This is a genomic window from Psychrobacter sp. 1176_08 (assembly GCF_052850615.1).
This window is the reverse complement of the sequence record NZ_VXCU01000009.1, coordinates 57,672-115,342: the sequence shown is the minus strand read 5'-3', so window position 1 is coordinate 115,342 and position 57,671 is coordinate 57,672. Positions and strand designations below refer to the sequence as shown.

At 42.4% G+C, this 57,671-nt stretch carries 49 protein-coding genes, 2 tRNA genes, 1 other RNA gene and 1 pseudogene (2 of these 53 cut by a window edge); 27 read left to right on the top strand and 26 right to left on the bottom strand.

All coding sequences use genetic code 11. The features are described from left to right. Window positions 1-2,459: the 5' portion of a penicillin-binding protein 1B gene (gene mrcB / locus FW759_RS12350; protein WP_095568824.1), read on the bottom strand. The gene continues 16 nt to the left of window position 1, outside the view; 2,459 of the gene's 2,475 nt are visible here — the first part of the coding sequence; it begins with the start codon at window positions 2,457-2,459; the stop codon falls past the left edge of the window. A 409-nt stretch (window positions 2,460-2,868) separates the two neighbouring features. Here mrcB and FW759_RS12345 point away from each other — a divergent pair, with 409 nt between their 5' ends. Further along, window positions 2,869-5,706 (top strand): heavy metal translocating P-type ATPase, encoded by a 2,838-nt coding sequence (locus FW759_RS12345; protein WP_446443140.1) that lies wholly within the window; start codon window positions 2,869-2,871, stop codon window positions 5,704-5,706. Window positions 5,707-5,810: 104 nt separating this feature from the next. Here FW759_RS12345 and FW759_RS12340 read toward each other — a convergent pair whose 3' ends face one another. Then, window positions 5,811-6,533, bottom strand: a complete 723-nt coding sequence (locus FW759_RS12340; RefSeq protein ID WP_062844171.1) for a Bax inhibitor-1/YccA family protein — start codon at window positions 6,531-6,533, stop codon at window positions 5,811-5,813. Between the two features lie 287 nt (window positions 6,534-6,820). Here FW759_RS12340 and FW759_RS12335 point away from each other — a divergent pair, with 287 nt between their 5' ends. Both FW759_RS12335 and FW759_RS12330 read left to right on the top strand, forming a co-directional pair. Continuing rightward, a complete protein-coding gene (locus FW759_RS12335; protein ID WP_062844172.1) occupies window positions 6,821-7,825 on the top strand; it encodes an NAD(+) kinase in 1,005 nt (334 codons plus the stop codon). Window positions 7,826-7,881: 56 nt separating this feature from the next. After that, window positions 7,882-8,193 carry a YeaC family protein gene (locus FW759_RS12330; RefSeq protein WP_446443139.1) on the top strand — a complete coding sequence of 104 codons (312 nt, stop codon included), beginning with the start codon at window positions 7,882-7,884 and terminating at the stop codon, window positions 8,191-8,193. Between the two features lie 74 nt (window positions 8,194-8,267). On the opposite strand, the gene FW759_RS12325 is transcribed toward FW759_RS12330, so the two are convergent. The 5 genes and pseudogenes from FW759_RS12325 to FW759_RS12305 all read right to left on the bottom strand — a co-directional run bounded on the left by FW759_RS12325 (window position 8,268) and on the right by FW759_RS12305 (window position 15,393). Next, window positions 8,268-8,642 (bottom strand): HopJ type III effector protein, encoded by a 375-nt coding sequence (locus FW759_RS12325; protein WP_443509060.1) that lies wholly within the window; start codon window positions 8,640-8,642, stop codon window positions 8,268-8,270. A gap of 191 nt (window positions 8,643-8,833) precedes the next feature. After that, window positions 8,834-9,001: pseudogene (csrA, locus tag FW759_RS12320) on the bottom strand (carbon storage regulator CsrA); the annotation flags it as partial. Between the two features lie 425 nt (window positions 9,002-9,426). After that, complete coding sequence (locus tag FW759_RS12315) at window positions 9,427-10,713, bottom strand: aspartate kinase (protein ID WP_062844175.1); 1,287 nt, start codon at window positions 10,711-10,713, stop codon at window positions 9,427-9,429. A gap of 289 nt (window positions 10,714-11,002) precedes the next feature. Further along, the gene (alaS, locus tag FW759_RS12310; protein WP_446443138.1) at window positions 11,003-13,675 is read right to left on the bottom strand and encodes an alanine--tRNA ligase; all 2,673 of its coding nucleotides are present in this window, start codon (window positions 13,673-13,675) and stop codon (window positions 11,003-11,005) included. A gap of 158 nt (window positions 13,676-13,833) precedes the next feature. Beyond that, window positions 13,834-15,393, bottom strand: a complete 1,560-nt coding sequence (locus FW759_RS12305) for a DUF389 domain-containing protein (protein WP_443530393.1) — start codon at window positions 15,391-15,393, stop codon at window positions 13,834-13,836. A gap of 271 nt (window positions 15,394-15,664) precedes the next feature. Between FW759_RS12305 and FW759_RS12300 the strand changes: the two genes are divergently transcribed. Next, the gene (locus FW759_RS12300; RefSeq protein ID WP_131392351.1) at window positions 15,665-15,865 is read left to right on the top strand and encodes a hypothetical protein; all 201 of its coding nucleotides are present in this window, start codon (window positions 15,665-15,667) and stop codon (window positions 15,863-15,865) included. A gap of 112 nt (window positions 15,866-15,977) precedes the next feature. On the opposite strand, the gene FW759_RS12295 is transcribed toward FW759_RS12300, so the two are convergent. Next, window positions 15,978-17,360, bottom strand: a complete 1,383-nt coding sequence (locus FW759_RS12295; protein ID WP_446443146.1) for a L,D-transpeptidase family protein — start codon at window positions 17,358-17,360, stop codon at window positions 15,978-15,980. Window positions 17,361-17,744: 384 nt separating this feature from the next. Between FW759_RS12295 and prmB the strand changes: the two genes are divergently transcribed. Then, window positions 17,745-18,917, top strand: a complete 1,173-nt coding sequence (gene prmB, locus FW759_RS12290; protein ID WP_095568818.1) for a 50S ribosomal protein L3 N(5)-glutamine methyltransferase — start codon at window positions 17,745-17,747, stop codon at window positions 18,915-18,917. 61 nt (window positions 18,918-18,978) lie between these two features. Then, on the top strand, window positions 18,979-20,082 hold the full coding sequence (gene aroC / locus FW759_RS12285) for a chorismate synthase (RefSeq protein WP_095568817.1): 1,104 nt from the start codon (window positions 18,979-18,981) through the stop codon (window positions 20,080-20,082). Window positions 20,083-20,249: 167 nt separating this feature from the next. Here the strand turns inward: aroC and FW759_RS12280 are convergent, their stop codons facing one another. The 3 genes from FW759_RS12280 to FW759_RS12270 all read right to left on the bottom strand — a co-directional run bounded on the left by FW759_RS12280 (window position 20,250) and on the right by FW759_RS12270 (window position 23,170). Next, on the bottom strand, window positions 20,250-20,450 hold the full coding sequence (locus FW759_RS12280) for a hypothetical protein (protein WP_131539974.1): 201 nt from the start codon (window positions 20,448-20,450) through the stop codon (window positions 20,250-20,252). A gap of 164 nt (window positions 20,451-20,614) precedes the next feature. Then, entirely contained in the window at window positions 20,615-22,360 is a 1,746-nt protein-coding gene (gene creC / locus FW759_RS12275; RefSeq protein ID WP_446443137.1) for a two-component system sensor histidine kinase CreC, read from the bottom strand. A 39-nt stretch (window positions 22,361-22,399) separates the two neighbouring features. Beyond that, window positions 22,400-23,170: a response regulator gene (locus tag FW759_RS12270; protein ID WP_446443136.1), complete on the bottom strand. Its 771-nt coding sequence runs from the start codon at window positions 23,168-23,170 to the stop codon at window positions 22,400-22,402. 359 nt (window positions 23,171-23,529) lie between these two features. Between FW759_RS12270 and FW759_RS12265 the strand changes: the two genes are divergently transcribed. The 13 genes from FW759_RS12265 to FW759_RS12205 all read left to right on the top strand — a co-directional run bounded on the left by FW759_RS12265 (window position 23,530) and on the right by FW759_RS12205 (window position 34,317). Continuing rightward, window positions 23,530-24,201, top strand: a complete 672-nt coding sequence (locus FW759_RS12265; protein WP_446443135.1) for an alpha/beta hydrolase — start codon at window positions 23,530-23,532, stop codon at window positions 24,199-24,201. Window positions 24,202-24,286: 85 nt separating this feature from the next. Further along, window positions 24,287-24,645, top strand: a transfer-messenger RNA (tmRNA) gene (gene ssrA / locus FW759_RS12260). 163 nt (window positions 24,646-24,808) lie between these two features. Continuing rightward, window positions 24,809-26,050: a tyrosine-type recombinase/integrase gene (locus FW759_RS12255; RefSeq protein WP_446443134.1), complete on the top strand. Its 1,242-nt coding sequence runs from the start codon at window positions 24,809-24,811 to the stop codon at window positions 26,048-26,050. 116 nt (window positions 26,051-26,166) lie between these two features. Continuing rightward, window positions 26,167-27,324 carry a hypothetical protein gene (locus FW759_RS12250; protein ID WP_446443133.1) on the top strand — a complete coding sequence of 386 codons (1,158 nt, stop codon included), beginning with the start codon at window positions 26,167-26,169 and terminating at the stop codon, window positions 27,322-27,324. Between the two features lie 147 nt (window positions 27,325-27,471). Beyond that, a complete protein-coding gene (locus tag FW759_RS12245) occupies window positions 27,472-27,762 on the top strand; it encodes a helix-turn-helix transcriptional regulator (RefSeq protein ID WP_446443132.1) in 291 nt (96 codons plus the stop codon). A gap of 3 nt (window positions 27,763-27,765) precedes the next feature. After that, a complete protein-coding gene (locus FW759_RS12240; RefSeq protein ID WP_446443131.1) occupies window positions 27,766-28,020 on the top strand; it encodes a helix-turn-helix domain-containing protein in 255 nt (84 codons plus the stop codon). Next, on the top strand, window positions 28,017-28,292 hold the full coding sequence (locus tag FW759_RS12235) for a hypothetical protein (protein ID WP_446443130.1): 276 nt from the start codon (window positions 28,017-28,019) through the stop codon (window positions 28,290-28,292). The genes FW759_RS12240 and FW759_RS12235 overlap by 4 nt, the downstream gene beginning before the upstream one ends. Next, a complete protein-coding gene (locus tag FW759_RS12230) occupies window positions 28,285-28,566 on the top strand; it encodes a hypothetical protein (protein ID WP_446443129.1) in 282 nt (93 codons plus the stop codon). The genes FW759_RS12235 and FW759_RS12230 overlap by 8 nt, the downstream gene beginning before the upstream one ends. Next, a complete protein-coding gene (locus FW759_RS12225) occupies window positions 28,553-29,080 on the top strand; it encodes a hypothetical protein (protein WP_446443128.1) in 528 nt (175 codons plus the stop codon). Before FW759_RS12230 ends, FW759_RS12225 begins: the two co-directional genes overlap by 14 nt. After that, window positions 29,073-29,678: a hypothetical protein gene (locus FW759_RS12220; protein WP_446443127.1), complete on the top strand. Its 606-nt coding sequence runs from the start codon at window positions 29,073-29,075 to the stop codon at window positions 29,676-29,678. The genes FW759_RS12225 and FW759_RS12220 overlap by 8 nt, the downstream gene beginning before the upstream one ends. A 106-nt stretch (window positions 29,679-29,784) precedes the next feature. Beyond that, a complete protein-coding gene (locus tag FW759_RS12215; protein WP_446443126.1) occupies window positions 29,785-31,908 on the top strand; it encodes a DUF3987 domain-containing protein in 2,124 nt (707 codons plus the stop codon). A 1,469-nt stretch (window positions 31,909-33,377) separates the two neighbouring features. Continuing rightward, window positions 33,378-33,782 (top strand): hypothetical protein, encoded by a 405-nt coding sequence (locus FW759_RS12210; RefSeq protein ID WP_446443125.1) that lies wholly within the window; start codon window positions 33,378-33,380, stop codon window positions 33,780-33,782. A 76-nt stretch (window positions 33,783-33,858) separates the two neighbouring features. Further along, window positions 33,859-34,317: a hypothetical protein gene (locus tag FW759_RS12205; RefSeq protein ID WP_446443124.1), complete on the top strand. Its 459-nt coding sequence runs from the start codon at window positions 33,859-33,861 to the stop codon at window positions 34,315-34,317. 850 nt (window positions 34,318-35,167) lie between these two features. Here the strand turns inward: FW759_RS12205 and FW759_RS12200 are convergent. Then, a complete protein-coding gene (locus FW759_RS12200) occupies window positions 35,168-35,656 on the bottom strand; it encodes a DUF1829 domain-containing protein (RefSeq protein WP_443504946.1) in 489 nt (162 codons plus the stop codon). Window positions 35,657-35,745: 89 nt separating this feature from the next. Between FW759_RS12200 and FW759_RS12195 the strand changes: the two genes are divergently transcribed. From FW759_RS12195 to FW759_RS12185, 3 genes are all read left to right on the top strand, one after another. Continuing rightward, the gene (locus tag FW759_RS12195) at window positions 35,746-35,892 is read left to right on the top strand and encodes an endolysin (RefSeq protein WP_446443123.1); all 147 of its coding nucleotides are present in this window, start codon (window positions 35,746-35,748) and stop codon (window positions 35,890-35,892) included. 15 nt (window positions 35,893-35,907) lie between these two features. Next, window positions 35,908-36,093 (top strand): M15 family metallopeptidase, encoded by a 186-nt coding sequence (locus tag FW759_RS12190; RefSeq protein WP_353671523.1) that lies wholly within the window; start codon window positions 35,908-35,910, stop codon window positions 36,091-36,093. 215 nt (window positions 36,094-36,308) lie between these two features. Beyond that, the gene (locus FW759_RS12185) at window positions 36,309-36,530 is read left to right on the top strand and encodes a hypothetical protein (protein WP_062844184.1); all 222 of its coding nucleotides are present in this window, start codon (window positions 36,309-36,311) and stop codon (window positions 36,528-36,530) included. 99 nt (window positions 36,531-36,629) lie between these two features. Here FW759_RS12185 and FW759_RS12180 read toward each other — a convergent pair whose 3' ends face one another. The 11 genes from FW759_RS12180 to FW759_RS12130 form a co-directional block, all read right to left on the bottom strand. After that, complete coding sequence (locus FW759_RS12180) at window positions 36,630-37,403, bottom strand: sulfite exporter TauE/SafE family protein (protein ID WP_228139912.1); 774 nt, start codon at window positions 37,401-37,403, stop codon at window positions 36,630-36,632. A 441-nt stretch (window positions 37,404-37,844) separates the two neighbouring features. Continuing rightward, window positions 37,845-37,931: transfer RNA gene (locus tag FW759_RS12175), tRNA-Leu, on the bottom strand. A 112-nt stretch (window positions 37,932-38,043) separates the two neighbouring features. Next, window positions 38,044-38,117 (bottom strand) — tRNA-Cys (locus FW759_RS12170). Window positions 38,118-38,388: 271 nt separating this feature from the next. Continuing rightward, window positions 38,389-39,423 (bottom strand): formate dehydrogenase accessory sulfurtransferase FdhD, encoded by a 1,035-nt coding sequence (fdhD, locus tag FW759_RS12165; RefSeq protein WP_446443122.1) that lies wholly within the window; start codon window positions 39,421-39,423, stop codon window positions 38,389-38,391. An 89-nt stretch (window positions 39,424-39,512) separates the two neighbouring features. Further along, window positions 39,513-41,867 (bottom strand): FdhF/YdeP family oxidoreductase, encoded by a 2,355-nt coding sequence (locus FW759_RS12160; protein ID WP_446443121.1) that lies wholly within the window; start codon window positions 41,865-41,867, stop codon window positions 39,513-39,515. A 238-nt stretch (window positions 41,868-42,105) separates the two neighbouring features. Beyond that, window positions 42,106-42,900, bottom strand: coding sequence for an ABC transporter ATP-binding protein (locus tag FW759_RS12155; protein ID WP_062844204.1), 795 nt, complete (start codon window positions 42,898-42,900; stop codon window positions 42,106-42,108). 31 nt (window positions 42,901-42,931) lie between these two features. Beyond that, window positions 42,932-43,831 carry an ABC transporter permease gene (locus tag FW759_RS12150; protein ID WP_062844205.1) on the bottom strand — a complete coding sequence of 300 codons (900 nt, stop codon included), beginning with the start codon at window positions 43,829-43,831 and terminating at the stop codon, window positions 42,932-42,934. Window positions 43,832-44,150: 319 nt separating this feature from the next. Further along, window positions 44,151-45,188 (bottom strand): ABC transporter substrate-binding protein, encoded by a 1,038-nt coding sequence (locus tag FW759_RS12145; protein ID WP_062844206.1) that lies wholly within the window; start codon window positions 45,186-45,188, stop codon window positions 44,151-44,153. Between the two features lie 93 nt (window positions 45,189-45,281). Then, window positions 45,282-46,331 (bottom strand): ABC transporter substrate-binding protein, encoded by a 1,050-nt coding sequence (locus FW759_RS12140; RefSeq protein ID WP_446443120.1) that lies wholly within the window; start codon window positions 46,329-46,331, stop codon window positions 45,282-45,284. Between the two features lie 395 nt (window positions 46,332-46,726). After that, the gene (metG, locus tag FW759_RS12135) at window positions 46,727-48,823 is read right to left on the bottom strand and encodes a methionine--tRNA ligase (RefSeq protein ID WP_446443119.1); all 2,097 of its coding nucleotides are present in this window, start codon (window positions 48,821-48,823) and stop codon (window positions 46,727-46,729) included. 352 nt (window positions 48,824-49,175) lie between these two features. Continuing rightward, on the bottom strand, window positions 49,176-50,600 hold the full coding sequence (locus FW759_RS12130) for a GntP family permease (RefSeq protein WP_443509339.1): 1,425 nt from the start codon (window positions 50,598-50,600) through the stop codon (window positions 49,176-49,178). 386 nt (window positions 50,601-50,986) lie between these two features. Here FW759_RS12130 and FW759_RS12125 point away from each other — a divergent pair, with 386 nt between their 5' ends. The 5 genes from FW759_RS12125 (at window position 50,987) to dcd (ending at window position 55,513) form a co-directional block, all read left to right on the top strand. Then, a complete protein-coding gene (locus FW759_RS12125) occupies window positions 50,987-51,700 on the top strand; it encodes a CoA transferase subunit A (protein ID WP_446443118.1) in 714 nt (237 codons plus the stop codon). A gap of 78 nt (window positions 51,701-51,778) precedes the next feature. Next, complete coding sequence (locus tag FW759_RS12120) at window positions 51,779-52,408, top strand: 3-oxoacid CoA-transferase subunit B (RefSeq protein ID WP_131392328.1); 630 nt, start codon at window positions 51,779-51,781, stop codon at window positions 52,406-52,408. 161 nt (window positions 52,409-52,569) lie between these two features. Then, on the top strand, window positions 52,570-53,370 hold the full coding sequence (locus tag FW759_RS12115) for a 3-hydroxybutyrate dehydrogenase (protein WP_446443117.1): 801 nt from the start codon (window positions 52,570-52,572) through the stop codon (window positions 53,368-53,370). Window positions 53,371-53,577: 207 nt separating this feature from the next. Continuing rightward, window positions 53,578-54,795, top strand: coding sequence for an iron-sulfur cluster carrier protein ApbC (gene apbC, locus FW759_RS12110; RefSeq protein ID WP_131392324.1), 1,218 nt, complete (start codon window positions 53,578-53,580; stop codon window positions 54,793-54,795). A 142-nt stretch (window positions 54,796-54,937) separates the two neighbouring features. Further along, the gene (dcd, locus tag FW759_RS12105) at window positions 54,938-55,513 is read left to right on the top strand and encodes a dCTP deaminase (RefSeq protein ID WP_087041241.1); all 576 of its coding nucleotides are present in this window, start codon (window positions 54,938-54,940) and stop codon (window positions 55,511-55,513) included. A gap of 108 nt (window positions 55,514-55,621) precedes the next feature. Here dcd and FW759_RS12100 read toward each other — a convergent pair whose 3' ends face one another. From FW759_RS12100 to FW759_RS12090, 3 genes are all read right to left on the bottom strand, one after another. Next, window positions 55,622-56,056, bottom strand: a complete 435-nt coding sequence (locus FW759_RS12100) for a ClpXP protease specificity-enhancing factor (protein WP_131392322.1) — start codon at window positions 56,054-56,056, stop codon at window positions 55,622-55,624. A gap of 131 nt (window positions 56,057-56,187) precedes the next feature. After that, on the bottom strand, window positions 56,188-56,802 hold the full coding sequence (locus FW759_RS12095; RefSeq protein ID WP_131392320.1) for a glutathione S-transferase N-terminal domain-containing protein: 615 nt from the start codon (window positions 56,800-56,802) through the stop codon (window positions 56,188-56,190). A 197-nt stretch (window positions 56,803-56,999) separates the two neighbouring features. Then, on the bottom strand, window positions 57,000-57,671 hold the 3' portion of the coding sequence (locus FW759_RS12090; protein ID WP_062844217.1) for a cytochrome c1. It continues 45 nt past the right edge of the window; 672 of the gene's 717 nt are visible here — the last part of the coding sequence; its start codon lies off the right edge, out of view; the stop codon is at window positions 57,000-57,002.

Sequence of the window (57,671 nt, the reverse complement as noted above, 5' to 3'; positions counted from 1 at the left end):
GCACGGTCATACCAAGTATCAGCACGACTTTCTGCATCATCACCTTCTTGATTATCAGAGTCAACCGCTTCGCCATTTGGAATCTCCAAACCTTCACGGCGACGTTGCTGGTTGATAGCGCTTTCCTGATCCTGTCCTTGCATCTGTTCACGATTGCGATCTTGTTGATAAAGACCAATTGCACAACTACTGGCCTCTTCTGGCAAATGCGCAGACATGACCGGTAGGTAGCGAGCGTCAGCACAGCGTTCATTTGATAACTTGCCTGAGTTGTTTTCAAGCCATAACCATTCGATACCTTCAGGCTCAGGCAACGCCACAGGGGTAAGTTTTAAGCGTTTCATATAGTCAACCCAAACTGGTAGGGCACCTGTACCACCGCTCAAACCAATTGGCTTGTTGTCATCACGACCTACCCAAACCACACTGACATAGTTGCCACTGTAGCCTGCAAACCAAGCATCGCGGAAATCATTCGTAGTGCCTGTTTTACCCGCCAAGTTTAGATTGCTACCAAGCGATTGCGCCCGTTTAGCAGAACCCGTTGCAACCACTTGTTGTAACGCATAGTTGGTCAAAAAGTTGGTCTCAGGTGGGATGCTACGCTGAGTGTTTAAACCAGTACGTTGCAAAATGCGACCACGATCATCAATCACAGTACGAATACTATGAATCGGCGTGCGAAAGCCACCCGTCGCAAACACTTGGTAGACGCCAAGCATATCCATTGGGCTAAGATTAACTGAGCCTAATAAAGCAGAAGGATAAGGTGGTATTTTTTCTTTAACCCCCATGCGCTGTAACTGCTTGGCAAAGGTGTCTACTCCGAACTCCATACCTAAACGTACGGCACTGTGATTATAGGAGTTTGATAAAGCAGTGGTGAGTGGCACAAAACCATGATCACGATTGTCATAGTTTTTAGGATTCCACTTGGTACCGTCATTCAAATTCACCGTAATTGGCGAGTCGTCTATTGAGCTGGCCAGATTATAACGACCGCTTTCAAGTGCTGTCATATAGATAATAGGTTTTAACAACGAGCCCACTTGACGCTTAGCATCGACGGCGCGGTTAAAGCCTGTAAATTCACTACCACTGCCGACCACAGAGACAAGCTCGCCCGTTTCAGGATTGGCACTTACCAAAGCACCCTGTAGATTTTTGGTTTTACTATTGTTGCGGCGCAGCTCCCCAAGCTTTTTATCAACGGCTTTGTCTGCTGCTAACTGAGCAATAGGATCTAGCGTACTAATGATAATCAGACCTTCGTTTTTGAGATCGTCAGAGTAGTACACAGTGTTTAATTCACGTTTCACGATATCTAGAAAGTCTGGGAATTGACTCTTGCCCTCAACAGGCTTATCGACGATGCCAAGTGATTGCTTCACTGCTTTATCGTAGTCTTCTTGGCTGATTGAACCCACTGCCAGCATATTACTAAGGACAATATCACGGCGCGCTTTTGAATCATTTGGATTGCGACGCGGATTATAAATACTTGGACCTTTTGCCATCCCGACAAGCATGGCTTGTTGATCCAAACGCAGCTCATTCAAAGGTTTGTCAAAATAGAATTGTGATGCCAAACCAAAACCATTGATCGAGCGATTGCCGTTCTGGCCCAAATAAATCTCATTCAAATAAGTTTGGAGAATCTCATCTTTACTATAGTGCAGTTCAAGTAGCACGGCCATTAAGGCTTCATTGGCTTTACGTTTTAGGGTGCGGTCAGAATTCAGATAGAAATTTTTAATTAGCTGCTGCGTAATGGTTGAACCACCCTGTCTAGAGCCACCTGAAAAGTTATTGAGAACAGCACGTGCAATACCACGTATCGAAACCCCTTTATGCTCATAAAATGCACGGTCTTCCGTGGCTATCAATGCATCGATCAATGGCTGGGGTACTTCATCTAACGAGACGACCAAGCGATCTTCGTTGCTATCTGGATAGATACCGCCAATATTGACAGGTTCCAAACGAATGATGCCACTTTTGGCAGGTAAAGTGCTTTGAATCGACTCGATTTTATTACCGGCAATGGTCATTTTAATGACCTGCTCTTTGTCGATATCACTTGAGCTATAAGTAAAGCCACGCGTATGGATAAAATAGGTATTGCCTGAGCGATGATAAGTACCCGTGCGATCATAGGACTTATTGCTTTGATAATTTAAAAGCTCAAGCCACGTCTTCATCGTATCTCTATCAACATTCGCACCTTGATACAACTCAAGTGGCTGGGAATATACTTTTGCAGGAATGTCCCAGCGCTTACCCTCAAACTTATGGGTAATGGTGCGATCAAGTTTCACTAGATATAGTGCCAATAGGACCATACCAGCGATGACGATGATTAATAGAAGACTACTAAATACCAAGCCGCGCTGTTGTGAGGGCAGCGTATGATGAGTAGGCTTAGAGGAAGGTAATAGCTTGGGATTGGATTTTTGCACTGATGTCGCACCATTTTTGGATAAAAAACTGCCTCATAATGACGTAAAATGACAAATTTTTCAATCTATCATCGTCAATGCAGTCATTCATTGTTAGTAGACTACAAGCAGTTATGCTACTTGCAGCGACGGCTTATAGTATAATCTGTCTCTAAATACTCATATTGGTAATAAATCGTCGGCCGCTTTTAATTGGATTTATGAATGGCATTAAGATAGCAATTTACGACTGCTATCACGATGTATTTTCTATGAATTCGTCATTGAGTTTTTATTCTGCGTAAACTAACTGGCATCGATACTATTGCAAACCGCTATATTGGATGGTGTTCAGCACCATCAATAATAGCAAGTTTACTAAGAACAAATAGGGTTTGAGAAAACCTATATAAAGGAAGTAAGTGCGATTATGTCTAGTACTCCATCACAAGTGGCATCGGGTAGCAGCCATCCTTATGAAGATAACTCTATCATCGAAGGCTTGGTACTACCCCTCGCTGGTCACTGTTTTCACTGCGGTGATCCAGTGCCGCAGCCACCCTTTCATGCTGAGATATTAGGCAAGTCACGTGAAATGTGCTGTATGGGCTGTCAACTGGCCTCACAAAGCATTGTGGAAGCGGGGCTTGAACAGTATTATCTAGACCGTTCAGAAATTAATCGCACTGCAAGTCTACCAACCCAATTGAACCGCCTCGAAGTTTATGATCACGATGAAATAAAGTCGCAGTTTGTCTATGCACAAGATGGACTTTCAGTCGCAGAGCTGTCCGTCAATAACTTACGCTGTGCTGCTTGCACATGGTTGATTGAATCGCGGCTAGATGAGCTAGATGGTATTCGTCAGTGTCAGGTAAACTTGACCAGTCAGCGTATGCGAGTGGTTTGGGATGAGAGCAAACTGCCCATCAGTCGTATCTTAGCTGTTATCAATGAAATTGGCTATGAGGCAAAGCCTTATCGGCAAGATACTCATGAGGCCATGCTGGCACGTCACAATAACCAAATGATACTGCGCCTAGGCATTGCTGCTCTAGGTTCTATGCAAGCCATGATGTATGCGGTTGCGCTGTATTTTGGCGAGTACAGTGACATGTTGGTTTTTCAACGGGACTTTTTGCGTTGGGTATCCTTGTTCGTTAGTACGCCTGTTTTCTTCTATGCCGCCATTCCTTTTTTTACCTCTGCATGGTCAGCGATTCGCGCGCGTCAAGTCAATATGGATGTGCCCGTTAGCGTTGCTTTAATCATTACTTTCTTTGCAAGTCTTTATGCCACTGTGACGGGCCAAGGAGAAACCTATTATGACTCAGTCAGTATGTTTGTTTTCTTCTTATTAGCAGGGCGTTACATTGAGCACAATGCACGCCTAAAAGCGGCCACAATGGCAAACGATTTGGTGGTGGTCGAACCTGTGCTGGTACAGAAGATTGCTGAAAATAAGGCAGCAGCGCGGCAAATTTTGCAGCAGTTAGAGCAAAATGTGCTCACGCAAGTGAGTATTGAGAAGAAAAACACAGATACCAGTGATCCGGTTGATGACTTGGGCGTAAGCGATGCCAATTTGCAAAGCACTGCCAGCGTTATGCCAAATTTTATGCAGAGTATGGATGCCAATGTCTATCAAATAACCTCACAGATTGCACAAGATTGGCAGCAAACACGGCATCAATCATCAGCCATGTCACAGCCGGACAGTCTAGAAGAAAAACAGATGATGACTGCCCATAGTTTGCAGGTGGGTGACATCATTATGATTGAGGCGGGCTGTGAGATTATTAGTGACGGCATTCTACTCAGCCCAACCGCAACCGTGTCACAAAGCCTACTAACGGGTGAGGGTGATTTGATTTTAAAGACTCAAGGAGATTATATTGTTGGCGGTGCGCAAAACGACAGCCAACCTTTTGAGATGTTGGTAACAGCGCTACCAGAAGACAGTCAGATTGGCTTGATTGATCGACTGATGAACCGAGCCATGAGTGAAAAACCAAAACTTGCACAGCAGGCGGACAAACTGGCACGTTGGTTTGTTGCTCGAATTTTGGTATTGTCCGTTTTGGTCTTTGTAGGCTGGTACATCGTTGAGCCAAGTCAAGCCATTTGGGCCACGGTCGCAGTCTTGGTGGCAACCTGTCCTTGTGCGCTCTCTTTAGCGACGCCCATTGCGCTGACAGTGGCTACCAATCGGCTGGCAAGCTATGGATTTTTGACCACGCGTGGCCATACCCTGCAAACGCTTGCTGAAATTACCCATGTAGCGTTTGACAAAACAGGTACGTTGACTTATGGCAAACCCAATTTGCTCAATATTGAGTTAACCGCTTCTCATAATGAAATAGTGCTTAACTGTACAGATAAGGATCGCAATCTCACAACGTCTGCGCAAAAAGACGAAGTGCTAGCAATTGCTGCTGCGCTGGAAGTAGGGAGTCGTCATCCTATTGCCCATGCTTTACTAACCGCAGCCTACCAACTGCATTTGCCAGCAACACAAAACTTACAGCATTACCCAGCGGGCGGTGTGGAAGCAATGATCGATGGGATACTTTATCGCATTGGTCATATAGACTTTGCTCTGGATGGCATAAACAACACTAAAAGCGGTCAAGACCTTAGTATTGATTTGGAGATGCATCGAGCCAGCTCAGCGGTGGTGCTGTCTTGTCAGCGAAATCAGTCAGCATCTTGGCAAGCGTTGGCCTGTTTCTATTTTAATGACAAAGTACGCGATAGTGCGAAAGCCATGCTTGATACGCTCAAAGCATCGAATATTGAAGCAGTCATGTTGACAGGCGACCCAAGTCACCAAGCGCTGGTCATGGCCCAAAATTTAGGCATGCAATACGCCTATAATGGCTTATCGCCCACTGATAAGGTCAATCATATTCAGCAGTTGCAAGCGAAAGGTGCGATAGTGCTCATGGTGGGCGATGGTATCAATGATGCGCCAGTATTGGCCGCCGCCGATGTCTCAACCTCAATTGCAGGTGCAGCAGATTTGGCACAAGTATCTAGTGATAGTATTATTTTAAATGGACAAATCGAAGCCATTACTGCTGCCAAGCGTATCGCTGATAAAGCTGAACGCATTATCAAACAAAACTTTCGCTGGGCGCTTATCTATAATGGCGTCGTATTGATACCAGCGGCATTAGGTTATGTGCCACCATGGCTTGCTGCCATTGGTATGTCACTAAGCTCATTGTTCGTCGTACTAAATGCGCTGCGTTTAAAGCGTGCTTAGATTGGTAATTGTTTTATTCAGCTCATAAAAAAACCGCCTTCGGTAAAAGACGGTTTTTGATTGAAAATAGTTGGTTGTTTTAAAGACTGGTGGTAAGCATTAGATTAGTCTTGTAGGTAGCTAAGCAAACGCATGAATTCAATGTACATCCATACCAGTGTTGCAAGGATACCAATACTGAATAACCATTCGTAGTCTTCAGAAATACCCATTGCCACGCCACGATCGATGTTGTCAAAGTCTAATAAAAGTGTAAAAGAAGCAATGACAATCACGAACAGACTAAAGCCAATGGCAATAGCGCCACCTTCAAACAAAAACGGTAAGGTTGAGCCAAATGCTAAAGAAAGTACCCACTGTGCGACGTAAACAAGCATAATGGCGATAACGGCTGAGGTCACAATTGAACGGAACTTTTCGGTGACTTTAACCAAGCCCGAACGATATAGTCCTAGCATCACTGCTGCTGTGACAAAGGTGGCGCACATTGCAGTAACGGGTACTGTTGGGTACATTCTCATAAAGAATAGGGAAATACCGCCCAAAAATATACCTTCTAGCAATGCATAAGGCACTGCCAACGTCTTGGCTTTTTGTGGTTTAAAGGTGATCACAAGGGCGAGAACAAATGCAGCAATCATGCTACCAAAAGCTGCCATTGTGATAAAACCCTGCGATAGCCCTGCCATAAGGGCATAAAAGAAAAAGCCCACACCAGTGATAGCAGATAAGCCAAGTAACAGACTGGTCTTTTGAATCACACCCTTGACCGTCATTGGATTACCGCCGATCGCAAGTTCTGCGCGACTGACAATAGGATTGGCCATACATGTATCCTTAATAATAAATTATATAAATATCAGTTACTTTAGCAAAACCGCCATTATTGTCAACTGTGTTTGCGTGACAACAGTCAGGGTTTGAGCATAGCTTTACATTGTGTACTGATTGAAAAAATGCTGCACCGCTCAATCTACCTACCCAAAGAGTGAGTGAGGCGACTCTTATGAACCAGATTACGACAGTTAACAAGGATAATTCATAAACGTGCTAGTCTAAGCGTTCATTTATCGCTATCATTGCTCTGTAATTTACCGTTATACCGAGTCGTTTTATGGAAAACTCAGCGCAGTCAGCCAGATTGCCACACTTACATGAATCAGAGCTATTCCACGCTATTAAAAACCCAGCTTTTAGACGTATTGGTTTGATGGGGCGTGCGGGTAAGCGTAGCGTTACTCAAAGCTTGGTACAGATTGCCCAGACCATTAATGAGATGAATCTCACGCTAATTATGGATGTGCAAACGGCAAACTTGCCCACATTAGATCTAACCGAAATTGAAAAAGTTAAAATTGTGAAGCGTGGCCTGATTGGCGAGATTTGTGATCTGGTCATTGTCGTTGGCGGTGATGGGTCAATCTTACATGCTGCTGAAGCGCTGGCGCGCTATCGTGTACCAGTATTAGGTGTTAACCGTGGCCGCTTAGGTTTTTTGGCGGATGTCAAACCGGACGAGGCTGCATTTAAGTTGCGTCAAGTATTAATGGGTGACTATCAACTCGATCATCGGTTTCTCTTGACCATGGAAATACGCGAAGGGCGTAAAATCATCCATGAAGATATGGCGCTCAATGACGTGGTCTTACATGCGGGTAAGTCGGTACATATGATTGACTTTCAGATGAAAATTGACGGTCAGGACGTTTACAGGCAGCATAGCGATGGCTTAATAGCTGCCACACCAACAGGATCAACGGCGTATGCTTTGTCTGGTGGTGGTCCCATTATTCATCCAAGCATGGATGCCATTTGTTTGGTTCCTATGCATCCGCACACGCTATCTAGTCGACCGATTGTGGTCAGTGGTAATAGTGAAGTTTGCATTCGTATTCATGAGGACAATCGCACTCAACCAATGGTTAGTGCAGATGGTAAGCCAAGTGTACCGCTTGAACAAGAACAACGTCTTTATATTCGTAAGCATCCTGATAAACTTACTTTATTGCATCCACCTGGATTCGACTTTTATGAAGCTTGCCGGACAAAACTACACTGGAACGTCCATGCAGAAGAATTCAGTCTCGATGTCGATGATGATATTATGGACGATGAGTAATTGAATCAGTGATATAAAATACGTTATATAGAAAATAGTGTTGGAGAGTAGGTAAGATGGATAAGCAAACAATATTAGCAAGTTTAACGCCAGATTTGGTCGACAAGTTCCGTATGGCAATTGAGCTGGGGAAGTGGCCTGATGGTCGTAAATTGACCGCTGAGCAACGCGAGACCTGTATGCAAGCAGTGATGATTTGGGAGCATGAACATTTATCACCTGCCGAGCGCACAGGCTTTATTCATAAACCACTCAAAGACAATGGTGATATCGTTGGCGCAGAATGTGATGTGGAGCACGAGCATCACTATCCTAATATGCCCAACCCTAAAGGCGCAGTACAGCCTATTAAGTTTCATAATAAATAAATTGAATGATTGATAGTAGACTGCTGCAAAAAAGCCACGCTAGTTAGCGTGGCTTTTTTGTGCTTAACAGATAATTAAAGTGCAGTCGTATCAACGCTTGGGCGCACGGTTAGGGGGTTTTTTTGCATCAAAAACCCTTGCCAGCCCCAATGTAGAAAGTTACGAATATTGGCATGATCAGTACCGTTAGGAGTGGCCTGAACTTTGGTATAATGCTCGCCAAACAGTTTTAGCGTGTCTAACTGGTTTAGACCATGGTGCCTGGCAAAGCCAAAAATTTTCGCACTACCTTCGTTTTCACCAGCTGCATTATGTACCATGCCATTCACGAATGGGGCAGGTGCATAGCGATAAAAATCATCAATAAAGCTGATGACATCATTGAATCCAATGGCTTTTTTATTCAAACCATTAAGTAGAGCCGATACATCTGATTGGCGAATACTCATAAATAAATGACCTCAGAGCAGATTAAAAAAGCAAAAACACAGTAATTCTAAAAATATAATACCCAATAATAGTTAATTACTAGGTAGCTAATTACTAAGTATCAAAGATTGGCTTAGCGATTAAAATAGTCTTCATCATCAAATGAAGGCGCAAAACTGCCTTGCTCAAGATGCTGCATTTGCGACTGTACAGAACGCTCATGCTGAATACGTTGGTAGATCTCTTCGCGATGTACAGCGATATCTTTAGGTGCATTAACACCAATGCGAACTTGATTACCTTTGACGCCTAGTACAGTTACACTGACCTCGTCGCCAATCATTAGCGTTTCGCCCACGCGGCGTGTCAAAATTAACATGCGTCACACTCCTTATGTCGCATCAACAAATTATTACTCATTAGATTAATTCTCAATTGCAGGACATCACCGAAGCACTAAACACGCATTATATTAATCATAACTACAATGCTGAACGTTGTGCCGATAGCGGCGATGATAGGTAGATTCATTTAGCCCAAATGAAAGCCTATTATAGGTGCCATAACAGATACTGTCACGGGTTTTCACAAAACTATTAGGTAAATACTCACCCGAGCAATAATAAGAAATAAAAATAGGATCTAAAAAGACCCTATTTTATCTACGTATTATTGTCGGTAACTTATAGTTAACCCGTGAAAAACCATGCAAGTCAAATCCGCATTTCATAAGCTTTGACAAATATGATGGCTCAGTTACTAAAAATAGTGTTATAGAACCGTTATTTGGTCTCTCAACGGATACTATAGTCCAGCGATTTTACTTTCGCCTTCTTCACGATCAAGACCAAAAGCAGTATGTAGCGATTTGACGGCTTTTTCCAAATGCTGATCTTGAATCAGTACAGACACTTTGATTTCGCTAGTAGATATCATTTGGATGTTGATATTGTTTTCAGCCAAAGTCTGAAACATTAAGCTGGCAACGCCTGCGTGTGAACGCATACCAACACCAACTAAAGAGACTTTAACGACTTCACTATTGCCCAATATTTCTTTGGCACCAATCTCGTCTTTGACTTCATCATTAAGTACTTTCATGGTTTTGTCTAAGTCAGAACGATTGACTGTAAACGTGAAGTCTGTTGTGCCATTGACCGATAAATTTTGTACGATCATATCGATTTCAATATTGGCGCGGCCAATAGGGCTTAAGATAGCAGAGGCAATACCAGGATGATCAGGTACACCGCGCACTACAATTTTCGCTTCGTCTCGGTTGAATGCGATACCTGAGATGATTGCCTGTTCCATATTGTCTCCTTCGTCTATCGTAATTAGTGTGCCAACATTATCTTGAAACTCTTGGTCAAAGCTACCGTCGGTATTTTCATCAAAGCTAGAGAGTACACGCAAAGGCACACCATATTTACCAGCGAACTCGACTGAGCGAATCTGAAGAATCTTAGAGCCTAGACTTGCCATTTCGAGCATTTCTTCAAAGGTTATTTTTTCAAGCTTTTTGGCCTTTGAGGTAACACGTGGGTCAGTAGTGTAGACGCCATCGACATCTGTATAAATTTGACACTCATCAGCACCCAGAGCAGCAGCAATAGCAACACCTGTCGTGTCAGAGCCACCACGGCCTAATGTGGTCGCATTTCCTTCGTCATCAATACCTTGAAAGCCTGCCACGATAACGATATTACCCGCGTCCAGCTGTTCACGAATATTTTCATCATCAATGCTTTCGATACGCGCTTTATTATGGGCATTATCAGTTTTGATAGCGACTTGACGACCAGTGAATGAGCGGGCACCAATACCAAGTTCTTTGATTGCCATAGCGAGTAGTGAGATAGAAACCTGCTCACCTGTTGAGACCATTTGGTCGTATTCACGCGGATCAGGCTGATTGCTAATTTGGCGTGCCAGATCGATTAAACGGTTGGTTTCGCCACTCATGGCAGATACCACAACGACCACTTGATGACCATTGTCATGCCAGCGTTTGACTCGTTTGGCGACGTTTTTAATGCGGTCGATACTGCCCATCGAGGTGCCGCCGTATTTTTGTACTATTAACGCCATAAAAACCTACCTATTATTCATTAATGGCCTTTTCATCATCAATGAGAGTCAATATGACAATCAATCAATGCGTGCATAGACAAAGCCGTATTATAAGAGTTGCGTCTTATGCTTTTTATTTATTCAATAATATGTGCTTTAGACTGGATGAGTGAACAATGTGTTCAAGCGTTGACCTTTATATCATATCTGCGCCACCACGTTAAGTGCCCGTGTGGCTTAGATGTATGGCGATTGGTTATAACCGTTATAACCAATCACATATCCTGCAGATAATACTTATTGACATTTAGCCAAGCTGAGTTTCGACCCAAGCAGGTAGGGCATTAATAACAGCTGCACTATTACCAATTTTAGGGGCACCACCTTGAGCATAATCTGGCTTACCGCCGCCTTTACCGCCCAGCTCACTTGCTAAATGACGGATGATATCGCCCGCTTTTATTTTAGCAGTGAGAGATTTTGAGACACTGGCTGCTAGGGCTAATTGCTCGTCTTTATCACCAATCAAAACAATAATGCTATCAGGCAGTTTGGATTTGATATCATCCATTAGCGTACGGATGGACTTGCCATCGATACCACTTAAGGTGCTGATAAGAACGGGTGTGCCAGCGATGGTCTGAACGTCATCCATTAGATTCGCCGCTTGAGCACTGGCCATTTTTTGTTGCAAGCGCTCTAATTGTTTTTCTAGATCGCGTTGCTTATCAGCCATGGTACGTACACGCTGCGCTACTTCAGGACGTTTCACTTTTAGTTGACTGGCCAATTCACTTAGCTGTATTTCGCTTTGCTGAATATTTTTAATCGCATTCATGCCAGTGACGGCTTCGATACGGCGAATACCAGCTGCAATGCCTGATTCGCTAGTGATTTTGAGTACCCCAATATCACCAGTGCGTTGTACATGCAAACCACCACACAGCTCGATAGAGAAAGGTTTACGCTGACCATCGACAATGCTGTCTGTACCCATGGTAAGGACGCGAACGTCACTGCCGTACTTTTCGCCAAACAGCGCCATGGCACCTTGTTTCATCGCTTCATCGATCGCCATATGCTCAATGCGAGCAGGGGTGTTGGCTTGAATTTGCTCATTGACAAGACGCTCTACGCGTGCGATTTCAGCGGCACTAACGGGTCTATCATACGAAAAATCAAAACGCAGTACTTCGCTTGAGACCAGTGAGCCTTTTTGGGTAACCTCTTCGCCTAATACTTCTCTTAGTGCTGCATGCAAAAGGTGAGTGGCAGAGTGGTTTTTGGCACTTGCTGCACGAATGCTAGACAGCACTTGAGCCTCTGCTGCTTGCTTAACGCTGATATCACCCATGGTTACCACACCATAATGAATGATTGCCTGCCCTGATTTTTTGGTATCTTGAACTTCAAACACACCTGACTCGGTGCGAATTTCGCCAAGCTCACCAACTTGACCACCACCTTCAGCATAGAAAGGGGTGCGGTCAAGTACGACCACACCTTCTGTGCCTTCAGTTAGGCGATCAATGGCATTGCCATCTTGATAAAGCGCATTGACCGTAACGCCATTTTCTTCTAATTGTTCATAACCGATAAATGTCGTTGGTGTTTCGACTTGGATAACGCTGCTATAATCGACGTCAAACTTGCCAGCATCGCGAGCACGCTCACGCTGTGCCTGCATATGTTCATCGAATTCCGCTTCATCAATGGCGATACCGCGTTCACGTGTGATGTCAGCGGTCAAATCAATCGGAAAACCATAAGTATCATACAGCTTGAAGGCGGCTTCACCAGAAAGCGTGTCACCATCTTGCAAGCCTTCAAGCTCGCTGGCAAGCAAACGTAATCCTTGGGCAAGTGTCTTAGCAAACTGCGCTTCTTCTTTTTGAATGGCATTCTCTATGACGCTTTGCTTGTCTACTAATTCTGGATAGGCAGTGCCCATTTCAGCGACCAGTGGCGCAACCATTTTATAAAAGAAATCACTGTCCGCACCAAGCTTATTACCATGGCGTACCGCACGGCGTATCACACGGCGTAGTACATATCCACGGCCTTCATTGCTTGGCGTGACACCATCCGCAATCAAAAATGCCACGGCACGAATGTGATCAGCGATGACTTTTAACGACGATTGTTGTTCATTTTTAATCGCTAAAATCTCAGCTGCTGCATCCATCAAATGCGTGAATAAATCAATCTCATAGTTGCCATGAACGCCTTGCATGATCGCACTAATACGCTCAAGCCCCATACCAGTATCCACACTTGGCGCTGGTAGCGGTAGTAACGTACCGTCTTTTTGACGATTGAATTGCATAAATACGCAATTCCAAATCTCAATATAGCGATCGCCATCTTCTTCTGGTGTGCCCGGCAGACCACCTTCGATATCCGCGCCGTGATCATAAAAGACTTCAGTACAAGGCCCACAAGGACCCGTGTCGCCCATGGTCCAAAAATTGTCTGATGCGTAAGGTGCGCCTTTGTTATCACCGATACGAATGATGCGATCGCTTGGAATACCGATTGTTTTGTGCCAAATATCAAAGGCTTCATCATCGGTTTCATAAATAGTGACGTATAGACGGTCTTTGTCAATCGCTAACCACTCAGCCGATGTCAAAAACTCCCAGATATATTCAATACCTGCTTGTTTAAAGTAGTCACCAAAAGAGAAGTTGCCAAGCATCTCAAAAAACGTATGATGACGTGCAGTATAGCCGACATTGTCTAAGTCGTTATGTTTACCGCCAGCACGTACACATTTTTGTGAGGTCACAGCGCGTGTATAGTCGCGCGTCTCCATACCCAAAAATGTCTCTTTAAATTGATTCATACCTGCATTGGTAAATAACAATGTTGGGTCATTATGTGGAATCAAGCTGGACGATGAAACTTGGGTGTGCTGCTTGCTTATGAAAAAATCGATAAAGGCTTGGCGAATATCGGCTGAGCGAAATGGCTGGCTCACAGCGGCTCCTTACTGACGGATAGAATTGAGTAAAATAATTTTGCATGCGATTTTAGCACAAACGCCAAGGCTCTTGGTACAAGATATACAACCGCTAACGTATTGTGTGAATAAAGCCAGCAGTTTTGTGAACCAAAAATGGCTGACCAAAATAGAGATTAATTGGTCAAAATTGCCGCATCAGTCTCATCGAGCTTATCTTGTATTAATGGATCAGATTCAATCACTTGCACAGGTAAATAGCGCAGTTGCAGTTTAATTGGTAAATAACTGGGGAAGTTTTTTGTCATGTCCTGAGTAATCGTGGTTTCGATTTGGCGTACATCATAAGCGCTAGGCGTGGTTTCACCGCGAATAATTGCACGCACGACTTGGCGCTCATCTGTGACATCAAATTGAGTATTGGTCAATACATTGCCTTTATCAGTAAAGTACGCAGTGATGGTCTCTTTAACATTATTTTCAAAGGCTTGCTGTTTGGCATTAGTCTGCAAATTGATGGTCAAATATGTACCCAATCCACCCAGTAATAATAAAGTGACAGCGTTGCGTTGCAAAAACGTGAGATAAGTATTTGATTGATAGTCGTCATCGACCAGACGACGAAACCCCAAGACCCATAATACAAGCGCATTGGTAAATTGGATGGCAATGATGTTTGTCGCGGCTAATAAAAGTGCACCCAAGCCCAGTTGAGGCTCGCCATGGGCAAATAAAATCCCACTAGCAGCAAGAGGTGGCACCAACGCAGTGGCAACAGCAACTCCAACCACAGCAACTGAAAGATGGGGTGATACCATGGCATAGGCACCAGCAGTACCACCTGCTAAAGCAATCATCAAGTCCATAGAAGTAGGCTGGGTACGCGATAGGATTTCTGCTGTTAATGACTGATCTTTGTGCAACCATCCTACAATAAACCCTACTAATACCACTAACGTCACACCGCTGAGCACAGTAAGAATTGATTTACGTAGCAATGGCATACGGTGATCAATGATTGCTAATGCAACCCCTGTAATTGGACCTAGCATCATTGCAACCAACATTGCGCCAATGACTACCGCTGCCGAGTTGGTCACCAGTCCATAGCTTGCGATGATGGCAGATAGTATATTCATAATGAAATACATTTTACTGGGTAGCGCATTTGCCTCAATGGTGACTCTGACTTCTGGATAATCTACTTTTTGATTGCTAAATTGCTCTGCTACAAATTGCTTATAAGACTCAAGTTTGGCTTCCTTTTTTTCTTTGACTTCTTCCTCTTGATCTTCTTCTTTATTGACTTCGTCTTGTGTGTCATCACTCTCTGTTGATGATTGATAAGTTGTCAATTCATCGCTTTCTTGTTCTGGTAAGTCCACATCTGGAGGTGTTTCTAGCTTGATGTCTTCTTGTTTTGATACCTCTTCTGAGTGTGCTTGTGACTCATTTTCAACTGAATCTTCTTCTGGTTCAGAGGTTTCAAGCGAGGCCACTACGACATCAGGCGCAAGTGATTCTATTTTGACTTTTGCTTCAGGTGGCTGCGCACAAGCTGTATCTTCAACGGTTTCGTCTAAATCATCATCTTCTGTCTCTTCTATCATAGAAATATCAGTATCGGTCTGCGTCAAAAAATCAGACTGAGCAGCCGTATCTTTAGCATCCGTTATCTCTGTTGAATCCTGAAAAGCTGTCAACTTGTCGGAAGAAGTGTCTTTGGGTTTTTTCATAGCAAATAACTTGATTAGAAGATAAAAGAGAGTCGTTATTGTAATGATAAATATACAAAGGCATAGAAGTTTTTTGTGGATGATTATTTATTCTTAGGTAGATAGAAATTAGGACTTTTTCAGAGTAAAAACAAAAACCTTAATAGTAGCATGGTTTTTTATGATTGGTCATTTAGTATGGTTGACCTCAAGAGTTATAGTAAAACCTTATTTTTTATGTGGGTATAGTGTATAAAGTAGTTATATCCACAATATAAATGAGGAATAAAGTATGAACTGGTCATTGTTTTGTGTTGTTTATCTGATAGCCGTAACGGTCACGATGGGCATTTTTATAGTTGCTGCCTTAGTCACAGGGTTTGATGAAATAGTACATATCCTCATAGTAGCAATATTAGGAATGATAGTTGCTATTCCTGAGGCACTATTTTTTTCTAAAAAGGTGGGTAGCATTACGGGAAATGAAGCTTAAAACATAAGACTTTAATCATAAGGCGCTTCAGTGCTTATAAATCCGGCCATAAAAAAAGACCTTGATATCAAGGTCTTTTTTATATTCATACTAATGCATTTAGTGCTGACAGTTATTTTAGCTCGACAGTAGCACCGTTCTCAATATTAGCATAAACCTCTAACACATCCCAGTTGGTCAAGCGAACACAGCCCGCTGATCCTTGGCGACTGATACCTTCAGGCTGTGGTGAACCATGTAATCCATAAGAAGGCTTAGATAAACCCATCCATACGACGCCGACAGGATTGTTTGGTCCTGGTGGCAACATATGAACTTTTTTCTGGGCACCTTCACCAACGGTGGCTTTATACCAAGGCATTTTTACTTTATTAATGATCTTAAAAGTACCTTTTGGTGACGGTGTAGCATCACTACCTACGGTAGTCGGATAAGTGGCAACCAGTTTGTTGTCATTGTAAGCATATAGTGTTTTGTCTGCTTTATTGGCAACCACACGATTGATGCGCTGATTAAGTGGACCACGAGTATTAAGAACAGTGATGGTCTCACCCGCTTTGTAAGTTTTGTTTTTATTCAACTTGTCTAAATAGCGCACATCCATATGGAAGCGTTCACCAAACATCTCTTTAATGTCTTGGTAATAAAGACCTTTCATCTTTGATTTTGCCTCTGCGCCAGCAGGTGTAGATGCAAAATTGGTTTTGATGTCATCTTCAGTAATCGTATAAGTAACCAATACAGGCTTATTAGCAGGAATGTTTTTAACTAAGGCATCCCATGTTTTTTGATCCATTTTACCTGTTGTTGGTAATCCCTTCATGGCCTGAAAGTTGATAAGGGCCTTTTTGCTGTTCATACCCCAGCCACCGTCAACAGGACCAGGAGAAGCATGGTTCCAATCCAGCAATGCTTGCATCTTAATGGTCATTGCTGAGTTAACTTTCATGTTAGGTGACCAAGTGGCCTCATTGACCTGCTTAGCGTAGTTTGACAAATTCAGTGTGGTATATCTTTTGCCATCTTTGTCTTCAATATTCTTGATGGTCGGATCATCACTGAAATCTTGACGTTTTTCACTTTCAGGTAGATCAAAAGCGAGTGGATCAGAAGAATCAATAGAAGCCACATTGCTAGGGGCAGCAACCGCTTGACCTTCACTGATATCGTCAGTATTGTCAGATTGTTCATCTTTTAGCGTCAACTCAGCCGCACTCATGTTATCTGCTGCGACCGCTTGAGGCGCTTCAGACTTTTGCCTTGAATCAATCAGCTGCGTCATACGATCAGCGGATTCAGACTGCACACGAGTATCTAATGAATTGCTACGGTTTTCTTGCACATTAAGGCTAACTTTCTGAGCGATACTAGGTAGTGAGTCAGCCGTACGTACTGGCAATGTGCGAGTATTCTCAGTAGGGGCGGCAAGCGCGCTAACACTGGCACCAACGATAGCGATAGATATGGCAGTAATAATGGGCTTTATTTTCATAATATTGAATCACTTGTAGTTGCTACTAATGCGGCTATTATGCGCATAATTTGGCTGCTTCGCAAACTTTTGACACATCTTTTTTCACTTAAGCCTTGCTAAACGTCAACTGTTGACGTATTCACTACATTTGGGTAATAACCTAGCGAAGATGTGTATTTAATACCATTCAACTCTTACGACTCTTTCTAAGTATGAAAGCTACTTACCATTAGGGTGAAAAATCGATATAGGGTAAGAAACCGATATAAATGCAAGTATTGGCGCTCCTCCTTGTTTATGTCTATAATGTGAGGTTAGATTTTTATTTAATAGATTGGCTTTTCGTAAAAAGCAATTTAACCCATTCGCGTGTGTTTAGTGACCATGCAATCAGTAAGGTGCCATATGTCAGAAGACCAAACCATGAGTGCAGAAGAGTTTCAAAATCAATATCTTAATGATGAGTCTCAGAACTTTGAAAATGAGGTAGAGTATGATTTGGAGACAGGACTTCTTGCTGAGCAGGGTGAATTTGCCAACTTGCATGCCGAGCTAGAAGAAGCACGCGAGCAGCTGGTGAGTATTCGCGATTTCATTCGTTTCTCGGTCACGCAACTGCGTAACTATGATGTGGTCGTTGCGCAAGGCACTACGGATGAATTTGCAGAAGCATCTGCTATTGTCTTACATTCATTAGCGTTAGATTGGTCGGCCAATGAGCAGATTCTAGATTGCCGTTTGACGACATCAGAGAAGCAAGTGGTACTGGACTTATTGGAAGAGCGTATTGCTGAGCGCAAACCACTGAGTTATTTAATCAACTTATCTTATTTTTGTGATCTGCCTTTTTACGTTGATGAACGTGTTTTAATCCCACGCTCACCCATAGCAGAATTGATTCGCCAACAGTTTTATCCTTACTTTGAAGTGAGTGAGTTGGCCAAACCACTCAAAATTGGTATGAATGAGCAGACGGCAAGCTTTTACGATCATGGCTTAGATGTTAAGCAATTGTCGCAGCCTGAGCGTATTTTAGACTTGTGTACGGGTTCAGGCTGTATTGCTATTGCCCTTGCAACGCGTTTTGTTGATGCCCTAGTTGATGCCGTAGATATTGATAAAGGGGCGTTAGAGGTAGCAATGGTCAACGTCGATCATCATGATCTTGGTCATCAAGTTAATGTGATCGAGTCTGATCTATTTGCTAAGATTCCGACTGAAAATCAGTACGAGCTAATCGTTACCAATCCTCCTTATGTTGATGCCGCTATCATGGCAGACCTGCCACCTGAATTTTTATATGAGCCTGAGCATGCGTTAGCGGCTGGTCAAGATGGACTAGATTTGGTACATCGTATTTTATTTGAAGCGCCAGATTATCTCAGTCCAGAAGGGTTGCTGATTTGTGAAGTGGGCGATAGTGAATGGGCTTTAAAACAAGCCTATCCTGAAATCCAGTTTGATTGGCTCAAGTTTGCCCATGGTGGACATGGGGTTTTTGCTATTACTTATGATGAGTTGGTGGCAAATCGTCAGCTGTTTGCGGCTTATGTCCAGTTATTAGATAGCATTCAATAAGCAACATTACAAAGGATTGGTCAACTAAGCATCAGTCGCATTTACTTGTTTAAGGATAGATATGGCAGGCAATAGTATTGGACAGGTTTTTACTGTGACCACTTGTGGCGAATCACATGGTGCAGGTCTTATGGCAATCGTCGATGGTGTACCACCAGGTCTAGCACTGTCTGAAGAAGATTTACAAGTAGATTTGGATCGCCGCAAACCCGGTACTTCTAAATACTCGACCCAGCGCCGTGAGTCTGATGAAGTCGAGATTATCTCTGGTGTTTTTGAAGGTAAGACGACAGGGACCTCCATCGGTTTACTGATTCGTAATACCAATCAAAAGTCAAAAGATTATAGCGACATCAAAGACACGTTTCGTCCCGGTCATGCCGATTATACATATAGTATGAAATATGGTTTTCGTGATTATCGTGGCGGCGGTCGCTCGTCAGCACGCGAGACAGCAATGCGAGTAGCGGCGGGTGCTATCGCTAAGAAATATTTGCAAGATCGCTTAGGCGTGCAAATTCATGGTCATGTGACTCAGATCGGCAATGAACATAGTCAAGTGCTTGACCCCAGCCAAATTGATTGGGAGTTTGTAAATAGTAATCCGTTTTTTTGTGCGGATACGGACGCCGTATCCCGTTTTGAAACATTAATAGATAGCTTACGCCGTGAAGGAACTAGCTGTGGTGCTCGGCTTGAAGTCATTGCCAGTGGCGTTCCCGTTGGACTTGGTGAGCCTGTATTTGATCGTTTGGATGCAGATATTGCCCATGCCATGATGAGCATCAATGCTGTAAAAGGGGTTGAAATTGGCGACGGCATGGCAGTAGCCGGACAGTTTGGGCATCGCTCTCGTGATGAGATGACGCCAGATGGATTTACAGCCAATCATGCAGGCGGTATCTTGGGTGGCATCTCGTCTGGTCAAGATATTCGCGTGAGTATCGCCCTCAAGCCAACGTCTAGTATTACAACGGCGGGCAAAAGTATCAATACGCAAGGTGAGGCAATTGATATGTTGACCAAGGGTCGTCATGATCCTTGCGTTGGGGTACGTGCAACGCCTATTGCTGAAGCCATGCTAGCGATTGTACTGCTCGATCATTACCTGCGTCATCGCGGTCAAAATGCAGATGTAGAGCCGCCAGTGCAGGCGATTATTTAGACAGCTCGTTAGAGATACTTATTAGTCCTTGGTTATTTCTAATAGTAGTTTATTAGAAATGACCAAGGACTTTTTTGTGGATGTGTGGTTTGTGGCCGTATAGAAAGTACTTAATCAAGATAATAACGCGCCAGTTTAATGGGTAATGTCTTTTAATATGCAATGGCTTAAGCTGCCAACTGATAACCCTCTATCGCCACACATTGCTGATGTCGAAACACCAACAGTAGCTGCTGGCTAGGAACGGCAAGCCAATGCCCAAAAGCTATGCTATTAACACCTGCCTGTGATAAGGCGAGCAGACAAGAATGACGACTATGTCCTAAGCAATCTTCTATTATTTGGCATTGCTGAGTCAGATGTTGCATTGATTTTTTACCTCTAATAGTGATGATGAATGTGACTGACGCTATCGTAAAATAAAGAGATAGAAAATCTATGCAGTAATGATGGAAAGTTAATGAACTGTCATTAGCTTATAAGATACTAGAGTCGCCTACTAAAATAAGGTGTATAGAGTTGCTTGAAAAATTTATTCTTTAGCCAAGGGTAGGGTGATACTGACCATCACGCCAGAAAGCTGGCTCATAGCCATATTATCTTGACCATCATTTGCCATCATATTGTGAATAGCAACTAGACCGCCATGATGTTCGATGACTTGTTTTACTAAGGTTAAACCAAGACCTGTCCCTTTCTTGATCACATTATGAGATATGCTGGGTGTTTCTTGTTCAAGGTATTGAGACGAGTCATTGTTCGCCATGTTGCTGGCAGAGTAGCTTGTCGAGTGGTGCGTGGTTTGACTTTGATGCGATAAGCTAAAGTAACGATCAAACGCTTTATCAACCGCATATTCAGGTAGCAATTTTCCATCATTAAATATATCAATCGTCACCGTATTTGCTGTCTGACGTATATCAATGATGATCGTGTTTTCGGCAAAATGAATCGCATTGTCTAATACATTCTGTAGCACTTGTACCAGCCAAAACTGATCAGCAAAAACGCTTATGTTGGCAGTTAGATTAGACTGTGAACGATCTGTTTCGGTAAAACAGACGTTATCAATATAGATTTCGATGGGTGGTAAGTGCTGCTGTTGTAGCTTGGCAGCATTGTCTTTTGCCAGACTTTGTAACAATGGCAATAATGGCGTTAATTTGCGATTGAGCTTAAAGGTCGGCTGTTCAATTTTGGCAAGTAACAGTAAGCGATCAATCAGATGCTGCATTTTTATGCTTTGCTCACCAATGGTGTGAATAAGCATTTGCCGATCGTCTTCATCGAGTCCGTTGTCCTCTAACAATTCACTGCTGGCGCGAATTGCGGTTAAGGGGCTTTTGAGTTCATGGGTAAGAGTATGAACATAATCGGTGACGTAGTCTCGATTTTCTAACTGATGTTTCATAGACTCAATCGTATCTGTTAGGCTGTTGAGCTCACGGCCTAGGTAGAAGTAAGGCTTTTTAGTGTCTTCAGCCAGTGCGCTGGTATACTGAGTCACTAAAGTGATGCTTTGCTTGAGCCACCATGCCACCAATCCTGCCAAGATAAGAGCTGCAATGCTCATCAGTAATGCAGTGATAAACATGCGATTGCGAGTGTTATCCAAATAAGGCAGCACACTAGCGACTGGCTTACCAACACTCACCACACCAATCAGCGCGCCTCTAGGATTTTTTATAGGCTGTGCCACGTACATGATCGTGCCATCACGCTGATTGTGGTTTTGGGTGGTACTCCTTGCGCCATATTGACCATTCAAAGTCAAATACACATCATTCCAACGGCTATAGTCTTGTCCTTCGTCATTGTCAGGCTCAGGTAGTGAGTCATAAATGACAACTCCTGTCTTATCTGTTACGTATACCCGAAAACTGCTATAACCTTCGTGCTTATATTCTGGCGTTATGTCACTGTTAATTGCCGGTAGGCCAACGAATGCCGTATCTAAATTGGCTTGATAAGTAGCATCATATAGTTGCCCTGAAGATAGCGGTAACTGCAAATTTGCCGCAAGAAATTTACTGGTATCGAGCAAGGTGTCTTCGATAACTTGCTGGGCAGTCGGTTTGACATAGCCAAACAACTGAGTGAAGGCCACCACACCGCAAATTACTAAAACCAAAGCCACTGCCAACCAAATCCTAAAAAAAATACTCAGGTTCAGTAAGCGTTTTGGCTCATCAATTTGTTGCGCTGTGCCAATAGGATGCAGTTTTGCATACCAATTGCTTTGGCTATTGTGGCTAGTGTTGCCGATTTTATGAGTCATGATTTAAGCAAAGCAATTTGAAGTTGTGAGATGATAATACTAAGCTGGACATAAACCATACCCCAACCCGCGATGTGTATGAATAACATCAGTGCTGGCGTCAATGGTTGCCAGCTGCTTCCGAATAGATTTGATATGACTGTCTATCGTTCGAGCTAGGCGATGATCTGGATAATCACTGACGGCGCTTAGGAGTTGCTCGCGGCTAAAGACCTGATTCGGTGCTTGTAACAAGGTTAATAAAATTTTGCGCTCAGTGTTGCTCAGCTCAAGTTTTTGCTCTTGCCACATTAAAGAATAATTGAGTGGTTGGTAATGCCAAACCCCAGATTGACAGTTAAACGTTAAAGCTTGTCCCGACATTAGCGTATCATTAACGATATTATCGGTTATTATATTACTAGAGGACTGCTGAGAAAGTAGCTGCTCGCGTCGCCAAATAGCCTTTAAGCGAGCGACAAGCTCTCGAGGACTAAAGGGTTTTGCACAATAATCATCACCGCCCATCTCTAGACCTAAGATACGATCGACTTCATCACTACGAGCTGTCAAAAACACAATAGGTATATCTTTTAATGCATCGATACCAGCACTATGACGTATTTGTTGGCACAAGCTTAAACCGTCACCATCTGGCAACCCAACATCCAAAATAATGGCCGATAGGTTTCTTGCCTCATCACTGCGCAGCATTGGCAAGACGCTACTGGCATTATCAAGCCATGTTATGTCCCAACCTTCACGCTTGCATGTGACTTTGAGCGACATTGCAATGGCAGGGTCATCTTCTACTAATAAAATATGTGTCATAAACATTGCATCGTTATATAAGAGAAAATGGATTAGAATAAATGATTTTTTAATACTCGTTGAGGTATGGGCGTTGAAAAATAATAGTAGGGCGTCATACAGTAACTAGAGTGTTAACCATATATTTACTAAATAATCGTAGCATAAAAGCTGTTTAAGGTTTTAATCCAAGTCCTAAAAACGTGTGAAAAGTTAATGGAAATTAGACGGCTCATCATTAATCTTTTGACTGTCAGTTTTGAATAGAGACTGTAAAATAATCAGCGCCACTAAAAAGAAGAATATAATATACGGCAATGGTTCAATTTATTTGAAATACAAGCGTGTTTACGTCCCACTTTTAAAGGAATACAGAAAATATGAGTAATTATTTAGATACTGTCATTGTTGAGCATAATCCATCACAAAAAAAAATAGATAGAGTCGTCATCTGGCTGCATGGCTTGGGTGCCAGCGGTCATGATTTTGAGCCAGTGGTTCCGCAATTAGGCTTGTCTGATGATATGGCCGTACGTTTTATTTTCCCGCATGCGCCGAAGCGTCCAGTGACAGTCAATGGTGGTATGATAATGCCGGCATGGTATGATATTTTGGAGATGAGCCTAGATCGCAAAGTGGATACGGCTCAAATTGAAGAGTCCTCTCAGCAGATACAAGATTTGATTCGCCGTGAAATTGAACAAGGCGTCGCACCTGAACATATCGTCATTGCAGGATTTTCACAGGGTGGGGCAGTGGCGTATCATGTGGCACTAGGCTATCCAGAGCGCCTAGCAGGTTTGATGACGCTCTCTACGTATCTGGCAACCAATGATAATATTGACTATAGTACTGCCAATAAGGACATGCCGATTCTCATTGAGCACGGTTCTCATGATCCTGTGGTTTCCGTTATTTTGGGTGAGCAGGCGCAGCGGTTGCTATCTGACAAAGGGTACAATGTAACTTATCGGACTTATCCGATGGCGCACCAGGTTTGTATGCCGCAAATTCAAAATATTGGTCAATGGTTAAATACCGCATTGGCTTAAATGATTAAGCTGTAACGTAATGTAATGCAGTTGTCATATAGGTTGAAAGTCAGCTGATAAGTGCTATATAATAGTCGACCTTATTGGGGATGTTCTGGCTTCGACGCTGGTGATGAAACTCAATGATGCATGTCGAGAGTGTATGTCCTCTCGTTAATCAAACATATATTGTTATAGTCGCAAACGACGAAACTTACGCTCTAGCAGCTTAAACCCTGCTTACTTAGTTGCTGATCACCTACAGTTGGTTAACTAAGTTGAAGCGTCCGCATGTAGGCTCGCCACAAGCGATTGTCTCAATCGCTTGGGTTCAAAAGTAGAGAATCGTCCAATCCATCCTGACTGTCGGATCGGTGCGGACTAAAACTAAAGACAGAAACTAAACATGTAGATTCATGAGCGTAATGCCGGCGGACGCGGGTTCAACTCCCGCCATCTCCACCAAACACTGATAAAGGGCTGACCGTCATAGACTGTTAGCCCTTTATTTTGGGCGTTTTTTGGGTTTTCACTACCTCATAGGGGTATGGCGAACCATATAGAATGTTGGTATTATTGTTGGTATTAGAGTTTATACACGCTCTCAATACCAACAAAGGATAGCCCAATGCCCTTAACTCATACCGTTATCAATAAGCTACAGCCCAGTAGCACCTCGATTGATACAAAGCGACCTGACAAACATAGTGACGGTAACGGGCTGCAATTATGGGTGCGTTATACGGGCGTTAAGTCATGGATTAGCGCATACCGATGGCAAGGTAAGCAGCAAACCCTCACTATTGGCACTTATCCAGTTATGAGCTTGCAGAACGCAAGGCAGCGCAATATTGAGATCAAACGCTTAATAGCTGATGGTGTGAACCCCAAAGATCATAAAAAAGAGCAGCAAGCCAGCCAAGACGGTTTAAATATTTTCGATAACATAGCCCAGTCATGGTATAGCGAGCGCAAAACCTACCTAGCAGAAAGCACCTTTACTCGTAACTATTCCGCCTACATGCGCGATGTTAAGCCCTCTATTGGTCAAAAGAACATCAACGACATAACCGCGCCTGATATATTAGCCATTGGCAAAGCAGTAGAAAGCCGTGGTGCTAATGAAATGGCAAGGCGTACTATTAGAGAAGTAGGGCAGATATTTAAACACGCTATCCGCAATGGACTAGCCACACATAATCCAGCCACCGACCTAGCCGAAGCAATCAAACCACATAAAACAACCAACCATCACCGTATTACTAGCCAGCAATTGCCAAAGCTACTAACAGACATCAATGCTTATCAAGGTGATGTATTGGTGAAGCTAGGCTTATGGTTTTTATGCTATACGTTTGTGCGTACCAATGAATTACGCTTTATGGAATGGTCAGAGATTGACTACAAACACGGCTTGTGGCGCATACCAGCCGATAAGATGAAAGCCAAGCGTTTGCACATTGTACCGTTAGCACCGCAAGCAATGGAGATACTGGAGCAGATCAAAGAGCTAGGTTTTTCGGATCAGTACGTTTTCTTTAATACCTCAACTCGTAAGCCATACAGTCAAAGCGCATTTATTAATGCCTTATGGAATATGGGTTATAAAGGCAAGATGACAGGGCACGGTTTCCGTGGGCTTGCCAGTACCACGCTACATGAAAAAGAGTTTATGCACGAAGCAATAGAGCTACAGCTAGCACATGACAGAGAAAACAAGATAAGCGCAGCATATAACGGAGCGCAGCACCTACCATACAGAATAGACATGATGAACCAGTGGGCAAATTTCATTGATGATGCTTACGCTGGCAAACTAGACAACGTGATCCGTGCAGACTTCAAACAACACAAACAAAAGCTAGGCTAACACTTAGCGCCAACTATGCAAGGCTAGGACTAATTACCCGAACGACAGCTATCTACACACCCTTATGCTGTCACTGCCTTGCACCTATTTTGATTAAAGGGTGTAGGGGTGTGAATGTGAAACTATCAGAAGATTTTGAAAATGAAAAACAAGAGTATATAGGTAGTGATGAATTCATTTACTATTTGAAAGTGCTTTTAAATGAGTCATTAATGGACATTGTTAGTTATCTAAAAAGAAATGATTTTGAAAAAGTTATAAATTCTTACACTATCAATCAATTTAATATCATAAAACAATCTGAAAATCTAAAAGAGCAAGGTTTTGACAAAAGAACTAAAGACTTACTACAGCGAACTCATGGTTTTGCAATGTTTGAATTCAATATTTGTGCTGGCTTCTTTACAGATCCTGAAGATAAAGATTTCGACCAAGACTTTTTCTACAAAATTGCCGAACTTGAGGAGTTAGATTTCATTGCAAAGCTAAATTTAGATTTTAGAGATATAAAACAGAAAGATAAAGTCAAAAAATATATGGCCTTAAAGTTAGCTTTTACTAAAGAAATGTATAAAAGACCTATGACTGGTAGTCACGATAACCCTCATAAATTCCAGCAACTACTATTTAGAAAGAAAGATTTTACAATAGATGAAGCAGCTAGTTTACTATCAGGAACACCATTGGAAGCAGTAAGAGATGACCATAACAAGCCTGACTTTACAAAATATTATAGATCGTTCATAGAGTATAAAAATTTTGTTATAGAAGCAGTCAAACGAGATGACTTGCAAACTTTCTATAGAGATGCAGATAGTAAAAAGATCAAAATTATCGAGAGTGAGATACTACAATCATTTCTTTATGAAAATGGATTTATCATAAAGGGTTTTAATGAATGGCTTGCTATAGAACCAGCTAAGCCGTTAATTGATAACAGACCTAGTGAGCAGTTAGAAACTAGTAGTAATGAGTTAAAAGAAGGACAGGCGAAAATAACCGAACTTGAAAACCAACTTGCACGAGCCAAAGCTGAATTAGCAGACAAGCCAGCTGATGACAAAGAGTTGCCATCTAATTCACAAGCTGGTGTAGCGCGTATGTTATATGCCATATTGACTGAACATGGTTACGATTTATCACCGATGAAAGGCAAAGGCGTAGCAAATGACATGATTGTTAGTGCTGCAAACACTCATGGAACGTCAGTTACTCGAAATTTTGTAGCGGACTGGCTCATAAGAGCTAGAGAAGTAAATATAAAAAACTACTAAAAACTCCTAATAATAGGGTCATATCATCGTGTTTTAGGGGCATATGACCGTCATATGACCTTATATGACCCCCTTACTAATACATAACATAGCCCATGTAAGCCGTAGCGTCCGTTACGGCTCTATACACTACATGGAGCTATGAACATGACACACCCAACCCAAAACACCCCAGTAATTCCTTTTACTGATAACACTTCGCACGATACCGAACCAACCACCGCAAACAGTCCAGCTATGCAACTGCCTATTACTGGCATGGGCAGAGCAAAGGACATTTTGCCGTTCCTACCTTTTAGCAAAACCACCTTGTTTGAATGGTCAAAAGATGGACGTTTCCCAGCTGGCAGAAAGCTAAGCCCTACCATGACAGCATGGAGCTATGCAGACGTTCACGAATGGCTTAACAGCCACACCTCAACCACTAGCGAGGTGTAGATCATGAACACACGGCAAACAAAGCAGAAGTACAAGCAAATCATTCTCGATCACCTGTTAGCAGGTAAGACTCTATCCACTTATGAAGCGTACGACCTCTACAACATAACGTGCTTTTTACAGCGTGTTAGTGAGCTAAGAGATCAAGGCGTAACCATTCAAGATGAATGGGTAAAGAATAACGGCAAACGCTTTAAACGCTACTGGATAGACCAGCCGATCAATAACGATGATGACGCTAGTGGGGTGCAATCATGAACCAGTCAAACGAAATATTAGAACCGCGCCTAGTGGCAGTAGATAGCTATTACTTGTCTGTCATTAATGACCGCATACAAGACCTATCAAACGATGCTGAGAGCCTAGCAATGGCACTTAGTGCTATCTATACCGATGATGACGCAAGCAAGGGCGTAATAGTCGCTGTGAAGTCTGCCTTATTCGCTAACAGTGAACTAGCAACCATTTTAAGCGAACAGATGGACGGGCTTATCTTATTACCTGAAATCAAGGTGAACGACTATGAGTGATGACACCTTTATAAATGAAGTCATGGGCAGGTTAAAAGACAAGGGTGTGCTGATGATACCTGATGACTTTATCGACCAGTTAATCATTACTTTACACGCCAATGTGACTGCCATTAACAGCCTGATAGGGATAGTAGAAATAGAAAATCAGATGCTAGCTTTACGCTGTGCAATACCAACAGGCAGCCGACAAGTGGAGTCACTAAAAGAGCTATCCAAACGTATAGCAGAAATCGCTTTCAACGTGGAGGACGTAAGAAATGACCAACGATAACAAAACCAATCTAAAAGCCGACCACGAGCAGCACAGCGACAGCCAGCCCCACAAACGTAGCTTACTACTTAGCTTTACCATATTCATGGCATGGGTAGTAGTCACAAGCGTGGCGCTAGGATTAATTGCTTGCAGTCAAGCCAGCGCAAAACCGATTGCAACCAATACCAACAATGGTTACTATATAGACCTCTCAAAACTTACTAGCGGACAAGCCAGCCGTGACATCTTGGCTTTTTTTGTGCCTGTTATTGGTATGGACTCTCAATCCTCAACCAAACAAACAGACACAGCCCCACAAGCGTACTCAAGCGCCACAAGGGGGCAAACCATCATATCTATAGCAAATCACTTGCTAACCGACTATGACGGGTTGACGTTGCAAAATAAAATAGCCGAAAGGCGAATATGCAGGGCGGTTTCTAGTAAGACCGAGAGTAAGACCCGTCACCCTATATCTTTACTGTATAGCGTGGCATTAACTCAAAACTTACTAGGAGGCTATCATGCCTAAATCAATCCGTACGACCTCAAACACTCAAACCACTACCAACCACGCACCAGCCATATTCAAGGCAGGTGATAGCGTTCTGTGCCCGTCATTGAGCCTTAACCCGTTTGTACTTCACAATGACCCATATGGCAAGCGCAAACTATTGGCAATTACTCACGATGACAGCCACTTGTACTATGACAAGCAAGGCTATTTTGTCCCAGCATGTGAAAAACAGACAGGCGATTATCAGCCGTCACTATTCCATGACACGCCAGCAAACCGCCAAGCGATAGCCACGCTATACAGTGGCAACCAAACCAGCCAACGCACAGTAATAGACATAACTGAAGCAGACGACAACGAAGTTATTGTTATGTCAGCTTTTGAGTTATCAGATATTGCTTGTGATCTTGAAAGCGCAGCCGTTGTTATAAGTGACATTGGCAAGCTATTAGCACTTATTCACTATGAGAAAATAGAACCTCACACCACTATATCAATGGCACGCTTAACGCATGACACCACTGAAACGTGGCACGAACTACTACAAAGCCAGTTAGGTTCAATCAAGACAACCCTAGCAATGACTCGTTACGGCAAGGAGGGCAGCCAGTGAAAACCTACCCTCCAAAACAAAGCCGTAAGCACGCCAAGCGCAAAAGCTACTACAAGAAGTACAGAGCCACGCGCAAGCCGAACCAGTCACACGCAAGGGGGAATAGATGACCACTACACCAACAAACACCCATGAAAAAGCCCACGCATTTAGCGCAGGCTTTGAAATGATAAGTAGATTTGATGCAGCCACACGGCAAGGGCTAGCAGATGACAACATATTACTTAATCTTTATAACCTATGTGAGCAGTTAGGCATACAAGATAAGCTATTGCACCTTGATAGTAATATTACCATAACCACGGGCTTTGATATAGGTAAGACAGCACCCACAGCTGGCACAGTAGGGCTAGTATTGAGTAATAACCAAGATCAACCCGTAACCCTTGCCAGTGTCATACCTAACAGCAATCATAAGCCGTTAATCATTGACCGTATGCAGCCGTCTGCCTTAATCATTGGCACGTTAAACAGTGGTAATGAGCTTATAGCGATTGATGACGCACTAGAGGACGTTGTAAAGCTGGCTTACTACCTCATAGCTGATAACGTCACGCTACTGGTAAGCCTTGATAAGCTGCTATTTAATAGCATGGTCAGTCACTTTGCCGAAGTTTATCCCGTGACTATCTTTACTACTTTAGATCAAAAAGACAAAGTTTGTAAGCCGTTCAAAGGCGCAAACGTCAAAGCCATTGTTACCAGTGATAGAAATGTATTAGAGCATTTAGAGTACAGCGAGCTAAGCTATAGAGAGATATTAACCCTTGATGATACAACCATACTCGATCTACAAGCTGAGATATGGAGCGAACCTGAACCATTAGCCAATAACCCAAACAAGCCCACGCCATACCCTATAAATGCGTTTACAGGCTTACTACAGCACGTTGTTAAGGCAGTCGCACACTACACGCAAGCACCGACAGCTATTGCAGGTCAGTGCGTTTTAGGGGCATTGGCACACATGGGGCAACGGTTCATTGATGCACCGATGGGGCACGGGCACATGCCGACCAGTTTAATATTAATCACAGAGGGCGAAAGCGGTAGTGGTAAATCACAGGCTATGGGCTTAACTCACTTCAAAATACGTGAGTATGAAAAGCAGCTATATGCTGATTATCTTATTGAGCTGTCATCATGGGAAAATGACAAGACAAGTCTAAAAGGTAAAGAGCTAGCCGACTTCTTAGAGTCCAACCCAAAGCCCCAAAACCCTAAGACCATGTTTAAAGAAGCGACCATCGAGCCGATACTTGATAAATTTATTGATGGTAGTATCAGTAATGCTTCATGGACGACAGACGAAGCAGCCCAATTTTTTAATGGTCATACCATGAAAGGCGATACTGCAGGCAATGCCTTATCATCATTAACAACGCTATACAGTGATGGTGAAGTGTCCCGTTTGCGCTCGCAAAAGTCTGCCTATGCAACACCGCATACAGATGCTTACAACGTGCGTATGACGTTATTACTACAAGGGCAGCGCGTTATCTTAGAGCCAGCACTAGCCGACCCCGTGATGAATGGGCAGGGGTTTTTAGCTCGCGCCTTAATTGCCTGTCCTGAAGATTTACGCGGTCAAAGAGTATGGAACGATGAGCAGCGCAATAACGACAGCCCGTATGATAACCCTTACTTAATAGACTACTGGACACGCTGTCAGAGCTTACTTGATCCATTACCAGCCAACCTACCCAGTGACAGCATAGGCGCACCGAAGCGTATTAAAATGCAATGGGCAGACAAGCAGACTAGGCAAGTCTTTAGTGACTTCAAACAGGCGATAGAGGACAGACAAGCACAGGGGCAGCCGTTGGAGTATCTAAAAGCATATGCGTCACGTATGGCGGAGAATGCCAGCCGTATAGCGTCATTAATGGCTTTCTTTGATGGACGCAATACGATCACTACTGATGATATTAAACGGGCGTTTATGCTTGTGGAATACTCTACCAGCGAACGCTTACGCTATCTTGATGCAACGCCTACAGGTGAACAGAACGACAGTGAGAAGCTAAGTAGCTGGCTAGTGGATAAAGCGAGGGGTAAAAATCCGCCTATCTTGAATAAGTCGTTTGTGTCACAAAATGCACCTAATGCTATTAGAGGTAAGAAGCTGAACGGTTTACTTGATGATTTAGAAAGCATGGGGCATGTTAGGTTAGAAAGTGAGGGGCGCAGGCGTTTAGTGTGTATTAATCCTAAGCTAATTAATGAATAGCTAACCTTAGCTACCCCTAAAAAGCTGCTAAACTTGCTAAACTTTATCTAGCCCTTGCCAGTCAAGGGCTTAACTTTAGGTAGTGCGCTGCTAAGCATTGCTAAACTTGCTAAACTTTAGCTAAGAATGGCTAGCTTTAGCGGAACTTTAGCAACTTTAGCAGGACGTTAGCAACTGCTAACTAAGCTACAGGCTATAAATGATAAGGCTTACGGGAACTTTAGCAACTTTAGCGACTTTTCTAGGTATAAAACTATATTGGTAGGCGTTTATCGTCTGCCTTTTTTTGTGCCTGATGTTTATAAATTTTTATCGTGAGATCAGTTTGCCGACTGGCAGCATGTTAATAAATGATAAGGTTTATTCAAGTTTTCGGACACGTTAGGCGATCACTGCCAAGCCCTTTTTATAATGTAAAAAAACTAAGGTTTCCCCTAGGTTTTTCGACATCGTAGAACCCAATAAAACCCAATAAAACCCAATAAAACCCAATAAAACCCAATAAAACCCAATAAAACCCAATATTCAAAATGAAAATATGAAGTAGTGAACCTGTCAAAACCGTACATTCAAAATCAATTTGCACCGCCTTGCCTGTTAACATTTGTTAACATTGGCAGACAGTACCGCCCCAAGATTAGAACCTCACAAAACCTCACATTGAACAAGCCGACTTGTTAAAACCTGTTATTCAAACACGAATTAATCAATGCTAAAACCTAATAAAACCTGAACCCAAAATATGATAAAACCTTACATTGAAACGTTAGCAAACCACATATCGCAAACCTTATAAAACCTTACATTGAAAACCAAATCACACACCGCGCAATGTTGGACTGCGCTTTGCCGTTGGCTAGTTTTCAGAGTCCATAAAAGGGGCAATTTACGGACATCATAAGCAGGGTTAAAAATGACTTTATGGAACAGTACGCACACGCGCGAAGCAAGCACCAATTACAGGGTTTTTGCGCGATATAAAAAGGAGTTTTTGGAGTCCATAAAAAGAGCGACTTTTGCGAACAGTACGCGCACGCATAAGGGAATTTTTAGAGTCCATAAAAAGGGGTAGTTTCTTAACAAGTACGAGGTAGATTGTTGGACACGTTAGAGTTATGGGCACAGTACGCGCACGGGTGCAGTTTGTGCCAATGCTGGCTAGTTTTCGGACTACTATAAAAAGACTGAGGGACTTTTGCGAGTCCATAAAAAGGGGACTTTTCGGACAGGTATCGAGGGGGGTATTGTTTTGAGTGTTGAGCGTATCGACCAAACAGAGCGCCACCATTCACACGCGCAAAATAAAAACCGTTTTAAAAAGAAGTTAAAGGGACTTTTGCGACAAGTAACGTGAGCGCATGACTTGCAGCGATAATTAGTAGGTTAAAGCCATGTTAAAAAGTTAAAGAACACCGTTTGTCAGTCATGCTAAGGTATAGTGTATTAAATGGACACCAGTGGACGAATAGATGAACAAGTTAATCCCTATAATCTTATTATCACTGACAGCTTGCCAGCCTAGTAATAAAAATATAGTTGATAATGTCGATGATGCTATAACTGTTCATGATCTATATTGGTCAATTTATGGCAATGTTGAGCCATACCCATTTACTACTGAGTATGGTCATATTGCTTGCAGTTTAAACGAAGTAACATATTATCCTGATGATACGATCAATGATGAGTCGCAAGTAGGCTTGCCATTAAACAAGCTAGCTCAACAAAGACAAGATGAAAGCGGTATAACAGCAACCGTACCAAACGCCATAAAGCCTAATGCTGATTTATCCGAAGCTATTAGAATGGGGCTAGATAGATGCAAACAGGTACAACAGCAATTAGATAAACTTAGATCAGAAAGCGGTATGTAAAAAAGCAAACTTGCCCAATGATTCATACATAACGTATTATAGTTACAAATAAATAAAATCGAGAGTAGAGAATATAATGAGGGTATTAAAAGAACGTATTCCTTTTTTGCTAGGTACTATAATCTTAACAGTTTGTTCTTTGGAAGTAGCAAACGCTAGCACTGACTATGTTGCACATGCCGAAGCAGATATTGCATCTGCACAAATCTCAATGCTTAATCAATCAGAATCAAAATATCCGTTTATTGGAGAGCGTTATTTTGATTTTGTTGGTGCAAACGACACGATGAATGGTATAACCATAGATTCTAATGGCTATACTACTTTAGAAATGTTTGTTAGAGATTCTTCACTTGTAATGTATGAAGGAGATTATAGCCCAGTAATGCCTGCATTTGATGGCGAGACCTATTATGCAATTGTTGGTAACAATGCTATAGCACAGCTAGATAGTAAAGGTAAGCTGATGTATGGAGATGGTTGTAACATACTTGAAGATGAACCTTGCATTACTGAACTATTCCTACCAGACTAATTTTGGTTAATACGAAAGTAGATCATAAATAGTCATACCAGTACCAACTCTAAAGCATATATCTAACAATTACATATGAGGAAGCAAGGAAAATGGGAAGCAAAATAGCTCATTTTCTATTATTCCTATTTCGCGCTAAGTCATTACAGCAAACGGATAGCGATGGAAGCAAACGTTTTTGAGGAAGCAAGAACTGGAATAACCCTCATTGATGGTGATTAGCAGATGTAAAGAAAACGCACGAAATACGCACGCATTTAAGTGCCATTATTGAGCGCGCGCAGTCATTAACAATTCAACCCCATGCAAACAAAAAGCAACCCCTAAACTTTTAATTACGCTTGCGTAAAAATATTCATATGGCAGCGGTCACTACTTGTGAAGCTGTGAACGATTAGACCACCCTAGCATGTTGAGAAATGTTGAAACGGTAAATAATTACAAAATAATCTTTAGTTGATAGGGTAGGCACTGAATAACAGCAAAATAAAAAACGATTGTTGGTATTATGGTTGGTATCGTCTTATTTTATAAATAACATATTTAATAAAAACAGTTACTTGTATCAATAGTTTAGTTTCCGCCATCTCCACCAAATATTTTAAATAAAGTCAGTCACTTAGGTGGCTGACTTTTTTTTATAACATGATTTTGACATGATTGGGTGGCAAAAGTATATCACTGTTCATTTTTGGACAGTGTTTTAAAGTTTACTATGAAGTAACAGGCTTATTAACTGAACAATAAAAATCCACTGGAAAAGTGAGTTTTTTATAAGATATTAGAAAGTTATCTAGGAGCATGATTGTCTCTATGCTGCTAATTCTTCTACGAAATCCTCCCTTTCACTTCAAGCAATTGGGGTTATATTATAAATCTCAAGTGATTGCTTTATAGCGGCAGATAATTTTTGGTTCATATCATTAATAATTGCAGATAACTCTGAATTATCGAGCCTTACATCCTTAGTATTGCTCCAGCTGAATAATAATTGCTCAACGTTAGATTTGATGGGCTGATTTATAACTTGCAATATACGTTCGAGATGTTTCTTATATTTAGCAACTACAAAATAAAAACGAAAGTCAGATCCCGATTTTCCATCAAATTTTACTGATGGGACATACCTAATATTCTTTTCGTCTAACCAGTCCTTTACATCTTTAAAGAATAGAGTGGCAACACTGCTGCTTGCCAAAGCAAACATGTCATTAACTGATAACATAGCTTGGATAAAATTATTTTTCTTTACAGGAAAGTTTTTAGTATTTGCATTGTTGAATAACTTATTACCCTTTATTAACTGATCGCCAAACACTTGTAGAATTTTGTTAAGAATTTCAAGCTGCTATACACTGTAAAACCCATATTGATAAAGATACGGTGAACAGAGAGGGCAAGCCAGTTGAGCCGACAGGTAAGTGCAGTTTGTCTGCAAAGTCACTAGAAAGATTAAAAGGCTTGTATCTTGATTTGGTAAAAACCGTTGAACGAGCTATCGAAATTACAGATATTGATTTTAGTGTAGGCGAAGGTCTGCGCTCAATCACACGGCAAAAAGAGTTATTTGAGTAAAGCGCTACCACGACAATTAATAGCCGCCATTTAACTGGACACGCTGTATACCTAATCGCACTTGATGAAGACGGCAAGGTTACATGGTATTGGAAATACTATCACCCATTAGCAGCAATGGAACAAGCTGCTAAAGATGTTGGCATGTCGTTTGAGTTGGGCGGCGACTGGAAGGCTTTCAAGGACGGACCACATTATTAATTGCCATGTTCAAAATATCCTAAGTGATCTGACATAATCCCTTCCAACAAGCTGCGCTCTTTTTTTGTGTCTGAGGCAATATTTATTAAGAACTAAGAAATTATTCATATACCATAAAACTAATATCTACTTTATTAATCGACTTTATTTCACTATAATTCATCCTCTTTACTTTTTAATTAAATCAAATTACTGCGACTAGGAAATGAAATATAATGAAAGAAGATACGGAACTTTCAGTTTATGAACTAGGGATAATTCAAAACTCCCTACGAGATCGTATGGTTAACATAGAAGAATTTAGAAATGATTTAGTAACTGATGATGATGAAGCCGAAATGAATGATAATATTGATACATTTAGCGTAGAGCTCATGAGTATAAAAGAAAAGATTACAACAATGATTGATAAGAAAATAGATGATAATTGCCCATAAATATGTAAAAAGTTTTACCGCAGAATCTTCCGCTAAATAAAAAATCCGATCACTTAGGTGATCGGATTTTTTTGGTTTGATTTTGATACCAGTAAGCAACTAAAAAAGTATATCAATGTTTCTTATGATCATTATCAAGCCACTAACGACCATAAGTATGAGCAGCATTATCCTAAACTGACTCACACTCATGCCTGCCAAAAAGCGTTTGCCAATAATATTACCAATAACTGCACCCAGTCCTAGTACAAGCCCATATAGCCAAATCTTGGCAGTGAGTAAACCAAAAAAAGCATAACTACCGATTTGCACCACACCCATAAAAAAAGAGTTGGCAGTTTTGGTGGCAATTAGACTCTCTTTTTCCAGCCCAGCATTCATATAAAAAGGGTTGAGTATAGGGCCGAGACCACCTATCAATGTGCTCATAAAAGCTATGATAAACCCCAAAGGTATAAATCCTATTTTGGGCATATTGAAGGTTTTGCTCACCTTGCCAAATTTATATTGGAAAATGGTAGATACTAAAAATATGCCAACTAATAACTGTATCCAATTGGCATTTAAACGACTAAAAATCAGTGCGGCTAGCCATGCGCCTAAGATTGCACTGGGTACATAATATTTCGTCAATGACCAATCAATGTGATGCCAGAATAGATAAATCCGAGAGCCATTACTGATAAAGGTAGCCAAATTGATCACTGGTGGCGCTGCTGCTGCCCCTAGCATCCAAGAAGTAACTGGTATCAGTAGTATAGCGCCGCCGCCACCAGAGATAACAGAGATGATAAAAGCGACCATACCAGCGATAAACAAGCCTGCTAAATGCCAATTTGGAATCGTTTGTAGTAGGTCTAAAACAATGAACAATATAAAATCCTCTTCCCTGAGTTATATTGAATGATGATTATGTACTTAATTAATATACAGCCTGTAAAATGCTGGGTAGAGGCGTGAATAGATATGTTTGTCCACTCAATAATCGTCCATTTGTTCGCTTGAAAAAAGACAAAAATGTTTAAGAAAACCAGTTAAGGTTTATCAAGTAGGCAAGTAAATATTAGCGGATTATTAATACTAACGGTATCTTTCAGTAATGAAAACAATGATGCAATGTTTTCTATCGTATAGCAAGCCCTACAATCAAGTGCTTTGAAAAGGATGAATATGAGCAATCTAATGAGTGTCACGATAAATTGGTCTTGCAGGCTGTGTCGTCAGGATAAAATAAGCTTAGATTGATTTATAAATATAGACGCACACAAAAAAGCCCAAACGTTTATGACGTTTGGGCTAATCTGTACTGCTATATGGTACCCGGAGCCGGACTTGAACCGGCACGCTATTACTAGCGAGGGATTTTAAATCCCTTGTGTCTACCAATTTCACCACCCGGGCAAAACTTGTAATATCTATAAAGTAATCATTCTACTTGCTAGATAAGTGCTGGCTATTATAAGTGGTTATACTAATAATGCAAGCTAAAATTAACGTAAAGTTAATAAATAATTGGAGGCTGGAGTCGGAATCGAACCGGCGTTAACGGAGTTGCAGTCCGCTGCATGACCACTCTGCCATCCAGCCAATCAAGGTGGACTATATTAGCAAAAATATATTAAATTACAAGTCATTTTTTAATTAAAAACAGGTTATTTGCTCGCTTACCTATATTTAGATGCTATTTGCACCTATTTATACTATAAAAAGTCTTTATAGGCTCTGTGCTGAGCAGGCATCTGATGGCGAACATACAGATTAATACTATCAACTAGGCTTATTTATCGCAGTCTATCATTATCAATTGTGTTTTGATTTTTTAATAGCGTGATAGATTAGAGAAGTCTTATATAGCTTTTTAAGCGTTTAGATAACTTGAATAATACGTCACTCTATCATGACGCAAAAATCCAGCTACGCCCAATCCGTAACGTTCAGCGACGCGAACCGCTGTACTGGTAGGGGCAGACATACCGATTAGCCAAGGGATATGACTACGAATAGATTTTTGCACCAGCTCAATTGATAAACGTGAGGTCATTAGTACACAGCCCACCTCTATTTTCTGACGCAATTGCCAGCCTATCAGTTTATCAAGGGCATTATGACGCCCTACATCTTCAAATAGATACAATTGTTGTTCATGTATCGTAGCGGCTGCATGTACTGCGCCAGTCAATTGATGTGTATGTTGCAACGCATCAACTTTTTGTCGCATGTCCAACAGATACTCAAGACTTGGTATTGCTGCGCTTTTAATTGAATGAATTTGAGGTGTATGAGGCAAGCGCTTTTGTGAATAGCTACTAAGATCGGGCAGTGCTTGTGTCAATCCAGTAATACCGCACATGCCGCATCCTGTGCGTCCTGCTAGTTGACGCCTTTGAGCCTGAATGCGTTGATGACAGCGCTGGCTTAGAACCAGTTCGACCACATAAACGTCGTAATCTTGCAGTTGCTCGGAAATTTGCTCAAAAGTAGCTGGTTCATTACTTTCATCGTCTAAGTCTTGAGCAAATTGTCGGTAACTTGAAATATCAGTCAGCGGTGTAATTTCCCAATCTAATAACTCATGACTATGTCGAATTAGGCCTTCACTAAATAAGAACCCAACTGCTAAGTATTCAAGCTGGTTTGGACTTGCCATCAGTACCGCGTAATGTATGCCATTGATGACAATGGCAACAGCGGCTTCTACTGCTAAAATGGCTGGCTGATTATCAACATAAGGTCGAGCTGCGCCACTGTGATCGTATCTATCTGAAGAATAAGCTTGTTTCTGTGACGAATGGACACGTGCAAGCGGCGTTGTAGACAAGTCTATAACATTAGGTTGCTTATCTGATAAAAATGGCTCATTCGCTTGATTTGTCGCATTGGTCTTGTCTGTCATTATAGGTGGTCACAGTGTTTAATTATCGATAATATCTTTTGCCATTTTTGTTGTAAATCGTCATTACCGAGAGACTCGGCTTTCAAAAACTAAGCAGGGTCTGCCATCTCTGTATTTGCATTCACACGCTGTAAAACCACAGTCGTTGATTTGTAGGCAGGTATATGAGAGTCTGGCGCATGGGTGTCTAAATCAAATAAATCATTACACTCAGGGTAATAAGTCGCTACGGCGTTTGCAGCGATATCCATTTCGGTCAATATTAGTGGTCCTAAAATACGTGCCTGGTCTGTGCTGTCTTTACTTAGGTGTCGGGTTATCATAACCTTATCGCCTTTTTGCCATCCTAGACGGTTCATCTCATCAGGATGCATAAACAGCACATCACGTCGATCGGTGTGACGATAACGATCTTGATAACCAAAAATCATGGTATTAAATTGGTCATGGCTACGAACACTGGTCAACTGCCAAATCTTTTGCTCATTGGCTTGAGTGCCACTGCTTGAGGTTGTAATGTCTGTATCATCTTGAAATGACGACGTTGCCTCTGCCATTTGTGCAGCGACATAAGTAATCGGATATTGCGGTACTTCAAACTGTGCTTTACCGTCACTGGTATTCCATACGCGGTGGCGTGCAGGGTGATACAAATGAAAGCCACGTTCAATCTCACGAATACGTTGATTAAAATTCTCAAACCCACCAATCGCCTGAGCAATATAATCACGAATGACATCAAAATCCTCGCTCATCATTTGCCACGGAATGTTCGAATGATCTTCGAATACATGAGTCGCAAGATCTGCCACAATCTGCGCTTCAGACTTTAAGGTCTCGCTAACGGGTTTCAAATTGCCTTGAGTTCGAACAATCTGACACATAGAATCTTCGATAGTGGCAAATTGCTCACCTTTAGCCGTAATGATGCGTTCAGTACGACCTAAGCAAGGCAGGATAAGATTGTTTGCACCAGGGTATAACATTGTCTCATTGAGCTTGGTTCCCACAAAAATATTCATCTGAGTGGTGGTCAAAGCTTGTTGAATGGCTTTAGTATCAGGCGCTGCCACAGCGTAATTACCACCCATCGCCATAAATACTTTAAGCTTACCAGCAATCAACGCTTTTGCGCCTGTCACGACATCGTAACCGTGCGCTTGCGGCATAGGGTGTTTAAACACCCGTTCAAGACTATCTAGTAGTTTTTGAGCAGGGCGTTCATGGATGCCCATCGTACGGTCACCTTGTACATTGGAATGTCCACGGACTGGAGAAGCACCTGCGCCATCAATACCAATCATACCCATCAGTAGTAATAAGTTAGTAATCATCGCTACATTATCATCGCCTTGCACGTGTTGGGTGATACCCATACCCCATGTGCAAATCGTTGCTGGGCTGTCAGCCACCAGCTGGGCAAGATTGATGATTTCTGCCTGAGTGATACCACAACCACGCTCAATATCTACCCATGATTGCTCAGTAAGCCATTGTTTTAACGGCTCAAAACCCGAAGTATGGGTCGTAATAAAGTCACTATTGATCTTATCGTTTTTAACCAGCCATTTAGCAAGACCTGTCAGTAAAGCTGCATCACCGCCGATTTGAACTTGAACAACCTCGTCAACCATAGTGTCGCTAGAACCCGCTGCCATATGTGTGGGCTTCTGCGGGTTTCTAAATTTACTTAGACCTTGTTCGCGCATAGGATTGATAGAAATAATTCGAGCACCTTTTTCATGAGAATGAGCAAGCATTTCAAGCATACGAGGATGGTTGGTTGCTGGGTTTTGACCAAACATCAATATCAGTTTTGCTTGCCCAAAATCTTCTAATTTTACGGTGGCTTTACCAACGCCCAATTGTTTGCTTAGCATCACTGAGGTGGGTTCGTGGCACATGTTCGAGCAGTCTGGCAAGTTATTGGTGCCAAAACAGCGCACAAATAACTGATACATGAAAGCGGGTTCATTGGTAACCCGACCTGAGGTATAAAATAACGCCTCATCTGGCGAATGAAGCTGCTTTAGCTGGGCTGCAATACGTTCATAAGCGGCTTCCCAAGAAATCGCTACATAGCGATCTTGCGTTGCATCATAATAGACAGGTTCTGATAGGCGGCCAATATGTTCTAGCTCGTAGCCTGACCATTGTTGTAACTCGGTGACCGTATGTTTTGCAAAAAAGGCTGCATCTGCTTTGGTAGTCATGGTTTCACTAGCGATGACTTTGATGCCATTTTCGCAAACATCGAGGGTTTTATGCGAATTATGATCAGGCCATGCGCAACCTGGGCAGTCAAACCCACCTTGGGGCTGATTGCTTTTTAACACACTCACACTGCCTCGCAAAAAAGTTTTATAGTCCATCAATTTACGAGTAGAAGAGAATAGGGCGGGCCAACCAGCAGCAGGATGGTTATAAACAGGAATTTTACGCATGACAGATCTCACAGATGAATAGCGATATATAACAACTATATCCCTATGAGGAAAAGTTTTATACGATTATTAACTATAGATAACAAAAAAACCTCCAAGAAAAAAGTGTTTTCTTGAAGGTTTATAGCGTGCTTATACGTTGAAAAAAATAATGCATTGAAAAAAGATAGTACGTCAATAAAAGCTGGCAAAACATCAGCTTACTGATAAACGTTTATAACGATTATCTTTATATAGCTTAGCTTAAAATCAAACTGTCATCTTCAACTTTTTCACCGCGCGTTTGCTCAAACATATCGAGTAAGTCATGCACTGTCATACCTTTACGAATATCGCCTGACACATCTAGTACGACTTGACCTTGGTGCAGCATCACCGTTCTAGTACCATGCGCCAATGCCTGCTGCATGGAATGTGTAACCATCATAGTAGTCAGTTTGTTGTCCGTCACAATCTTATCAGTTAACTCCAAAACAAAAGCCGCTGTTTTTGGATCAAGCGCTGCTGTATGCTCATCAAGCAACAGGATTTTAGAGGGCTGTAAGGAGGCCATGAGTAAGCTGACGGCTTGACGTTGACCACCTGATAACAAGCCCATGCGATCGGTCAGACGGTTTTCCAGTCCCAGTTTTAGCACCGACAACTTTTCTCTAAACAAATCACGATTGTTTTGATTGAGTGCAAAACTCAAGCCACGCTTACCACCACGCTTATAGGCCAGTGCCATATTTTCTTCGATGGTTAATGCTTCACAAGTCCCCGCCATCGGGTCTTGGAATACACGAGCCACCCAATGAGCGCGCTGATGTGCCGTCTTTTTAGTAACATCAATACCATTCAATAAGATTGAGCCACTATCGACACGTGTGGTACCACTAACGGCGTTCAAAAAAGTTGATTTACCAGCACCATTGGTACCGATGACGGTCACAAATTCACCATCTGCAATATTTAGGTCGATACCACGTAATGCAGGGTTTTCAATGGGCGTTCCAGGATTAAAGGTCAACCGCAAATCTGTAGCTTGCATCATAATAATTATTCCTTATGGTTGCACATTGACATTAAGCCCGAACTTTACGACTTAAAAATTTAGTTTTGGCTTTTGGTAATACCAGAGCCAAGACCACGAGTAACGCTGTAATCAAGTTCAAATCTTGTGGACCAAAACCGATGCTACGCAGGGTTTGACTGGACAGCGCGACCTGAATAAAGAGTTTGTATAGCACCGCACCGACTACCACTGCAAAAGTAATTAACCAAATCCGCTTAGCAGGAATAATAGTCTCACCAATGATAACGGCTGCCAAACCAATGACAATCGTACCAATACCGATGGATATGTCTGCGCCACCTTGGGTCTGCACAAATAACGCGCCAGCCAACGCTATCAAACCGTTAGAGATTGCCATACCAATAATGGTCATCCACGACGTATTGATACCTTGAGCCTGTGCCATTCTGAGGTTTGAGCCAGTAGCACGCATGGATAAGCCAGTTTCAGTACTATAAAACCAGTTTAAGAATAACATGGCTAATAGTACAACAGTGCCGATAATTAGACAGCGCATCCAATAACCGTTGCCATCGGACACTAACGTACTAAACACGGTGGTTTCGCCCAATAGCGGCAAGTTTGGCGCACCCATGATGCGTAGATTGACAGAATATAGCGCGACCATCACCAAGATACTGGCAAGTAATTGCAAAATTCCAAGCTTGACGTGCAACCATGCAGTGACAATACCGGCGACTGAACCTGCCAGCATACCAAACGCACAGGCAAGCCATGGATTGATACCAGCGATAATAGAAATACCAGCGACTGCACCGCCAAGTGGAAAACTACCATCAGCAGTCAAGTCAGGAAAGTCGAGAGTACGAAATGAAATAAGCACACCAAGTGCTACTAGGCCATAAATCAGACCGCTTTCAAGCGCACCAAAAAAAGCAATTAAGGACATAAGAGATCAGTAAGTCATAACCAAGCGTTTAGCAAATAACGTTGTCGCTATTCATAGAGTGAAGCAACCAAAAAAACCAGTGCTGTTTGATCTATGAATCAAGTTATCTAAACGGCTGAGCGGTGAATTTAACAGATTAAGCAATCTGCGGTTAGGGTAAACCAAAACATATCAAAAAGAAGCCCAGCCTACTGATTCATAGCTGGGTTTCTTATAGTAAATACTTGGTATTCTAGCGTAAGAGTAGATAATGGATGACAACGTGATCACAACCACCAGCTACCTTTTTTTGCTATGAAAAGCCAAGTATGAATGTGCGTTATTCTACCACTTCTTTTGCTTTATCGATAACCGCTTGTGACAAAGTAATGCCTTCTTCTTTAGCATGCTTTGGACTGACATACAGGTCTAACATTTGTGGAGTGTAGACAGGAATAGCGCCTGCTTTTTCACCATTCAAGATACGGACAACGATTTTGCCAGTTTCGCGACCGAGATTGTAATAATTCACACCCAATGCTGCCACCGCACCGCGCTCAACTGAACTGGTGTCTGAAGCAATAAGTGGGATTTTACTTTCTTTGGCGATTTGATAGAGCGACTCGTAAGCCGATACCACATTATTGTCGGTTGAGGTATAAATCATGTCAACCTTACCCTCAAGGCTACGTGCTGCCATCGCAATGTCATTACTACGCTGAGCTGGTGCTTCGTGCACATTGATGCCAAGTGGCGTTAATTTTTCTTTTAGATTTTTTAAGATGATGGTTGAGTTCACCTCACCTGGGCTATAAACATAACCGACATTTTTCAAATCAGGAATGATTTGACGCATCAATTCGATCTGTGGTTCATACGGTAGCGCATCTGATGCGCCTGTCACGTTGGTACCAGAGCCATCAAGCTTGGGTACTAATTTGGCAGCGACTGGATCAGTGACCGCTGAGAATACCAGAGGGATGCTGCTGGTTGAGGCAGCAACAGACTGAGCAGACGGGGTTGCGATAGCGACGATCACATCTGGCGCATCGGCAACGAACTGCTTCGCAATCTGTCCAGCAGTTGCTGTATTGCCTTGGGCGCTTTGGAAGTTGACAGTCAAGTTTTCACCGTCTTTAAAGCCTGCTTCATTCAACTCGTCTATGACACCTTTGCGTACATCGTCAAGTGCTGGATGTTCAACAATAGCGGTAATAGCGACCGTCTTCATCTCTGTTGCAGCATCGCCAGTAGCAGCATCTGTCGCACCGGTATCTTGTGCTGACTGGTTACAACCCGTCAAGATAGCGGTACAAACGCCGCCCAATAATAGCGCCTTGCTAAATTTAAAATGACCAAAACGATTTTGATACAACATAGGTTTCACTCCTGAAATAATAATGTGTCCGTACATTATTGAATAAATAAAAGTTCATACAGGCCCTCTAAAAAGACAGCCACTATCTAAAGGTTATTTCTCAGCACTTTGCGCTTTTTTATCGACATTGATGGCATTTTTTAATAAATCATCTGTCAAATTGACGCCTTGCTCAGCCGCATGTTTCGGGCTTGCATATAACGTTAGGGTGTTCATGACTTCCGGCTTAATGGTATTGACGGCCTCACCATTTAACACTCTATAAACCATCTTGCCTGTCGTGCGACCAAAGTCATAATCATTGACGCCCATTGCAGCAGTCGCACCTCGTCTGACACTAAATTCGTCTGAGGCAATGACGGGAATTTTTAGCTCATTAGCAGCGCCAGCCATCGCTTCGAAAGCAGATACCACATTATTGTCTAATGAAGTGTAAATAACATCAGCACGGCCAGATAGGCTACGAGTTGCCATGGCAACGTCTGTTGGGCGATTGGCAGTGACATCTAATATGGTTAGTCCACGTGCTGTGGCTGCTTTTTTAAGCTGGTTGAGCACGACGACAGAGTTTACTTCGCCTGGGCTATAAACGTAACCAATGGTTTTGGCATTGGGTACGATTTTTTGGATATTATCTAGCTGTGGCTCAATCGGTAGCTGACTAGAAAGCCCGGTCACATTAGATTGGATTGGCACCTCGTTTTCATCGATGAGCTTTGCCGCCACAGGATCTGAGATGGCTGTATAAATGACAGGAATCGTCTTGGTTGACGCTACAATAGATTGAGCAGATGGCGTCGAGATGGCGACGATAGCATCTGGGTTGTCTCCTGCAAACTGTTTTGCAATCTGACCTGCTGTCGCTGTATTGCCCTGAGCGCTTTGAAAGTTAACAGTTAAATTTTGGCCTTCAACGTAGCCACTCTCTGCGAGCTCATCAATAATGCCGCGACGCATCTCATCTAATGACGGATGCTCGACAATTTGGGTGATGGCTAACGTTTTGGCAGGCTTGTCAGTATCAGCAGCTGCGCTTTCATTGGTAGCAGCAGTATCGGTTGCGTTCGAGCAGCCAATCAGTCCAAGAGTGACACTGATAGCAGCACCGAATAGGCTTAGGCGTAAAGGAGAAGCAATAGTCATTATTAGGTGAACTCGTCGGTTATATCAGTTTTGGAAACCAAGCCAATAGGTTTAGTCGTACTAAGCGCACTGATGATTGCGCTTATGCATGTCTTTGTTGGCTTGCGTTTTACAAATGATATTGGAAAATGCAGGTTAGCCGAGTCAATACTATATTGATGTCAAAGCTGATGCCAAAATAGTAGGCTAACAATAAGGTAATCGTTCCATCGATCATTATGTTTATATTATGACAGTAATGTAAGTTATCGCAATAAAAAATTAAAGCGTATTCGTCACAGGTATTATTTATGCCAGTCTTGTCAGTTTTACGGCCTAATCTTTCATTTATTTTACTAATAAAAAAAGATGCCGCTTAGGACATCTTTTTTATGACTTCACATCGGGTAGAGTTATTAAGCCAAAGTGTCGCCAACGACACAAGCATCAGGCAATGTGACGACTGTTAAACCCGTTTTTGGATTGCCAGTTGATAGCACCATGCCTTCTGAGATACCAAATTTCATCTTGCGCGGCGCAAGGTTGGTGACGCAAATCACCTTTTTACCAAGCAGCTGCTCAGGCTCATAAAATTTACGAATACCACTGAACACATTACGTGGCTTTTCTTCGCCAACATCCAAGGTGAACTGTAGTAGTTTATCAGCACCTTCTACGTGATTGCATTCTAAGACGTGCGCTACTTTCATCTCGACTTTGGCAAAGTCTTCGATACCGATATAGTCAGTCTGTTCAGTCTCGATGGGTGCAGGCTGCTGGTTTTGCTTGACTGGCGTACTGTCTTCGCTAGTCGCTAGTGATGCGGCTTGTGTCAACGACGTTTTTGAATCTTCTACCATCGCAGTGATGTCTTTTTCTTCAATACGCTGCATCAAGGGTTTGAACTTATTGATTTTATGTCCAAGCAACCACTCGTTGCGGCTGGCAAAGCTTAAATCATCAATATTCAAAAACTCTTTGGCATTATTTGTCAGCTCAGGCAGTACTGGCGCAAGATAGACCATCAATTGACGGAAGATATTAATCGCCACCGAGCAAACGTCTTGTACTTCTTGCTCAGTGCCTTCCTGTTTTGCTAGTGACCAAGGTTTTTTACCATCGATATATTCGTTGGCTTTGTCCGCACATTGCATGATTAAGCGCATCGCACGTGAGAACTCACGATTTTCATAAGCCGCGGCAATCTCATCGCCAGTTTTGGTGATGTCTTCTAAAAGCTCAGGCTCTACGCAAACCTCTGACAGCATGCCATCGTATTTTTTGACCAAGAAACCCGCGCTACGACTGGCAATATTGACCACTTTACCGACCAAGTCAGAGTTGACCTTTTGCATAAAGTCTTCTAAGTCAAGGTTGATATCCTCGACTTTGTCAGACAGCTTACTGGCAAAGTAATAACGCAGGTACTCAGGATGCAAGTGCTCAGCGTAAGTTTCGGCTTTGATAAAGGTGCCGCGCGACTTACTCATTTTTTCGCCATTGACCATCAAGAAACCATGAGCAAAAACGCCCGTTGGTGTACGGAACTCACTACCCGCAAGCATGGCTGGCCAAAATAGAGCATGGAAATAAACGATGTCTTTACCGATGAAGTGATAAACTTCAGTTTTGTGCTCGTTTTCTTGCATCCAGTAACGGTCAAAATCCAGCGCGTTTTCAGTACCTACGCGTTTATCACATAGGTTTTTAAAGCTTGCCATGTAGCCGACTGGCGCATCGAGCCAGACATAAAAGTATTTGTCCGGCTCATCACTTGGCGTATCTGGAATTTGAAAGCCGAAGTAGGGCGCATCACGTGAGATATCCCAGCTGGCAAGTCCAGCATCAAACCATTCCTGTAGTTTGTTAGCGACTGATGTTTGTAGACGACTGTCACTGCGTGTCCAGTCTTTTAAGAACTGCTCAAACTCAGGCAAATCAAAGAAATAATGCTTAGAAGTTTTGAGTACAGGCGTTGCATCAGACAACGTTGAGTGCGGATCTTTCAGATCTGTCGCATCATAAGTGGTGCCACAAACTTCACAGTTATCGCCGTACTGGTCTGGTGAATCACACTCTGGGCAAGTTCCTTTGACAAAACGATCTGCTAGAAACAACTGCTTTTCTGGATCAAAAAGTTGCTCAACATCTTTTGTACTGATATGGCCAGCATCATTAAGGCGACGATAAATCAGCTCAGAGAATTGCTTGTTTTCTTCAGAATGCGTGGAGTGGTAATTATCAAAATCAATCAAAAATTTACTGAAATCTGCTTCGTGCGACGCTTTCACTGAAGCAATTTGCGCCTCTGGTGTTACGCCGTTGGCTTCTGCCTTGAGCATGATTGCCGTACCGTGTGCATCATCCGCGCAGACATAGGTGACTTGATGGCCTTGCGCTTTCATTGCGCGTACCCAAATGTCTGTCTGAATATATTCTACAAGATGCCCCAAATGGATATGGCCATTGGCGTAGGGCAGCGCACTGGTTACTAGAATCTCACGCACTTTCATCACCTATATTTTTATATAAACGGGTTGGTTATCAAACGTTGTTAGCCATTTATGGCTATCAGACGCGATATTATCAATGCTAAAAACTTCCAAAAACGAAGAAAGTTTAAAAAGTGTGCCTATGATACCGTAATTCGACCACCTTTGTGATGTTCCTCTTTAATTAATACAGTAATGGACGCTATACAGCATAGGCATTATTTCTTACTTATTAGGCAGGGTTGATGGGCTTTAGCCGTTTTTATATTTGATAAAATTACTATAAAAACCCACTTAGCAAGCTGCTAAGTGGGTTTTTTGTTCGCATATAAATTCTTAATAATGGAGAAGCGCTGAAAAATTTACATGAATTTTAAAATGAGCCAAACATCGTTCCTAAGATAATAATAATGGTTACCGCTACTAATGGGATTATGATGGTGACCATGGCCAAGTTCAAATAAGATTGCTTGTGTGTTAAACCACAGATTGCCAGTAAGGTAATGACAGCGCCACTATGAGGGAGCGTGTCCAAACCACCTGCTGCCATGACAGCCACACGGTGCATCAGCTCAGGGTCAATACCTGCATTGACCGCCATTCTGAGGTAATCTTCTCCCAAAGTCGACAGAGCAATACTCAAACCACCAGAGGATGAGCCCGTGATACCAGCCAGCGTGGTCATCGCAACCGCCTCTGAGATAAGTGGATTATCTGGCGTCAAATTAAGGATACTATCACGAATGATAATAAAACCTGCCAATGAGGCAATGACGGCACCATAGCCCACTTCCGAGGCAGTATTAAAAATAGGTAGCATGGAATCATAAGTACCACGGTTGATGGTTTTTTGTAGGTTGTTCCAATGCCCGATACGTAGCAGAATCAATACCACACAAGCTACGATCAAGGAGATAATAATCGACCATAATCCGAGTGAACCTGCGATATTCAAGTCTGGGAACTGGGTTTGTAGAGGGGTAAAATCCATCGACGGGAAAACCGCATACGTCAATAAGGCGTTTAGGGCGATAACCAGCACCAGTGGAATCATGGCAACGATAAATGACGTGTGCTGAGTAGTTAATGCTTCAGTTTTTTTAACTTCTTTTGTACTACTGCCAAGACTGCCTGTGTCTTCCTCATCATGCTGACCGTAGCCTTCACCTGCCGCATTGGCTTTTCTAGCGCGAGTCTGCAACCATAACCAGCCGCCAATAAACATAATAGTACCGCCGATGATGCCCAGTACAGGCGCAGCGAATACGTTGGTATTATAGTAAGGAATCGGAATAGCGTTTTGAATGGCAGGCGTGCCGGGCAATGCCGTCATGGTAAAGGTAAAAGAGCCCAAAGCAATGGCTGCTGGAATCAAGCGTTTAGGTATATCGGCGGCTTTGAATAGATCTTTGGCAATAGGATAGATAGCAAACGCTACGACAAATAATGACACACCGCCGTAGGTCAAAATCGCACAAACTAAAATAACGGCTAAAATGGCCTTACTGGCACCAAGCTTCTCAACCACTGTATTGGCAATAGCTGTGGCTGCGCCAGAGTCTGCCATCAAACGCCCAAATAGCGCTCCCAGCAAGAAAATCGGGAAAAATTTGAGCAAAAATCCACTCAGTGCGCTCATAAAGACGTCGGTATAGGCAGGAATACTACTTAAAAAATCCCCTGACAGTAATACCGCTAGTACCGCCATAATCGGTGCTAAAATCAACACTGAGTAACCGCGGTACGCGAAGAACATCAATAATAATAAAGTAATGACAATAGCAAATGTGCTAAACATAATCGCCCTCCTTGGCAAAGTTAAAGCATTGAGAAGGCAAAGCCTATGATCACAAGTCAACAGAATGGATAATAACAGACGGATTCACTGTGTATTGCTAAATAGCAATCTAGACTGATACGATGTTGACCTACCATATACTGAGCACTTCCTTTAGCTCGGACACCTGCAATCTTATTTTCTAGTCGCTGCGGGAATAATATGGTAAGTTAGCATAAATATTCAATACATGATATATCGATATAAAGTGTATTAATATAATGTTAAGTATGGATAAAACTATGAATTGAGTATTGATAAAATTATTAGAAGTAACGGAAGAAAGCAAAAATCAATGATGATTGAGCAGCCTCAATAACAAAGAATAGACTTGCAAGGAGATAAGCATGAGTCAACCAAAAGTATATAGCAGTGCTAAAGAAGCGTTAAAAGATGTCGTAAGTAGTGGTCAAACGCTTGCTATTGGCGGCTTTGGTCTGTGCGGTATTCCCGAAGTATTGATTGAAGCACTGCGTGATAGTGGTGTAAAGGATTTAACCTGTATCAGTAATAACGCAGGTGTCGATGAGTTTGGTTTGGGATTGTTATTACAAACCCGTCAGATCAAAAAAATGATCTCCTCTTATGTTGGTGAAAATAAAGAATTTGAGCGTCAATACTTAGCAGGGGAGCTTGTGGTAGAGTTGACACCGCAGGGCACATTGGCTGAAAAACTTCGTTCGGGCGGTGCGGGTATTCCTGCATTTTATACGGCAACTGGCGTGGGCACTCTTGTGGCTGAAGGTAAAGAGACGCGTGATTTTGATGGTCGCACCTATGTTCTTGAGCATTCATTACGTGCGGATGTGGCACTCATCAAAGCGCAAAAAGCAGACAAAGCGGGTAACCTCATATTTAATAAGACCGCTCGTAACTTTAATCCAGATTGTGCGATGGCAGGTAAAATTACCATTGTTGAAGTAGAAGAGATCGTAGAGGTTGGTACCTTTGATCCTGATGAGATTCATTTGCCAGGTATATTTGTGCAACGTATCGTATTGAACAGTACGCCTGAAAAGCGCATTGAAAAAACCACGACCAAAGCAGTCGAAGGCGGTTAGCGTTCTTAAAGTTATCGGGTAGTACATTAAAATATTGCTAAATTAATAATATAACATTGTAATAATAAGGAAGTTAACATGGCATGGACAAGAGAGCAGATGGCACAGCGTGCCGCAAAAGAGCTAAAAGACGGTTATTATGTCAATTTAGGAATTGGTCTACCAACGCTTGTGGCCAATTATATTCCTGAAGATGTGGATGTATGGTTACAGTCAGAAAATGGTCTGCTAGGAATTGGCGAGTTTCCAACCTTAGAGAACGTCGATGCTGATTTGATTAATGCTGGCAAACAAACCGTCACTGCAAAATCAGGGGCCAGTTATTTTAGTAGCTCAGAATCGTTTGCGATGATTCGAGGGGGTCATGTCAATCTTGCAATACTAGGAGCTATGGAGGTCTCAGAGCAAGGCGATCTTGCTAACTGGATGATTCCTAAAAAAATGGTCAAAGGCATGGGCGGCGCTATGGACCTGGTCGCTGGCGTACAGCGAGTGATCGTACTGATGGAACAGGTCAATAAACACGGCGATCCAAAGATTCTTGCCAACTGTGAGCTACCACTGACTGGCAAAGGTGTGGTTGACCGTATCATCACTGAGCTTGCGGTACTAGATGTCACAGAAAACGGCCTAAAGCTGGTTGAATTGGCAGACGGTGTTAGCTTTGATGAGTTGCAAGAAAAAACCCCTGTTAGCATTGCTCAGTAGATATTTTGCTTTCAAGATTTTTACTGATTTTGATCCTATTGGACTTTATAGCTACTAGATATAGCCACTAGATTTTAGTGACTTATTTATCTGCCTACTGACGTTTATGGTTCAAATGTTATTGTTTAACAAGCTTTCATCCATTTTATTAAGGAAAATATATGGCGACCCAATTACAACAGGATTTGATGGGCAAGGTAGCTTTAGTCACTGGTGCAGCAAGCGGTATCGGGCGCGATATTGCTGATACTTACGCTCAAGCAGGGGCAGCGGTTGGCATCGCAGACATAGACGTTGATGCCGCTCAGCAGGCTGTTGATACTATCGAAGCTCGTGGTGGCAAAGCATTAGCCATCGCGATGGATGTGACGTCGGAAACTGCCGTTAACGATGGGGTGCAAAAATTGGTTGATACCTTTGGTAGTATTGATATTTTGGTCTCCAATGCAGGTATTCAAATTATTAATCCCATCCACAAAATGAGTTTTACTGACTGGAAAAAAATGCTAGATATTCATTTGGATGGCGCCTTCTTGACTACTAAAGCGGCTTTGCAACATATGTATAAAGACGACAAGGGCGGCACGGTTATTTACATGGGCTCAGTACATTCGCATGAAGCATCACTATATAAAGCACCTTATGTGACGGCCAAACATGGTTTGCTTGGACTGTGCCGTGTACTTGCAAAAGAAGGGGCTGAGCATAATGTACGTGCGCATGTCATTTGTCCAGGATTTGTCAAAACGCCTTTGGTTGAGAAGCAAATTCCGCAACAAGCAGCTGAAAAGGGGATTAGTGAAGAATCAGTCGTTAACGACATCATGCTAGTAAATACAGTCGATAAGGAATTCACGACTGTCGATGATATTGCACAACTGGCCTTGTTTTTAGCAGCGTTCCCGAGCAATGTCTTCACTGGACAATCTATTGTTGCCAGTCATGGTTGGTTTATGAATTGATACCTTGTTGATAAATGTCTGTTACTGGTGTCAAACCACAAGGTCATTCCTACTGGCGTTGTGGTTTTTTTATGTCTGCAATTAAGCTACACTGTCACGAGAAAAGGTTTGGACAAAAGGCTTGTCAGCTATATCGTTGTTAATATTAGAGTAGTGCTTGATTTGTCTTGCCATACCAACCCACTTGTATAGGTAGTAACGGTAGCTATGTTTAATTTTATGAAGAAAAAAACCAACTCAGAACCTGAAACGCCGCAACAAAAAGCAGAGCGAGATAGTGCCGTTGATAAAGTACTACTCGGTTATGAAATTGGCATGGTGAGTATCGCGACCATGGTCACAGGTCTTGAACGTAAGGGTGACCAGCTTACTTTGGATTTGCGCCTACCTCAAAACAGTCGCCCTGAAAGCATTCAACAGGAACTGGGACAACTTCTTCAACCGCATGGAATTAAGACCATACATATGAACGTACGTTTGCCTGCCCCAGAAAAAGGAGCAGGATCGACCTTACCAAAACCCATGCCAAAGACAACCAATGCCATGGATAATCAAAGCCATTCATCTGCAACCAACAATGCCAATGCTGAACCACCAATTACTAAGTCAGCACCAACACAAGCATCATTGGCGGCGCATCCACGCATACGTCATATCATTGTCGTGGCATCAGGCAAAGGCGGCGTCGGTAAATCAACCACGACCGTCAATATTGCGCTAGCATTGCAAAAACTTGGCAACCGTGTTGGTGTGCTTGATGCAGACATTTATGGGCCTAGTATGCCAACGATGTTGGGTGTAGATAGCGTAAAACCTGAGTTGGAAAATGAGCAGTTCGTCCCTGTTAATGCGCATGGCTTAGCGATGCTATCGATTGGTAGCCTGCTGGATGGTGATAATACACCTGTTGCTTGGCGCGGTCCTAAAGCGACGGGGGCCTTGATGCAGCTATACAATCAAACCAATTGGCCGCAGCTAGACTACTTGGTGATTGATATGCCGCCAGGAACAGGTGATATTCAACTGACATTGGCGCAGCGCATTCCAGTGACAGGTGCTGTGATTGTCACAACGCCCCAGCATGTTGCGCTACTCGATGCGCAAAAAGGCATTGAGATGTTTAACAAAACAAATATTCCTGTGCTTGGCGTGGTTGAGAATATGGCTCTACATACCTGTAGCAACTGCAATCATACCGAAGCCATCTTTGGTACAGGTGGTGGCGAACGAATCGCTGAGCAGTATCAGGTGCCTTTATTGGGGCAGTTGCCGCTCGCTAGTGGCATTCGTGCCCAAGTGGATAAAGGGGAGCCGAGTGTATTGGCTGACGATGAATTTGCGTCATATTATGTGAACATCGCTAAAAATATTGAAACCAATATTGATAAATTTGCCAAGCCCGTTGATGACAAGCGAATTTTTTGAGGTTTGAAACGCTTAATTAAAAAATACGTTTATACAGAAAACTGTTTTATAAGGTCATAAGGTTTTAAGTCATTGCGACCCTATAAATTGAGTCATCAATTCCGTATAATCGTCGCTACTAAATATTTGCTAAGGAATAACAATGTCTATCAAATCTGACCGCTGGATTCGTAAAATGGCCGAAGAGCACGGCATGATTGAGCCATATGAACCAGGTCAAGTACGTTTTAATGATGATGGCGAACGTTTGGTGAGTTACGGCACTTCAAGCTATGGTTATGACGTGCGCTGTGCCCCTGAATTCAAAGTATTTACCAACGTTCATTCAGTTGTCGTTGACCCTAAAAACTTTGATGAAAAAAGCTTTATAGATATTGTGGGTGACGAGTGTATTATCCCGCCTAACTCGTTTGCGCTAGCACGTACGATGGAGTATTTCCGTATTCCACGCGACGTATTAACTATTTGTCTCGGCAAATCAACGTACGCGCGCTGCGGTATCATCGTCAACGTCACGCCGCTTGAGCCTGAGTGGGAAGGACACGTCACCTTAGAGTTTAGCAACACAACCAATTTACCAGCGCGTATTTATGCGGGGGAAGGCGTAGCACAAATGTTGTTCTTCCAAAGTGATGCTGACGATGTGTGCGAGACGAGTTACAAAGATCGTGGTGGTAAGTATCAAGGTCAGCGCGGTGTGACGTTACCTAGAACGTAATGGATACATTGATGTCTTAATTCATTTACAGGTTTTAATTTGTTTAAAGACACAAGAAAAAAGCCAGCCATATCAAATATGGCTGGCTTTTTTCTTATAGGGAACTGATTATTTTAGAACTTTTAAACCAGCTTTATTATCACGCTTAGGTTTAGGAGCGGCAGTCGTCTTTTTAGAAGTCGTTACTGACTCTTCTTCAGGCTGATAGTTTTCGTATTCATTCGGGTCAAAAAACATACCTTGCGAATTTTCTTTTGCATAAATGCCCATGACTGCTGTGAGTGGCACCCAAATCTCTTGTGATACACCGCCAAAGCGAGCACTAAAATTGATATAGTCATTTTCCATACTCATGTTACCAGTGGCACGGCTGGCAATATTTAGTACGATACGACCATCTTGCACATGCTCTGTTGGAATCTGTACGTTCTCAGCAGTGGCATCGACCATTAAGTACGGGGTAAGATCATTATCTTCTATCCATTGATATAGCGCGCGCACCATATAGGGACGGGTTGGAGTAATAGAGGTAATTTCGCTCATTGTTTGGCTTCCTATATTGATTGCATTAAATGATTACGGTTGAAGTAATGGTTTCAGTTTTGCGTTAATTTACCAAGGATTCATATTCTTTATTGTTTTTTATTTTAAGGCAGTGATGTCTAACTGTCTAATCAGCGCACACTTTTTTGAAAACTATCTCGCTCAAAAACCCGTTTCTGATACTCAAATAACGGACGACTAATAGCACGTGGCAATTCAATCTCCATCTCTTCGAGTCGCCATAATAAAGGGGCTAGCAAAACATCGCACCAACCAAACTCATCCGCCATAAAATAAGATTTATGAGCGAACAAAGGTGATAGGGTAATTAAAGAATCACTTAATTGTTTTTTAGCCATCGCTGCCTGCGCTTTATTGAAGCTATCCGGATGCGTCAGTAAGCGTTTACCAAGTGATAGCCAATCACGCTGAATGCGCCAAGCCAGCTGCCGGAACTGCGCGCGCTCTTGTGGTGTTTCAGGTAATAACTTATTTGTGTGGTAACGTTCTTCAAGATACTCAAAAATGACGTTAATTTCGTAGAGTGCAATTTCGCGCTGCTGCAAGACAGGCAAAGTATGATAAGGATTGAGCTCGGTTAAGTCTTCAGGACGCTCAGAGTGCAGGCGTGATAAATAGTAAGCAAGCTTTTTTTCTTCAAGTAATAGGCGTACCACATGACTGTCGTAGCCGTCATCAGCGTATAAAATTAGCTGACTGCTTGGTATGTCATTCGCATCAATCATGAAAGCCTAATGTTAGTAGTAAAGCCTGTCATCGTAAACAAAGTCGCCTTATTTATCAAGGTAACGTACGTAAACATTGCTTGTCAGCCCCTTATTTATCTACTTCTTTTATAAGATACGTGTTATTCAGGCACAAAAAAGGCACTACCAATGTAGTGCCCAATCTTATCTATAACATCTATATATTCAATATTTAGTTATTTTACGTCTTTCCAGAATTCTTTATTCAATAAGTAGACTGGGATTAGTAAAACAAGTAAGAATAAAATAACAAAGAAACCAATCACTTGACGGTCATGACGTGCTGGCTCTGCCATCCATGCCATAAAGTTAACTAAGTCACCAACCTCGCTTTGAAACTCTTCGGCACTCAACTGCTCTTGCATATTGTGTAATACATGAGGCATTGCTGCATTTTGTAGCACTAAGTTATTAGCGCCCCAAGGACGGCTTGGATCTTCATAAAACGAGAGTAGGTAAGTATATACCCAGTCATCACCACGCAGTCTCGTCTCCAATGATAAATCTGGAGGCGCTGCGCCAAACCATGATGCCTGTACTTCAGGATCAATCTCAGCGTCGATATGGTCACCAATTTGATCGGTCGTTACCATCAGGTACTTCTCGACCAGCTCTGGCGGTATCTCTAAGTCTTTAGCAATACGAGAGTGACGAACATACTTGGCTGAGTGACAACCCGCACAGTAGTTCATAAAAGTTTTCGCACCGTTTTGTAATGAGCCCTTATTGGTAAAATCAATAGGGGCTGTGCTACAAGCTAAATGCTCTTCAACACCTTCAGCGTTCACGAATGTACCACATCCGTGACCACCAGCTGCCAGTGCCGTACCAGCAGTCAAGGTCAATGT

What these genes read in the sequence shown, in the direction of transcription:
- FW759_RS12345 (WP_446443140.1), top strand. Translation starts at nt 2,869, where the DNA reads ATGTCTAGTACTCCATCACAAGTGGCATCGGGTAGCAGCCATCCTTAT.
- FW759_RS12340 (WP_062844171.1), bottom strand. Translation starts at nt 6,533, where the DNA reads ATGGCCAATCCTATTGTCAGTCGCGCAGAACTTGCGATCGGCGGTAAT.
- FW759_RS12335 (WP_062844172.1), top strand. Translation starts at nt 6,821, where the DNA reads ATGGAAAACTCAGCGCAGTCAGCCAGATTGCCACACTTACATGAATCA.
- FW759_RS12330 (WP_446443139.1), top strand. Translation starts at nt 7,882, where the DNA reads ATGGATAAGCAAACAATATTAGCAAGTTTAACGCCAGATTTGGTCGAC.
- FW759_RS12325 (WP_443509060.1), bottom strand. Translation starts at nt 8,642, where the DNA reads ATGAGTATTCGCCAATCAGATGTATCGGCTCTACTTAATGGTTTGAAT.
- FW759_RS12315 (WP_062844175.1), bottom strand. Translation starts at nt 10,713, where the DNA reads ATGGCGTTAATAGTACAAAAATACGGCGGCACCTCGATGGGCAGTATC.
- FW759_RS12305 (WP_443530393.1), bottom strand. Translation starts at nt 15,393, where the DNA reads ATGAAAAAACCCAAAGACACTTCTTCCGACAAGTTGACAGCTTTTCAG.
- FW759_RS12300 (WP_131392351.1), top strand. Translation starts at nt 15,665, where the DNA reads ATGAACTGGTCATTGTTTTGTGTTGTTTATCTGATAGCCGTAACGGTC.
- prmB (WP_095568818.1), top strand. Translation starts at nt 17,745, where the DNA reads ATGTCAGAAGACCAAACCATGAGTGCAGAAGAGTTTCAAAATCAATAT.
- aroC (WP_095568817.1), top strand. Translation starts at nt 18,979, where the DNA reads ATGGCAGGCAATAGTATTGGACAGGTTTTTACTGTGACCACTTGTGGC.
- FW759_RS12280 (WP_131539974.1), bottom strand. Translation starts at nt 20,450, where the DNA reads ATGCAACATCTGACTCAGCAATGCCAAATAATAGAAGATTGCTTAGGA.
- creC (WP_446443137.1), bottom strand. Translation starts at nt 22,360, where the DNA reads ATGACTCATAAAATCGGCAACACTAGCCACAATAGCCAAAGCAATTGG.
- FW759_RS12270 (WP_446443136.1), bottom strand. Translation starts at nt 23,170, where the DNA reads ATGACACATATTTTATTAGTAGAAGATGACCCTGCCATTGCAATGTCG.
- FW759_RS12265 (WP_446443135.1), top strand. Translation starts at nt 23,530, where the DNA reads ATGAGTAATTATTTAGATACTGTCATTGTTGAGCATAATCCATCACAA.
- FW759_RS12255 (WP_446443134.1), top strand. Translation starts at nt 24,809, where the DNA reads ATGCCCTTAACTCATACCGTTATCAATAAGCTACAGCCCAGTAGCACC.
- FW759_RS12245 (WP_446443132.1), top strand. Translation starts at nt 27,472, where the DNA reads ATGACACACCCAACCCAAAACACCCCAGTAATTCCTTTTACTGATAAC.
- FW759_RS12240 (WP_446443131.1), top strand. Translation starts at nt 27,766, where the DNA reads ATGAACACACGGCAAACAAAGCAGAAGTACAAGCAAATCATTCTCGAT.
- FW759_RS12235 (WP_446443130.1), top strand. Translation starts at nt 28,017, where the DNA reads ATGAACCAGTCAAACGAAATATTAGAACCGCGCCTAGTGGCAGTAGAT.
- FW759_RS12230 (WP_446443129.1), top strand. Translation starts at nt 28,285, where the DNA reads ATGAGTGATGACACCTTTATAAATGAAGTCATGGGCAGGTTAAAAGAC.
- FW759_RS12225 (WP_446443128.1), top strand. Translation starts at nt 28,553, where the DNA reads ATGACCAACGATAACAAAACCAATCTAAAAGCCGACCACGAGCAGCAC.
- FW759_RS12220 (WP_446443127.1), top strand. Translation starts at nt 29,073, where the DNA reads ATGCCTAAATCAATCCGTACGACCTCAAACACTCAAACCACTACCAAC.
- FW759_RS12215 (WP_446443126.1), top strand. Translation starts at nt 29,785, where the DNA reads ATGACCACTACACCAACAAACACCCATGAAAAAGCCCACGCATTTAGC.
- FW759_RS12210 (WP_446443125.1), top strand. Translation starts at nt 33,378, where the DNA reads ATGAACAAGTTAATCCCTATAATCTTATTATCACTGACAGCTTGCCAG.
- FW759_RS12205 (WP_446443124.1), top strand. Translation starts at nt 33,859, where the DNA reads ATGAGGGTATTAAAAGAACGTATTCCTTTTTTGCTAGGTACTATAATC.
- FW759_RS12185 (WP_062844184.1), top strand. Translation starts at nt 36,309, where the DNA reads ATGAAAGAAGATACGGAACTTTCAGTTTATGAACTAGGGATAATTCAA.
- fdhD (WP_446443122.1), bottom strand. Translation starts at nt 39,423, where the DNA reads ATGACAGACAAGACCAATGCGACAAATCAAGCGAATGAGCCATTTTTA.
- FW759_RS12160 (WP_446443121.1), bottom strand. Translation starts at nt 41,867, where the DNA reads ATGCGTAAAATTCCTGTTTATAACCATCCTGCTGCTGGTTGGCCCGCC.
- FW759_RS12155 (WP_062844204.1), bottom strand. Translation starts at nt 42,900, where the DNA reads ATGATGCAAGCTACAGATTTGCGGTTGACCTTTAATCCTGGAACGCCC.
- FW759_RS12150 (WP_062844205.1), bottom strand. Translation starts at nt 43,831, where the DNA reads ATGTCCTTAATTGCTTTTTTTGGTGCGCTTGAAAGCGGTCTGATTTAT.
- FW759_RS12145 (WP_062844206.1), bottom strand. Translation starts at nt 45,188, where the DNA reads ATGTTGTATCAAAATCGTTTTGGTCATTTTAAATTTAGCAAGGCGCTA.
- FW759_RS12140 (WP_446443120.1), bottom strand. Translation starts at nt 46,331, where the DNA reads ATGACTATTGCTTCTCCTTTACGCCTAAGCCTATTCGGTGCTGCTATC.
- metG (WP_446443119.1), bottom strand. Translation starts at nt 48,823, where the DNA reads ATGAAAGTGCGTGAGATTCTAGTAACCAGTGCGCTGCCCTACGCCAAT.
- FW759_RS12130 (WP_443509339.1), bottom strand. Translation starts at nt 50,600, where the DNA reads ATGTTTAGCACATTTGCTATTGTCATTACTTTATTATTATTGATGTTC.
- FW759_RS12125 (WP_446443118.1), top strand. Translation starts at nt 50,987, where the DNA reads ATGAGTCAACCAAAAGTATATAGCAGTGCTAAAGAAGCGTTAAAAGAT.
- FW759_RS12120 (WP_131392328.1), top strand. Translation starts at nt 51,779, where the DNA reads ATGGCATGGACAAGAGAGCAGATGGCACAGCGTGCCGCAAAAGAGCTA.
- FW759_RS12115 (WP_446443117.1), top strand. Translation starts at nt 52,570, where the DNA reads ATGGCGACCCAATTACAACAGGATTTGATGGGCAAGGTAGCTTTAGTC.
- apbC (WP_131392324.1), top strand. Translation starts at nt 53,578, where the DNA reads ATGTTTAATTTTATGAAGAAAAAAACCAACTCAGAACCTGAAACGCCG.
- dcd (WP_087041241.1), top strand. Translation starts at nt 54,938, where the DNA reads ATGTCTATCAAATCTGACCGCTGGATTCGTAAAATGGCCGAAGAGCAC.
- FW759_RS12100 (WP_131392322.1), bottom strand. Translation starts at nt 56,056, where the DNA reads ATGAGCGAAATTACCTCTATTACTCCAACCCGTCCCTATATGGTGCGC.
- FW759_RS12095 (WP_131392320.1), bottom strand. Translation starts at nt 56,802, where the DNA reads ATGATTGATGCGAATGACATACCAAGCAGTCAGCTAATTTTATACGCT.